Source organism: Guyparkeria sp. SCN-R1, assembly GCF_003932495.1.
Classification (GTDB): Bacteria; Pseudomonadota; Gammaproteobacteria; order Halothiobacillales; family Halothiobacillaceae; genus Guyparkeria.
This window is the reverse complement of record NZ_QZMT01000016.1, coordinates 1-41974: the sequence shown is the minus strand read 5'-3', so window position 1 is coordinate 41974 and position 41974 is coordinate 1. Positions and strand designations below refer to the sequence as shown.

Sequence of the window (41974 nt, the reverse complement as noted above, 5' to 3'; positions counted from 1 at the left end):
GGCCACGGTGGCCTCCTCACCCCGCCAGATTTACACCACTTCCCGGGACGCTACCCGGTTAAGGTCCTCGGTGAATGTCTCGCCGCCGGCATTACCATCGAAGGTGTCCTTGAGTACGGCGCGGACCCAGGCGGGCAAGTCCTCGGCGACGCGGTAGAACACCCAGGTGCCATCGCGTCGCACCTGGGTGATGCCGGCATCGCGCAAATGGGCGAGATGGCGGGAAATCTTGGGCTGGCTCAATGCCAGTGCCTCGGTCAACTCGCAGACACACAGTTCGCTCTCTCGGAGCAGTAGCATCAGGCAACGCAGGCGGGTGGTGTCGCCAAGGGCGCGAAACAGGGCCTCGGGTGGCATGGCAGTCTCTCTTGTGCTCAAAATTTAATCGAAAGGAATAATCATTAGCTGGGCTCATTGTATCGCCGACTTAGATTAGCGTCGCATTCATGTCAGCAGGCCGGCGTCGATTGCCTACAATGAAGAGGGCAAAACTGCACAGGAGTTCCGTAATGAAGTGGGATCACATCGCAGGTAACTGGCGATCGTTCATCGGGCACGCCGAGGAATACTGGGGAAAGATCACGGGTGACGAGTTCGCGGTGCTCGAGGGCAAGAAGGATGAGCTGATCGGCAAGATCCAGGCTCGCTACGGCGTCAGCGAACAAGAGGCTCGCGAGCAGATCCAGGAATTCCAGAAGCGGATGAAGGAAGAGCTGGGTGCCGAGGGCGTTCCCAAGAAGTGACGTGCCAGTGAGAGGTGGTCCCAAAAAGCTGCCACCCCACAGACAAAAACGCCCCGCGATGCGGGGCGTTCGTGTTTCCGGTGGCCGGGCATTGCGCCCGGCCGGACCACTGGCCTTACAGGCTGTAGTACATGTCGAACTCGACCGGATGGGTGGTCATCCGCAGCAGCTGGACTTCCTCGCCCTTGAGCTCGATGTAGGCGTCGATCAGGTCGTCGGAAAAGACGTCGCCACGGGTCAGGAACTCGCGGTCCTCGTCCAGTGCCTTGAGCGCCTCATCCAGAGAGAAGGCCACCTCGGGGATGTTCTTCTCTTCTTCCGGCGGCAGGTCGTAGAGGTTCTTGCTCGCTGCCTCGCCCGGGTGGATCTTGTTCTGGATGCCGTCGATGCCGGCCATCAGCATCGCCGCAAACGCCAGGTACGGGTTGGCGGTGGAGTCCGGGAAGCGCAGCTCGACGCGACGGGCCTTCGGGTTCGAGACGAACGGGATCCGGATGGACGCCGAACGGTTACGGCTGGAGTAGGCCAGCTTGACCGGTGCCTCGAAGCCCGGGACCAGGCGCTTGTAGCTGTTGGTCGACGGGTTGCAGAACGCGTTCAGCGCGCGAGCGTGCTTGATGATGCCGCCGATGTAGTACAGCGCCATCTCGGAGAGGCCTGCGTAGCCGTCGCCGGAGAACAGGTTCTTGCCATCCCGGGTCATCGACTGGTGGACGTGCATGCCGGAACCGTTGTCGCCAACGATCGGCTTGGGCATGAAGGTGGCGGTCTTGCCGTAGGCGTGGGCCACGTTGTGGATCACGTACTTGAGGTCCTGGACTTCGTCGGCCTTCTTCACCAGCGTGTTGAACGCGACACCGATCTCGCACTGGCCGGCGGTCGCAACTTCGTGGTGGTGGACCTCGACGTCCTGGCCCATCTCCTCGAGCACCAGGCACATCGCCTGACGGATGTCGTGCAGGGAGTCGACCGGCGGGACCGGGAAGTAGCCACCCTTGACGCCCGGGCGGTGACCCATGTTGCCGTCCTCGTAGACGCGCTCGGCGTTCCAGGCGGCTTCCTTGGAGTCGATCTTGACGAACGAGCCGGACATGTCCGAGCCCCAGCGCACGTCGTCGAGGATGAAGAATTCGTTTTCTGGGCCGAACAGCGCGGCATCGGCCAGGCCAGAGGACTGGATGTAGGCCTCGGCGCGACGGGCGACCGAGCGCGGGTCACGGTTGTAGCCCTGCATGGTGTCCGGCTCGATGATGTCGCAGACGACGATCAGGGTCGGCTCTTCGGAGAACGGATCGATGTTGGCGGATTCCGGGTCCGGCATCAGGATCATGTCCGAGGCGTTGATGCCCTTCCAGCCGGCGATCGACGAGCCGTCGAACATCACGCCGTCCTCGAAGGTTTCCTCGTCGATGTGGCTGGCCGGGTAGGTGACGTGCTGCTGCTTGCCCAGCGTGTCGGTAAAGCGGAAGTCGACGAACTTGACGCCGTTTTCTTCCATCAGGGTCATGACTTTGTTGGTCGCGTTGGACATGGAATCCTCCGGTGAACGATGTATCTCGAATGCGGCGGGCGTGAGATCGCGCGGCATGCTGCCGACATGATCCGCTGATGCCCGACTTGGTGCAAGAAAAGCAGAAACCGTGCCTGTTTCTTGTTGACGGATTGCTGCGCGGAGGTGCAGTCAGATGGGGCGGCTGCCGGGTGGCCCGGGTGCGCCTAAGTGACTGTTATCCCGCAAGGCGCGCTGGAGTCGGCGGGTGGTGTCGCCGCCAGTGCATCGGCGGCCCACCTCGGTAGTGAGGCGGATACGCGGCCCCGGATGCACCGTAATGGTGCATTGGGTTGGCCGTTGGCACCATGTTGGGTCAAGCGCGTTTCGATTTGGCGGCCGGCAGGCTGTCGAGTGTCGGGATGGGGTGATGCGAGGGTGCCGGGTAGTAGGGGCAGTCGACCGCCAGGCAGGTCATGCCGTGGCGGCATTCGCGCGCACAAGCAAGCAGCGCCAGCTGCCGGCACAGTGCGGCCTGGCCCGCCGGGCGGCGGTCGAACAGTTCCGCGCTCGAAAGCTTGCCCTCGGCGATGAAACGGTCGAGCTCGGCATAGCGAAACCGGGCGATTTCCCGATCCCCTTCGGGCGAGGTGACCACGATCTGGTCGGCCTCTTCCCCACAGTGGTGCAACAGCTGCATGGCGGCCTCCCGGCTGGCTGACATGGGGCGAGTGCGCTACGTGGAATGCACACGCTTGGAATCGCACCGGAATGATAACGATTCCCGTTTGCGCCAGCAAGCGCGAGGCGGGTGGCCCCGTCCCCGGCATGCCCCGAGGACTGCCGCGATTTTGCTGGGGAGGCGGGTCCTTTATGGCCTTGGCTTGGGGGGGCTTACCAGGGAATGGTCGTGCCATCGATGTCGATGAACCGCCCCCGGTCGGCCTCGGTCAGGCCAGCCATGTTGCGACGCAGCCCGGTGGCGCTCTGGGCGGTGGTGATCTCGGCGTTGGGGCCGCCCATGTCGGTCAGCACCCAGCCCGGATGCAGGGCGACCACATTGATGCCGCGCGGTTCGAGGTCGATCGAGGCGCTTTTGATTACCGCGTTGACCGCCGCCTTGCTCGACCGGTAGATGTAGCCGCCACCCGAGCCGTTGTCGCCCATCGAGCCGACCTTGCTCGAGAGAATGCCGATCTTCTTCTCGTCACTGCGTGCCACCTGGTCGGCGAACGCCTGCATGATCAGCGTCGGTGCGATGCAGTTGATGCGGAACACGTCCAGCCAGGCCTCGACGTCGTGGACGTTGCCGAAGGCCACGCCTCGCGGGCCGTAGATGCCGGCGTTGTTGATCAGCCAGTCGATCGATTCGTCGGCCAGCTGGTCGGAAAGTGCCCGGATGGACTCGGCATCCGCAACGTCCAGGGCATGCAGTCGCAGCGTCTCCGGGTGGGCGAAGGCCAATGCCTTGAGTTCGGCCGATTGCTCCGGATCACGCGCGGTGGCATGCACCCGCCAGCCGTCCTCGAGCAGCTGGCGGGTCAGATCCAGGCCGATGCCTCGATTGGTGCCGGTGATCAGGGCGGTCTTCATGCCAAAGTCTCCTTTCGGTTATCTGGGTGTGCGATTTTCATTCGGCCAGCCGGAATACCAGCTGGCCCTCCTCGACGTCAACGGACTCGACGCCCTCGGCGAGGGATTGCCAGAAGCCCGGCTCGCCACCGAATTCCGCGACCAGGTCGACGCCCTTGAGCCCGCCGATCCAGGTATTCGGCAGCGGCACGCCCCACAGGCTCACGCCGGTGACGACCACCGCCAGCCGGGATCCTTCCGGCGTCGGCACTTGCCGCACTTCGGCGCCCGCGTTCAGGCGTAGCGTCTGCCCGCCCATGACTGGGAAGTCCGGTGGCAGCGGCACCAGTAGCTTGACGCTGACCAGGTCCTCGGACAGGTCGATGGCCAGTCGCCGGGCCATCTCCGGGTCGCGGGCAATGATGGCATTGAGCTCGCGTTCGTCGAACTGCACCTCGCGCGGGGCGTCCTTCTCCCGGTATGGCTCGGGCTTGAGTCGACCCTGGTCATCGAACTCCTCCGGTCGCGAGGAAAACCGATCCCCCGCTCGGGGCGAGGGCTGGTCGGGCTGAACGCCGATGGTGGCAAGCTTGTCGTCGAGTGTCTGTTGCTCGGCCGCGTTCAGTTCGACCGGCTCGAACTGATCCGGGAAAAGAAAGTAGCGTACGGCGATTGCCCCGAGCACCAGGGTGACGATCATCGTGCCCACGATGATCAGGCTCACCCCGAGGCACCCGATGCCGCGACGTGGCTCGTCCGGCCGGGTGATGGGTTCGTCGGTCGGCGGGGTCTGGTTGGGCTGGTTCGGGTCGGTCACGGCAAGTCCTCGCGGCGTGCCGCCCAGGCTGGCGGCTCATCGAGGTTAGCATGCCAGCCGATACCCTGGCCGCGTCAGTGATCGTGACCGTGGTGATGCCCGGCGTGAGGGTCCGAGCGTTGGCCGAGCGAGAAGCGCCACTGGTATTGCAGGTAGAACTGGGTGTAGTGCTCCCGGTCGGTTTCCAGGGCGGCGCTGACCCGTGCGACCTGGGCGCGCAGTCGGCTGGTATCGCTGATCTGCCAGGTGGCGGCCGCCGTCCAGCGGTCGCTCTCGTCGTAGTCGGCATTCGAAGCGGCTAGCGGGCCGCGTTTCTCGTTGGTGAAGCCAACCGCGTCGTAGCGCAGTCCGACCTCCCAGCGCGGGGCAATCCCGTAGGTGGCCTGCACGTACAGGCCGTCCTCGGTGAAGTCTCGCGCCTGGCCGATCACGCTCGGGTCGCTGGCGTGATGTGCCACCTCGAGGTTCTTCTCGGCGATTAGGTATTCGGCCGCCACGCGCCAGTCGCCTTGTCCGTGGGCGCCGTCCGCGTGAAAGGCGTAGGTGGCATCGAGCCCCCAGAGACGGGCCTCGCCGTCCAGGCCGTGCTCATCGGGTTCGTCGTGGTGATGGAATTCCTGGTGACTGCGAAACCAGGCGGCCGAGGCGCCGAGTTGCAGGGCATGGTCGTGGCCGAGCGCTGGCGACCACTTGGCGAACGCCGTGTACAAGCCGGGGGCGTCGTCCCGGCCCGGCAGGTCGTCGGCGTGGTCGGCCTCGGTGCCGAGACGTTCGTTGTTGTCGCCCTGGAAGGCCTCGATGCCAAAGCGCGTGTCGTGGTCCCATGCCGGTTGCCAGGTGAGTTGTGCGCCGATGTCGGACAGGCCGTGTACACCCAGCAGGGTGCGGTAGGGCAGGTTCTGGTCGACGAAATCCCAGTCGTGCGGGTGTCTTTCGTTGGCGTAGCCGATGCCGGAGTAGAACTTGCCGGCCTTGATCCGCAGCCCGGCGGGCAGGTCCGTGGTGGCGAGGAAGGCTTCCTCGACTTCCACATCGCCCCCGTCGTAGATGGCGACGTTCAGCCGTGCATCGAGCAGTTTCTCGATGCCGCCAGTCAGCGAGATTTCCGTGTGGCGGAGATTGAACCCCTGCTCGAGGCCGTGTTCGTGGTCGGCCGCCTCGTGGTCATGGGCATCGAAGATGCCGGCGGTTTCGCCGAGCCGGGCGTCGCCCTCGCCATCGGCATTGTCATCGTAGTAGACCCCGTCCAGAACGACCGTGAGTGTCGGGTCGAGTGCCAGTGCGGCTGCCTGGCCGGTGCCCCAGGGCACTACGCTGGTGGCGGCGAGCAGTGGGGCCAGACGGAGCGGCAAGTGGCGGGGCATGGTTCTTGTTCCTTGGTCAAGGTTGGTCTTAGTGATGTCGCAAACGTTATAACATAACGACAAGGACGGCTAGTCCTACTCGGCGGAGAAGGTCCTGCGGCTGCCCCTGGCGCCGAACGGTTGTCCGCCTTTCGCCGAAACGAACAAGGCCGCGCGGACCCCAGCGGGGCCGGCGCGGCCTTGATTGCCGGAGGTCCGGTTCGGTCAGCTGGAGGGTTTTTCCAGCAGCAACGAGCGCTTCATCTTCTTGGGCAGGGGCAGGCCCATCAGCTCGAGCACGGTCGCGGCGATGTTGGCGATGCCGCCGCCGGTACGCAGGCGCACCGGGGTCTTGTCGATGACGATGCAGGGCACCGGGTAGGTGGTGTGCTGGGTGTGTGGGTCGCCGGTGACGGGGTCGACCATCTCGTCGCAGTTGCCGTGATCGGCGGTGAGGATGATCGAGTAGCCTTGTTCGCGCGCGGCGTCGACCAGCCGGCCGACCTCGAGGTCGACCGTCTCCATGGCCTTGATCACCGCCTCGCGCACGGCGGTGTGGCCCACCATGTCGCCGTTGGCGAAGTTGACCAGCACGAAGCCGTACTGCTCGGCGCGCACCGCGTCGATGGCCGCATCCGCCACCTCGCGCGCGCTCATCTCCGGTTGCAGATCGTAGGTCGCTACCTTGGGCGAGGGCACCATGACGCGGTCCTCGCCGGCGAAGGTCTCTTCCTTGCCGCCGTTGAAGAAGAACGTCACGTGGGCGTACTTCTCGGTCTCGGCGCAGTGGAACTGCTTGATGCCGGCCTGGCTGATCGCCTCGGCCAGCACGTTCTTGGGGCGCTCGGGCGGGAAGCCGATCGGCGACAGGAAGCGCGGGTCGTACTCGGTCAGGCAGGTGACCACGATCGGCTGGTAGTCGCCGCGGTCGAAGCCGGTGAACTCCGCCTGGCCCAGCGCCTCGGTGAGCTGGCGCGGGCGGTCGTTGCGGAAGTTGAAGAAGATCATCGCGTCGTCGGCCGACAGCGGCTCGAAGCCGTCGAGCACCGCGGGGCGGATGAACTCGTCGTGCTGCTCGGCCGCGTAGGACGCGTCGAGCGCGGCACGGGCGTCACGGAAACGCGGGCCGTCTCCACGGACGATGGCGTTGAACGCCTCTTCCGTGCGCTCCCAGCGCTGGTCGCGGTCCATGGCGTAGTAGCGGCCGCTGATGGTGGCGATCGCCCCGCCGGCGTCCTTGAGCTTGGGCTCGAGCTGGTCGAGGTAGCCCAGCGCGGATTTCGGCGCGGTGTCGCGGCCGTCGGTGATCATGTGGATCAGCGGCCGGGCGCCGATCTTCTTCGCCATCTTGATCAAGGCGAGCAGATGACGGACGTGGCTGTGTACGCCGCCGTCGGACACCAGCCCGATCAGGTGGATCGGGCGACCGGCATCCGCGGCCTTCTGCATCGCCTGGTTCAGCGCGGAGTTCTCGTAGAAGCTGCCGTCCTTGATCGCGTCGTCGATGCGCACCAGGTCCTGACGGTTGATCGCGCCGCAGCCTAGGGTCAGGTGACCGACCTCGGAGTTGCCCATCTGGCCGTCAGGCAGGCCGCAGGCCCGCCCGGAGGCCTCGATCACCGTGTGCGGGTGGTGGGCGTACAACTCGTCGAGCCGAGGCGTTTCGGCCAGGCTCACGGCGTTGTGCTTGCGGCTCGGGTTGACGCCGACACCGTCCATGATCACAAGCAGGACGGGGCGTCGCGGGGCGATATTGGACATGGGCTTGCGTTCCTTGTTCGTGTTTCGGTTGGAATCACCGGAACGAATCGGGTGGCGCGCGCCGTTATCCGCCCGGCGGGGGCAGCGGGCCATCCGTTTCATTCTGGGTTGGGCGGGCGAAGGTCCCGCCCGGCCGACGAGGTCGACCGGTATCAGCGCCGGTCGTTGCGCTCGTCGTCGTTCGCGTCGGGCGTGTGGTCTCGACGTGCATCCGAGTCTTTTTGCTCGGATTTAGATTCGGGCTCGCTGGGCGCCTGGTCATCCTGCGTCTCTTTCCTGGCGCCTTGCGTGGCCTCGTCTTCACGCGCCTCGGCCTCGATCGCCTCGAGAGACTGCTGCTCTCGCTCGATCTCCTCGAAGGCGCGATCAAAGTCGAAATCGTCGTCCTTCTCGGTTTCAAAGGCCCGGCCGGGGCCCGTGCCGCTTGCGGTTGCAGGGCTGCCGCCGGCGGGCGAGCCGCCGCCCGTGCCACCGCCGGGCGGGGTGTCGTCCGGCTCGGGCTCATCGTCGGTCGGCAGCACGGGGCCGCCCTGGCGCTTGAGCAGGATCCGGCCGATGACGATACCCAGTTCGTAGAGGAACCAGACCGGGATCGCCATCATGAACTGCGACAGGATGTCCGGCGGGGTGAAGATCGCGCCGAGGATGAACGCGACCAGGATCGCGTAGCGGCGCTTTTCTGCCAGTTGATCGGGCGTGACCACGCCGATCAGGATCAACAGCACGGTCGCCACCGGCACTTCGAACACGAAGCCGAAGGCGAAGAACATCGTGATGACGAAGCTCAGGTACTCGTTGATGTCGGGCGCGAAGCTGACTTCCGCCGGGCCGGTGCCGGCGAGAAAGCCGAAGACCACCGGAAAGACCGCGAAGTAGGCAAAGGCGGCACCCAGGTAGAACAGGACGGTGCTGGAGAAAACCAGCGGGATCACCATCTTGCGTTCGTGCTGGTACAGACCCGGGGCGATGAAGGCCCAGAGCTGGTAGAGCAGGAACGGGATCGCCAGGAAAAGGGCCGTGAAGCCGGCCAGCTTGAGCGGGATGAAGAACGTCGATGCGACCTGCACGGCGATCATGCTGGCGCCTTCCGGCAGGAACTGCGACAGCGGATCGGAGAGCAGGCGGAACAGGTCGTTGCGGAACGGGAAAAGCGCCAGGAAAAGCACGAAGACCACGGCCACCGACTTGATCAGCCGGTTGCGCAGTTCGACCAGATGCGAGACGAAACCCGCCAGACCGGAGGGTTCGTCAGTTGTCGCGTCCGCGTTCCGTTGGCTCATCTTGGTCTTTTGCCGTCGATTCCTGGGTCGTGGCCGGCTCGGCCGGGGTGTCGGCGTCGGCCGATTCGAATGGGCGGCGGAAGGTCTCGCCGGTTTCCGATTCCAGTCGGCTCAGCTCGTCCTCGAAGGTGTCGGGCACCTCGTCGTCGAGCGCCTTGAGGCGGCTGCCCTCGGCGCCCGTGTCCGGGGAGTTCTCTGAACCGTCAGCCTGCTTGCCGGCCTTGTCGAGTCGAGCCTTCTCGGCCTCGGCCGAGCTGCGCATGGTCTGTTCGGCATCGGACAGGGCGCTTTTGACGCTCCTCTCGGTGCCCGAGAGGTCGTCGCGGGTCTCCTCGACCATCGCGCGCAGCTTGCTGATCTCGGATTCCTGCGAGTTCAGCAGCTGCTTCATGTCCTGCATGTTGAACTCGCTGTCCATCTCGGCCTTGGCGTTGGCGACGAACTTGCGGACCTTGTAGGTCCATTCGCCCGCCTTGCGCGCCACGCCGGGCAGCCGTTCGGGGCCGATGACCACCAGGGCCACGACCAGAATGAGCGACACTTCCCAGAAGCTGAAGCCGAACACGGATCAATACCGATGCGCGCTTGGGATCAGCTGTCCTTGCGCTCGGTCGACTTCTCGGCGGTGTTTTCCTTGCCCGCCTCGATGGTCTCGCTCTCGATCACCCGGTTGGCGTTGGGCTGCTCGCCCTCCTTGTGTTCCAGGTTCTCGGCGCGTTTTTGCTCTTCCTCGTCCTTCTCCGACTCGTCCTTCACGGCGGACTTGAAGCCCTTGATCGCGCTACCGAGATCGGTGCCGAGGTTCTTCAGACGCTTGGTGCCGAACAGAAGCAGCACGATGGCGAGAATGATCAGCCAGTGCCAGATGCTAAAAGTACCCATGATCGCGATCTCCTACTGATGTCCTGTCAATCTTGTGCGCGCCGTGCCTTTTCTTCAAGGCCCGACAATCCGAATCGGCGTTCGAGCTCGTCGAGCACGTCCGCCGGGGTTAGGTTGGCATCGGCCAGCAGTACCAGGCTGTGGAACCACAGGTCGGCCATCTCGTTGATCAATTCGTCGCGGTCGTCGCCTACCGCGGCAAGCGCGACCTCGACCCCTTCCTCGCCCACCTTCTGGGCGATCTTCGCCCGCCCCTTCTGGTACAGGCTGGCGACATAGGAACTGTCCGCATCCGCGCCCTTGCGTTGCTCGAGCAGGGCGGCGAGCTGTTCCAGCACCTCGGTCGATCGGCGGTCAGCCGTTGCCATAGATCGCTCCCGGGGATTTCTTCACCTCGTCGGTCGCCTGCCAGCGACCGCCCTCGAGACGACGGTAGAAGCAGGACTCGCGGCCGGTGTGGCAGGCGATCCCGCCGTGCTGTTCGATCGACAGCAGCAGCACGTCGCCGTCGCAGTCGAGCCGGAGTTCGCGCACCCTCTGGGTGTGGCCGCTCTGCTCGCCCTTGTGCCAGAGTTTCTGGCGCGAGCGCGAGTAGTACACCGCCTCGCCCAACTCGGCGGTCTTCTCGACCGCCTCGCGGTTCATCCAGGCGAACATCAACACCCGGCCGGTCGTGGCGTCCTGTGCGATGGCCGGCACCAGGCCGTGCTCGTCGAAGGCGATCGTCTCGATCCAGTCGCGCGACTCGCGGAATGCCGGGGGTGTTGCCTGAGATTCGGTCACTGTCGGTGTCGTCTTTCAGCGGTGGGCGGGCCGGTGGCCGGCGCGGGAGTATATCAGGGATGGCGAAAAAACCGTCAGCCGCGACGGCGCAGCCAGGTTCAGTCGCGCACCTCGATCCCGGCCTTGGCCATCACGGCCTTGGCCCCACTGATGCTGTAGGTGCCGAAGTGGAAGATGCTGGCGGCGAGCACGGCATCGGCATGGCCCTGCGTGATGCCGTCGACGAGGTGATCGAGGTTGCCCACGCCGCCGGAGGCGATCACCGGGATCGGTACGGCGTCACTAACCGCGCGGGTCAATTCGAGGTCGAAGCCCTGCTGCATGCCGTCGCGGTCCATGCTGGTGACCAGCAGCTCACCGGCGCCCAGCGCGGCCATGTGTTCGGCCCACTCGACGGCATCCAGCCCGGTCGGGTTGCGCCCGCCGTGGGTGAAGATCTCCCAGCGCGGCGGTTCGTCTTCGCCCGAGACGCGCCGGGCGTCGATGGCGACCACGATGCACTGCGAGCCGACCGCGTCGCTCATCTCCTTGATGCGCTCGGGGTGATGCACGGCCGTGGTGTTGATCGATACCTTGTCGGCCCCGGCGTGCAGCAGCCGGCGCACGTCGGCCAGCGTGCGGATGCCGCCGCCGACCGTCAGCGGGATGAATACCTCGGCGGCGACGGCCTCGACCACGTGCAGCATGGTCTCGCGCCCCTCGTGGGAGGCGGAGATGTCGAGGAAGGTCAGCTCGTCGGCACCGGCCTGGTTGTAGCGGCGCGCCGCCTCGACCGGGTCGCCGGCGTCACGCAGGCCCTCGAACTGAACGCCCTTGACCACGCGACCCTCGGCCACGTCCAGGCAGGGAATGATGCGCTTGGCAAGCCCCATGGCCTACTCGGAGAACGGCGGGATGCCCGCACGGTCGTCGATGCGTTTCTGGGCTTCCTTCAAGTCGATGGTGCCTTCGTAGAGCGCCCGGCCGATGATCGCGCCGGAGACGCCGTCGTCGGCGGCGTCGATCAAGAGATCGATGTCGCTCATGTCGGTCACGCCACCCGAGGCGATGATCGGGATGCGTACCGACTTGGCCAGCTCGCGGGTCGCCTCGATGTTCGCGCCCTGCATCATGCCGTCGCGGGAGATGTCGGTGAACACGATCGCGGCGACGCCGTCGGTCTCGAAGCGCTGGGCCATGTCGTGGATGTCGTGGTGCGAGAGCTTCGACCAGCCGTCGATCGCCACCTTGCCGTCACGCGCGTCCAGGCCGACGATGATGTGCCCGGGGAAGGCCAGGCAGACATCCTCGACGAAGTGCGGTTCGGAGACCGCCTTGGTGCCGATGATGACGAAATCCACGCCCAGTTCGAGGTACTGCTCGATGGTGGCCTCGTCGCGGATGCCGCCACCGACCTGGATCGGCAGGTCCGGGTAGGCCTCGCAGATGGCCTTGATGACCTCGCGGTTCTTGGGGCTGCCGGCGAAGGCGCCGTCGAGGTCAACCAGGTGCAGACGGCGCGCGCCGGCCTCCACCCAGCGGCCGGCCACGGCGACCGGGTCGTCGGAAAAGACGGTGTCGTCGTCCATGCGCCCCTGGCGCAGGCGCACGCATTTGCCTTCCTTGAGATCGATGGCGGGGATCAGGAGCATGATTCGGGCGTCCTCGAAATGCGGCTGTCGTGTTGCGATGCGGTCAGGACCAAGGTCCGGACCAGCGGGTGAAATTGGCCAGGAGCTTGAGGCCGTCGTCGGCGCTCTTCTCCGGGTGTGCCTGGATGGCGAAGACGTAGTCATCGGCCAGCGCGGCGCAGTAGGTCAGGTCGTAGTCGGCCGTCGCGACCGGGTGGGCCGGGTTCGTCGGCTCACAGTAATAGCTGTGCACGAAATAGAAGCGCGCGTCCTGACGAATGCCGTCAAACAGCGGGTGATCCTGCGTCTGGTGCAGCTGGTTCCAGCCCATCTGCGGCACCTTGAGCGACTCATCCTCGGGGCGAAAGCGCTTGACCTGGCCGGGAAACCAGCCCAGCAGGTCGACGCCATCGTTCTCCTCCGAGCGCTCCAGCAGCACCTGCATGCCCATGCAGATGCCGAGGAACGGCCGCGTCTGCGCCGCCTCGCGCAGGGCGGCGGGCAGGTTGCGCTCGCGCAGGGCGCTCATGCACTGGGCCGCCGCCCCCTGGCCGGGGAAGACCACCTTCTCGGATTCCAGGATCACCTCGGGGGCGTCGGTGAGCACCACGTGGGCACCATCCGGGGCGACGTGCTCGATGGCCTTGACCACCGAGCGCAGGTTGCCCATCCCGTAATCAACGACGGCGATCTGCATTACGAGGCACCTCGTAAAATCTGCTGCGCCACCCGATTGCTGCGTCGCGTGCTCACTCGCTCCTCACCTATCTTGCCGATATGTCTCGTCGCTCGCTCCGCGGCTCCTTGCACTCGTGCACCTCGCGACGATTTTCCGAGGCGCCTCACAGCGAGCCCTTGGTCGACGGGATGGCGTCGGCCTGCCGGTCGTCGGCGCTCAATGCCATCCGCAGTGCCCGGCCGAAGGCCTTGAACATCGTCTCGGCCTGGTGGTGCGCGTTGCGCCCGCGGAGGTTGTCGACGTGCAACGTCGCGCCAGCGTGGTTGACGAAGCCGCGGAAGAATTCCTCGACCAGTTCGGTCTCGAAGCGGCCGATCAGCGAACGAGTGAAGTCGCAGTTGAACTCGAGTCCCGGCCGCCCGGACAGGTCGATCACCACGCGCGAGAGCGCCTCGTCGAGCGGCACGTAGGCATGCCCGTAGCGGTAGATGCCACGCTTGTCGCCGACGGCCTTGGCCACCGCCTGGCCCAGCACGATGCCGCAGTCCTCGACGGTGTGGTGATCGTCGATCTCGGTGTCGCCGTCGCAGCTCAGCGTGATGTCGATCAGCCCGTGGCGGGCGATCTGGTCGAGCATGTGTTCGAAGAAGGGCACGCCGGTCTCGAGGCGGGCCTTGCCCTCGCCGTCGAGATTGATGTCGATGGCGATGCGGGTCTCGTTGGTCTCGCGGCGGATCTGCGCGGTGCGTGCGGCCATGGTCGGTTCGCGTCTCGGGCGGTTGGAATTTGGTTAAGCGGGAAACCTTCCCGAATCGGGAGCATACAATGCCCGCCGCGGCACGTCAGCCTCTGGTCGGAAAACGGCTTGGGTCGTTCGGCGCCGATCCGCCCTCGATCCTCCCGGGGCGGGGTTGACCGCGCGTCGATTTTGCCGTTAAATGCGCAGCCTCGTCGCCCGGCGACGGCGCCTGATGTGCGCCGGCAGCGACAAGCGGACATGGCCAGATAGCTCAGTTGGTAGAGCAGGGGATTGAAAATCCCCGTGTCGGGGGTTCGATTCCCTCTCTGGCCACCACGATTCCCGAAAACCCCCGATCCTCGCATCGGGGGTTTTTTCGTTTCGGGAAATGTGGTCTTGCCTGGCTGTCTTTTGTGCCGGCGCCGCTGGCCGCATACTGGTCATGTCAAAGGCGGAGGCAGAGCGCATCGATGCCGAGAGTTCCCTATCAGGCCTGTTTCGAGCAATCGCAGGACGTGCTCTTTCTGATCGCCCGGCGAGCGGATCGCGCGTTTGTCTATCGCGAAGTCAACGCCGCCCTGCTGCGAGATACCGGGCTGTCCCGCGAACAGATCGTGGGCAAGACACCGCGCGAGCTCCTGCCTGCCGAACAGGCCGAACATCTCGAGACCGTGTATGCCGAGTGCTTCGCCAGCGGCGAGCCGGCCCTGGTCGAGTCGATTTTCGATGTGCCCAGCGGCAATCGCAGTTGGCAGATCCAGTTGAGCCCGCTGCGCGACGAGCAGGGCGAAGTGGTGGAGTTGTTGGGATCGGCGCGGGATATCACCTGGAGCCGGGATTTCGCCCAGCAGTTGCATACGGTCTCGCGGCAGTTGCCTGGCTTTGTCTACCAGTTGCAGTGGTCGGGCGGAGAGGACTGGCGATTTCTGTTCGTTGGCCAACGGGTCGAGGAGATGTTCGGCGTGAGTCAGGCCGAGGTGCTCGCTGATGCCGAGGCCTTGCTTGGCCGGATTCACGCGGAGGATCGCGATCGCGTGCTGGCCGACAGCATCGAGTCAGGCAGGCGGCTGGAGCCCTGGCAGGCGGAATTCCGCATGTGCCATCGTGATGGCCGCGTACTCTGGGTGGAGGCCAACGATCTGCCGCAACGGCTGCAGGATGGCACGATCATCTGGACCGGCTACGTCAACGACATCTCACGGCGCAAGACGCTAGAGGACGAGCTGCGCATCGGTGAGGCCCGCTATCGACAGCTGGTCGAGAACGCCAACGACATCATCTATACGCTCACGCCCGACGGGGTGTTCAGCTACGTTTCGCCCAATTGGGCCACAACACTGGGCCACCCGGTCGATACCGTGGTCGGCACCCATATCCGTGACTACCTGCACCCGGCGGACCTGTCTCATTGCCAGGGCTTCCTCGAGCAGGTGCTGACTTCCGGCCAGCCGCAGAGCGGCATCGAGTACCGGGTGCGTCATCAGGACGGCCATTGGCGTTGGCATATCAGCAATGCCGCGGCGTTGCGTGGTGAAAACGGCGAGGTGGTGGCGTTTCTCGGCATCGCCCGCGATATCACCGAACGGCGTGCCATGGAGGAGCGCATCCGTCAGTTGGCCCAGCACGATGGCTTGACCGGACTGGCCAATCGGGCGTTGTTCTTCGAACATCTCGAGCAGTCATTGCGGCTTGCGGCCCGGCACGGCGAGAAGGTGGCCCTGTTGTTTATCGACCTCGATGAGTTCAAGCCGATCAACGACCGTCTCGGTCATGCCGCCGGGGACGAAGTGCTGGTGACCACCGCCTGGCGGCTGGTCGACGGTCTGCGCGAGTCCGATCTGGTGGGGCGGCTGGGTGGGGACGAGTTCGTCGTCCTCCTGCATACCCCTGCCGGCAGCGAGGAGGCATTGGCGGTCGCCGGGGCGTTGTGTCGATCGTTGGCCGAGCCGTTAACAGTCGAGGGGCAGACCGTGGGGGTGTCGGCGAGTATCGGTGTGGCCCTTTACCCAGACCACGCGGTCGGTGGCGATGACCTGGTGCGGGCGGCCGATCGGGCGATGTATCGCGCCAAGGCGGCGGGGCGCAACCGGGCCGCGTTGGCCGAGTGAGGCCTGCGGCGGGTATGCGCAAGATCATCCATGTCGACATGGACGCCTTCTATGCCTCGGTCGAGCAGCGCGATCGGCCCGAGTTGCGCGGTCGGCCCGTGGTGGTCGGTGGCGATCCGGCTGGCCGCGGCGTGGTTGCGGCGGCGAGCTACGAGGCACGACGGTTCGGCATTCATTCGGCGATGCCGGCCGCCCGCGCCGCCCGTGCCTGCCCCGAGGTGGTCTTCCTGCGCCCCCGGTTCGATGTCTACCGCGCGATTTCGCGCCAGATTCACGAGGTATTTCGCCGCTATACCGATTGGATCGAACCCCTGTCGTTGGACGAGGCGTACCTCGATGTCAGCGACAGCTCGGCCTGTCGCGGGTCCGCCACCCTGATGGCCCGCGAGATCAAGGCGGCGATTCGTGAGACGACCGGGCTGATTGCCTCGGCCGGCGTGTCCTACAACAAGTTTCTCGCCAAGCTCGCCTCGGACGTGGAGAAGCCCGATGGTCTCTACCTGATCGATCCCGAGGCCGCGCCGGCATTTATCGAGACGCTGTCGGTGGGCGATTTCCATGGCGTCGGCCCAGCCACCGAGCGACGCATGAAGGCGCACGGCATTCACACTGGCGGCGATCTGCGCCGACACGAACTGCATGAGCTGGTCGAGTGGTTCGGCAAGGCGGGCCGACACTACTACCAGATCGCGCGCGGCATCGACGAGCGCCCCGTGCAGAGCCGGCGCGAGCGCAAGTCGCTGGGACACGAGACCACGTACGCAAGCGACCTGATTGCCCGTAATGAGGTCGAGGCGGCCCTGCCCCCGTTGGTCGAGCGGGTCGCACGCGACCTGGCGGCCCGCGAGCTTGCCGCCCGCACGGTCACCCTGAAGGTCAAGTACGCGGATTTCGTTCAGATCACCCGTCGGCGCACCTTCACGAGGCCGTTGTCGTCGGCCGGCGAGTTGCTGGGCGCCTTGCCGGGGCTGCTCGATGACACCGAGGCGGGGAGCCGGCCGATTCGGCTGCTGGGGGTGACCTGTTCGGGGCTCGAGGCCCGAGCAGGACTGCCGTTGGGGGAGCTTGATCTCGGCTGGCCGTCGGCGGGCTGACGGGGCGAGGAGTGACTAAAGTCAGCACCAGTTTCTCGATCGGGGTTCGCCGATGACACTCGAAGTCAGCCTGCTGACCGTCTTTATCGCCGCGTTGATCACGGCGCTGACCACCGGGCTGGGCGCCATCCCGCTCGCCTTCGCCCGGCACGTGGATGACCGCTGGCTGGCGGTGGGTGCCGCCCTGGCCGCGGGCCTGATGCTGGCGGCCAGCCACAGCCTGGTGGCCGAGGGCAGCGCCATCGGTTCATGGCGTGTATTGCTGGGGATGGCCTCGGGCCTGGTCCTGGTCGTGCTCGCCGACCGCTGGCTGGATCGACACGACACCCCGGATGTCAGTGACCTGCAGGGGGCGGATGCGAGAAAGGCCCTGATGATCGTCGGGGTGATGACCATCCATTCCTTCGCCGAGGGTGTGGGAGTCGGGGTCTCCTATGGCGGTGGCGAGGATCTGGGCATGTTCATCACGGCGGCGATTGCCGTGCACAACATCCCGGAAGGGCTGGCCATCGCTCTGGTGCTGGTGCCGCGCGGTGTGCCGGTCTGGCAGGCCGCCGGCTGGGCGATCTTCTCCAGTCTGCCGCAGCCATTGATGGCCGTCCCTGCCTACCTGTTCGTGACCGCCTTCGAGCCCTTCCTGCCAATTGGGCTGGGACTGGCCGCCGGGGCGATGATCTGGATGGTATTTGCCGAATTGTTGCCGGACGCCAACCGTCACCTGAGAGCGACCAACGTGGGGACCGTGGTGGTGCTGTCCTTCATGGCGATGTTCGCCTTTCAGCTGGCGATAGCGCATTGATTGCGCACATTGAGCGGGAACGCTGCCGTGGTGCGGTCCGGCGTGGGTGATGAGGATCACTATGTGCTGATAGGGGGATATTCGTTTCCCGTGATATTTTCCCTTCGAAATCAGTCACTCGGCGTGGTATTTTATAATTGTATTTCCGCCGTTTCGGGGGCATGCTTGTTTCCCGAATCGGAGCAGAACGAGGGCAGGGATCATGAAACGTATCAATACATTAGGCGCCGGCTGCCTGGCGCGGGCGCTGGCATTCTCGCTGGCGGCCGGTGGGCTGGCCCTGCCGCTGTCAGCGCAGGCGGCCGACCTTCCGGCGGCAGTCGCGCAGGATCTCTACGAAAACGGCGGTGTCGAGCACTGGCTGCCCAAGGCCGAAAAGGGCGACATCTTCGCCCAGTACGTCCTGGGGCACATGTACTGCAACGGCAAGAAGGTCGAGAAGAACTACGAACTCGGCATGCGCTGGTACCGAAAGGCGGCCGATGCCGGTTTCGCCCCGAGCCAGCTGGCGGTCGGGACCATGTACTTCCAAGGCCAGGGTGTCGAGCGGGATCGCGACGAGGCACTTGACTGGTTCACCCGGGCTGCCGAGGAAGGTTATGCACGTGCCCAGAGCAACCTGGCCGCGCTCTACCTGGGCGAAAAGGGTGTCGAGCCGGACTACGAGAAGGCCTTGCATTGGTATGGCAAAGCGGCCGCCCAGGGGCACACCGTGGCCCGCTACAACCTCGGCATGATGTACGCCCATGGCCTGGGCCTGGACGAGCCCGACTACGTGGCGGCCTATGGCCTGCTCAGCCCGCTGGTGGAGAACGGTCACCGGGCGGCAGACGAGCTGATGCAGTCGTTCCTCGGTGAAATGGACGAGGAGGAGTTGGTCGCCGCGCGTGAGCTCTCTGAGGAGTTGCAGGCGCAGGACCGAATGTTGGTCGCCTTGGACCAACGGGCGGCCAACCGCTGAGAACCCCGCCAACGGACCGGCCAAACGGTTTGGACTGAACGGCGCCTTCGGGCGCCGTTTTACGTTGGCGCCCGGGATTGTCCGGGATTCCCCGCTGCCGACTGTCTCAGAGCAGGGGCGAGGTCAGGCGGGCGAGATTCTGTGCCAGGATGCGGCCGCGGCCACGTTCGTCCCATTGCTCGCGAGTCAGCAGTGGGCAGACGCGTCGGTAGGCCTCGATCTGGTCGGCCAGTCGGGCGGCGGTTTCGCTGGAGTAGCACAGCAGGCCGAATTCGGCGTTGATCAGCGAGGAACGTACGTCGAGATTGGCGCTACCCACCAGCGAGAGCTGGCCGTCGCAGAGGGTGATCTTGCTGTGCAGCAGTCGGGTCGGGTGGCGCCGGATGATCACGTCGGCCTCGAGCAATTCGTCGAAGTAGGATTCCTGTGCCAGTTGCACCAACGGGTGGTCGAGCGATTCGGGCAGGATGAGCTCGCAATGCACCCCTCGACGGGCGGCGGCCTTGAGCGCATCGAGGGTGGATTCGTCGGGGACGAAATACGGCGTGACGATCTCGACCCGTTCGGTGGCGGCATGCAGCAGCCCGAGCAGCAGTCGTTGGAGCAGCGGCTCGGGGTACTCGGGGCCACTGGGCAGGCCGACGCAGGACTCGTGTCCGGCCGTGACCGGGGCCGGGAAATATTGCTCCGTGTCCAGCAGCAGCCCCGTTTCCAGGTACCAGTCGCCGGCGAAGATGGCCTGCAGCTCGAGCACCACCGGCCCCTCGATGCGCAACATCAGGTCCTCGTAGGACTGCCCGCGGCGAAATTCCGGGTGCACCAGGTTCATCGAGCCGGCGTAGCCGACCTGTCCGTCGATCACCACCAGCTTGCGGTGGTTGCGCAGATCGAAGCGTGCCGACTTGCGCGGCAGCTTCGAGCGCGGGAACGCCCGGCCAACCGCGATGCCGCGATGGGCGAGTCGCCGCAGATCGCGCATGTTTTCCTTGGAGCCGAAGTCGTCGACGATCAGCCGGACGGTCACGCCCCGCGCCGCCGCCCGCTCCATGGCATCGAATACCGGGCGGGTGGCCCGGTCGATCGCGGCAATGTAGAAGGTCAGGTGCACATGGTCCCGGGCCGCGTCGATTTCGCGCACCAGTTCGGCGGCAAAGGCGTCCATCGAATCGATCAGACCGATGCGGTTGCCGTCGAACAGCGGGAACTGGCGCCAGCGACGCACCATCTGGTCGACCGCGGCGAAGCGCGCTGGCAGGTTGCCGCTGCCCTGTGGCTCCGCTTGGGCGAGCCGGTCGGTGATCGGGCGCAGGGTATGCGTCAGATGGGCGACCTTCTCGGCGCGATCGCGGGAAATCCGGGGTCGGCCCACCAACAGGTACATCACTAGCCCGACGATCGGCAGGAAGAAGAGCAGCAGCAACCAGGCCGTCGCGGCAGCGGGCGGGCGGCGCAGCGGCACGATGAACAGGGCGGCGAGCCGGATCGTCCACTCGATCAGGACGTAGAGCTGCGCGATGGGCGAGTCGAGCGCGTTCATCAGCGCTTGCCGCCGCCCGAGGCGCGAGCCAGCACGCGGTCCATCGCCCGCGTGGTCAGCAGGCGCTTGAGCACGGCGAACAGGTAGGTCGGCACGGTTACCGGGTAACGCGCCTTCGGTCGGCGTGATTCGATCGCATGGATCACGCGGCGGACCACGGCCTCCGGCGGCAGGGTGAACGGTGCGGCCGGGCCGGGTTTCTTCAGTCGCTCGAGCTGGCGCTCGTAGGCCTCGCGGTGCACCGAGCGCTGCCAGTCGATGTTCGCCTCGAAGGCCCGCTGGGCGTTGGCGCGAAAGCGCGAGGTGATGGGGCCGGGTTCGATCAGGGAGACGTCGATGCCGCTGCCGGCCAGTTCCAGGCGCATCGTGTCGCTCAGGCCTTCGAGCGCGAACTTCGAGGCGACGTAGGCCCCGCGGAAGGCCAGCGCGCTCACCCCCAGTACCGAGCTGTTCTGCACGATCCGACCGAAGCCCGCCTCACGCATCGACGGGATGACGAGATTGGTCAGTTCGAGCGTACCCAGCAGGTTGGTCTCGAGTTGGGCGCGCAGGGTGTCGCGGCTCAGGTCCTCGACCGCACCCGGTTGCCCGTAGGCACCGTTGTTGAACAGCGCCTCGATCGGGCCGCCGGCCGCCTCGACCGCCGCGGTGAGCCCTGCCCGAATGGACTCGGGGTCATCCAGATCCAGCTGCACGGCCGGGATGTGGGCGTGCGGCCAGTCGGCCACGTCGGCCGGATTACGCAGGCTGGCGACCACGTGATGGCCTCGCTCGGCGAGTATTTCGGCGGCGCGTCGGCCGATGCCGGATGAGCAGCCGGTAATCAGGACGCGACGGGATTGGGCGGCGAGGTCGGACACGAGGGGCTGCTCCTTGGAATCAGGTCGGGCGATTGCGCCTGAGTTCACAGCACTTATACTCCGGGATCAACTCCGAATCACATGAATACCAGAGACGAGGTGAGGTTGCATGGCATTCGAGAATCAGGCCACCGTTCAGACGGGGGTCTCCCAGCTCGAGACCTACAAGGTCATTCGCAACACCTACATGATGCTGTCGCTGACGCTGCTGTTCTCGGCGCTGATGGCGACGGTCTCCCTGCTGGCCGGCGTGCCGGGCTGGACATCGCTGCTCACCCTGGGTGGCGCATTGGTGCTGGTCTGGTTCGTCCTGCCGCGCACGGCCCATTCGGCCGCCGGCCTCGGCGTGGTGTTCGCCATCACCGGCCTGCTGGGCTTCGGGCTGGGCCCGATGCTGAGCCACTACCTCGCCCTGCCCAACGGTGGGCAGATCGTCATGACTGCCCTGGGCGGTACCGGCGCGATCTTCCTCGGCCTGTCCGGTTACGCGCTGGTCTCGCGGCGTGACTTCTCCTTCATGGGCGGCTTTCTGGTGGTCGGCCTGGTGGTGGTGCTCGCGGCCATGCTGGGCAACATCTTCCTCGAGATCCCGGCGCTGTCCATGGCGATCTCCGCGGCGGTCGTCCTCCTGATGAGCGGCTTTATCCTCTACGACACCGGCCGGATGGTGAACGGTGGGGAGGACAACTACCTGCTGTTGACCGTCAGTCTGTACCTGAACATCTTCAACCTTTTCGTGCACCTGCTCAGTCTGCTGGGGATGAACCAGAACGACTGACACAAGGGGCGCTTGCCCGACTCGGCCGGCGGCCGGGTCACGGGCGTCAGCACACCGGACCCCTTGCCTCGTGCAAGGGGTCTTCTTGTATGTAATCACTTGGAAATGGGCCCATTGGCATGGGCCGCAAGGAGTGACGTGATGGATCTCTGGATGAAGATCGGCATGGCCGTGCTGCTGGGCGCGGTCCTGCTCTTCCTGCTGCCCCGGGTCAAGCCGATGATGGCGGCCAGTCGCAAGGGGTCGCGCGAGGAATGGCTCGGAGTGGCATTGATCCTGCTTGCCGTGGCCGGGTTCGTGGCATTCCTAATGAGCCTCGTCGGCAACTGACGGGATCTTGGCGGCGGTCAGGGAAGGTCTGCGCGAAAACACTCGCGGGCATCAAGTTTTTGCCCCGCGGGTCGATAACAACGCTTACCCACAAGAATCGCGCGGGAATCAGCCCGTCCTGATATAGGAACGAGGGCAGGAGGAGCAGATGCTAGGTTGGTTGAATCGTTTCAGTTTGTCGCAGAAGAACCTGCTCGGGTTCGGGTTGATCCTGGCCCTGATGGTCGCGATCGCCGTGCTCACCATGGTGAACATGAACAAGGTGGCCCACGAGGTCGAGGAAGTGGTCGAGCGCGGTCAGCCCGCGGCCTTTGCCGCCGACACCATTCGCATCCAGGTCGAACGCGGGGTCGGGGCGCTGGGTTTCTACCTGCAGAGCCAGCGCGACGAGGACCTCGCCCGCTTCCGCGACGCCCTGGAAAAGGTCGAGGCGGCACGGACCGAACTGTCGCGCTACCGCGACAACGCCGGCGGCAAGCTTGATGAGCAACTCGATCGATTCACCGCGACGGCCGAAAAGGTCATAACCATTTCCGGCGACGAGGCGGCCAACAACCCGGGCATGCAGTACGCCAACGTGCATGCCAACCCGCTGCAGCGCGAGATCGCGGGCCTTCTCGGCCAGCTGCTCAACGCCGAGGAGAACGCTGATGCCAGTCGCTACTCCCGTCGCCGGCTGGTGATTGACCTCGCCCGTCTGCAGGGCGACTGGGGCAATGTGGTGGCCGGCCTGCGTGGCTTTATCTCCTTCCGTTCCCCGGCCCTGCGCGAGAACTTCAACCTCTACGCCAACCAGGCCCTCGAGCGCTCGCAAAAGATCGCCGACGAGTACGACTATCTGCTTACCTTCGAGCAGCTTGATGCCGTCGAGCAACTCAACGAGAAGCTGCCGCAGTTCATCGAGGCGGCCAACCGCGCCTTCGACATCCACGCCTCCGAGAAGTGGCGCATGGACGCCTACCTGGTGCGGACCGAATTGACGCCGGTCTTCAAGGAGATCGAGCAAAGCGTCGAGTCGATCGTCGCGCGCGAGCGGGGCGAGATCGCCGAGCGCTCCAAGAGCCTGATGGCGGCACTGGAGTCGACCAGTAACTGGCAGATCGGCTCGGTGGTCACGGGGATGTTCGTGGTCGGCCTGTTGGCCTGGCTGTCGGTGCTGACCATCTCCCGGCCGCTGCAACACATCGCCGGTCGCATGCGCGATATCGCTGAAGGCGACGGTGATCTGACCCAGCGGCTGCCGGCCGAGGGCAACGACGAGATTGCCCAGGTGGGGGCGGCCTTCAACACCTTCGCCGACACCGCGCAGAACCTGGTGCGCGAGGTGGCCCGCTCGTCGTCGGCCATGTCCGAGGCCTCCGAAAGCCTCGAGCGTGCCTCGCGGCGCGGTCGGGAAGGCGCCAAGCGCGAAGAGGCGGCGATCGATTCGCTGATGACCGGCATGGGTCAGACCCTGGAGGCCGCCGAAGAGGTCGCCCGCGGGGCCGAGGAGGCCAGCTCGGCCGTGCAGCAGGCGAACCGCCAGCTGCATGACGGTCTGGGTCAGGTCAACGGCAGCGCCCGCAACGCCGAGGAACTCGACGAGGTGCTCACCCGCGCCGAGGGCATTGTCGCCAACCTCTCGGATCAGTCGCAGTCGATCGGCAAGGTGCTGGACGTCATCGGCTCGATCGCCGAGCAGACCAACCTGCTGGCACTGAACGCGGCCATCGAGGCGGCGCGTGCCGGCGAGCAGGGGCGCGGCTTCGCGGTCGTCGCCGAGGAAGTGCGCTCGCTGGCCAACCGCACCCAGGATTCGACCCGCGAGATCACCGATATCATCGCCCGGCTGCGCGAGGGTGCCGGCGAGGCGGTCGAGGCAATGACCGCCGGCCGCGAGGTAAGCAACAAGAGCCTCGAGGCGGTCACCCAGGCCGACCGCATGCTCAACGAGATCGCCTCGGCCTTCGAGCGGCTCGAGGACATGAGCACGCGCATCGCCGCGGCCGCCGAGGAGCAGACGGCCGTCTCCGGCGAGATGAAGACCAGCATCGAGCACATGAGCGAGACCACGAGCGACAACGCCCAGGCCGCTCAGGAAACCGCCGATGCCGGTGAATCGGTGGCTCGCTATGCCCACGAGCTATCGCGTCAGGTGAGCAAGTTCAATACCGGCTGAGCCGAGCCACGTCTGCTAGCCAGCCATCGCCCGGGCCTCCCCCGGGCGATGTCGTTTCTGGATGGTTGTTCCGGCGGGTGCTTGGCCTAGAATGACAACAAGTTCATTGCGCCGCCCGGCGTAAGTCACGGCCCCGGGGCCAAGGAGATCGGAATGCGCACTACCGCCTACCTGCTCGCGTTCGGCTTGTTGATCCCGTTCTGGGCCCTGGCGGCACTGGCGTGGATGACCACGCCGGCCTGGTCGGCCCATGCGCTCGATGCGCTGTCCGCCTATGCCGCGGTGATGCTCGGCTTTCTCGGTGCGATCCACTGGGGCGTGGTCCTGGCGACCACGCCTGCCGAGCGCGCCCTGCTGGTCGGGGATGCGCGCCATCGCCTGGCCTGGGGCGCGCTGCTGGTGCTGGCCGCCTGGGTTGCGGCGATGCTGCCCTGGGCGGTGCTGTCGCTCTCGCTGTTGTTCCTGCTGCTGGTGGTTTCCTGGCAGATCGATCGCCACTGGCTCGATAGCCTGCCGGTCGGCTGGTCGTACCAGCGACTGCGCCAGTGGTTCACGCTGCTTGCCGCGCTGGCGTTACTGGCGGCCATCGCCTCGTGGATGCGGCCATTGTTGCCCATGACGGGGGCCGCGGGGGGCGCATGAGCGAGCAGCCGCAGATGCCGGACGACGAGGACAAGCCCGGCAAGGGTGGGCGCTTTGTCACCCTGCGCCGCTGGCTGATTGCCGGCATCCTGGTCTGGGCACCGCTGGCGGTGACCTTCTGGGTGGTCAACGCCCTGATTTCCTTCATGGACAAGAGCATCGTGCTCCTGCCCTCGGCCTACCGGCCGGAGGCGCTGATCGGCTTCGAGCTGCCCGGCATGGGGGCGTTCTTCGCCGTGGTGATCGTGCTGCTGACCGGGGCCCTGGTGGCCAATATCCTCGGGCGCAGCCTGATCCATGCCTGGGAGCGGCTGCTCAACCGCATTCCGCTGGTGCGCAGCATCTACTCGGCGGTCAAGCAGGTGATCGAGACCTTTGTCTCGCAGGACTCGCGCTCGTTTCGCGAGGTGGTGCTGGTCGAGTACCCGCGCCGCAACGCCTGGTCGATCGCGTTCGTCTCGGGCGAGCCGATCGGCGAGGTGCAGGATCGCATCGAGGAACACTTGGTGACGCTGTTCGTGCCCACCGCGCCCAACCCCACCTCGGGGTTCGTGATCATGGTGCCGCGCTCGGAGCTGGTCGAGCTGAACATGACCGTCGAGGAGGGCTTTCGCATGGTGGTGTCGCTGGGCGTGGTCCTTCCACCGCGTCGCGATGGCGATGGGCGTGTGCTCGATACCGCGCCACCTGAGCCGTACCTCGGCCGGACGGATTCGCGCGACAAGGATTGAGCCGGCCGGCAGCGCTCGAAAAATCCCGCCGCTGGCGCTACCATAGCGGGCTTTTCACCACGACGGATTTGATGACCATGCCGATGCGGACACATACCTGCGGACAAGTCGACCAGGCGCTGCTCGACCAGGAAATCGAGCTGGTCGGATGGGTCAACCGGCGCCGTGACCACGGTGGCGTGATCTTCGTCGACCTGCGCGACCGGGATGGCCTGGTGCAGGTGGTGTTCGATCCGGACGACCCGGACATGTTCGGCCTCGCCGAGACACTGCGCAACGAATTCGTCATCCAGGTGCGCGGCCGGGTGCGCAATCGCCCCGAGGGCACCGAAAACCCCAATATCCGCTCGGGTCAGATCGAGGTCCTCGGTCTGTCGCTGACGGTGCTCAACCGCGCCGAGCCGCTGCCGTTCCAGCTCGACGACGAGCGCGTTTCCGAGGACGTGCGGCTGCGCTACCGCTACCTCGACCTGCGTCGCCCGGAAATGCTCGATCGTCTGCGTCTGCGTCACCGCGTGACCAGCGCCATGCGTCGCTTCCTTGACGACGCCGGCTTCATCGACGTCGAGACCCCGGTGCTCACCAAGGCCACCCCGGAGGGCGCGCGCGACTACCTGGTGCCCTCGCGCACCCACCCGGGCGAGTTCTTCGCCCTGCCGCAATCACCGCAGTTGTTCAAGCAGTTGCTGATGGTATCGGGGCTCGAGCGCTACTACCAGATCGTCAAGTGCTTCCGCGACGAGGACCTGCGCGCCGATCGTCAGCCGGAGTTCACCCAGCTCGACCTGGAGATGAGCTTCGCCGACGAAGAGACCGTCATGAACCTGATCGAGGAGATGATGCGTCATCTCTTCATCGAGGCGGTCGAGGTCGCTCTGCCCGATCCGCTGCCGCGCCTGACGTGGGCTGATGCCATGCGCCGCTTTGGCTCCGACAAGCCCGACCTGCGCATTCCGCTGGAACTGGTCGACGTGGCCGATCTGGTCAAGGACGTCGACTTCAAGGTCTTCTCCGGCCCGGCCAAGGACCCGCGCGGTCGTGTCGCTGCACTGCACGTGCCGCAGGGCGGCAAGATGCCGCGCAGCCAGATCGACGACTACACCACGTATGTCTCGATCTTCGGCGCCAAGGGCCTGGCCTACATCAAGGTCAACGACGCGGCCGCCGGGCGCGAGGGTCTGCAGTCGCCAATCCTGAAGTTCCTCACCGACGAGGCGATCGCCGGCATCATGGAGCGCACGGGCGCGGCCGACGGCGACCTGATCTTCTTCGGCGCCGACAAGACGAAGATCGTCAACGAGGCACTCGGCGCGCTGCGCGTACGCCTCGGCCATGATCTCGAGATGGTCGAGCACGGCTACAAGGCGCTGTGGGTGGTCGACTTCCCAATGTTCGAGTATGACGAGAAGGACGGCCGCAACTACGCCTTGCACCACCCGTTCACCGCGCCGCACCCGGACGATATCGACAAGCTCGATTCCGAGCCAGAGAACGTCCGCTCGCGGGCCTACGACTTCGTGCTCAACGGCTACGAGCTGGGCGGTGGTTCCGTGCGTATCCACGACCCGGAGATGCAGCAGCGTGTGTTCACCCACCTGGGCATCGACGAGGCCGAGGCGCAGGACAAGTTCGGCTTCCTGCTCGATGCACTCAAGTACGGGGCGCCGCCGATGGCCGGCGTGGCCTTCGGTCTCGATCGCATCGCGATGCTGATGAGCGGGGCGACCTCCATCCGCGACGTGATCGCCTTCCCGAAGACCCAGTCGGCGGCCTGCCTGCTGACTGATGCCCCGAGCGAGGTCGACCCGGCCGCCCTGCGTGATCTGTCGATTCGCCTGCGTCTGCCGCCCAAGGAAAACAAGGAAGACCAGGGCTGACCCCGGGGGTAGATCCCCTACGCTTGCAATCGGTGCTGCCGTCTATAGTTATGGGTGGCAGCAATGCCTTGTTCGTTGGCCGTCGGGCTTGCCCGGCGCGCCGTCCTTCCCGGGAGGCCGTATGACCGCGAATGCCCAATCCGATCGCGCCGCGCGCGAGATCCCCGTCGCCCTCGAGCCCGAGATCGCCCGCATTGCGCTGGCCTCCAAGCCGGCCGCACCGGTGACCGCCGAAGAACGCGAGGCCCTGCGCGCCGAGATCAAGGAGTTGCTGGTCGAGCAGAATGCGGTGCTGGTGGTTCACTACTACGTCGACGAGGACCTGCAGATCCTGGCCGACGAGACCGGTGGGCGGGTATCCGACTCGCTCGACATGGCGGCCTTCGGCGCCGAGCACGAGGCGCAGACGCTGGTCGTCTGCGGGGTGCGCTTCATGGGTGAGACGGCCAAGATCCTCAGCCCGGAAAAGCGTGTGCTGATGCCCGAGCTGCACGCCGAGTGCTCGCTGGACCTCGGCTGTCCGCCCGAGGAGTTCACCGCCTTCTGCGACGCCCACCCCGACCGCACCGTGGTGGTCTACGCCAACACCTCGGCCGAGGTGAAGGCGCGCGCCGACTGGGTGGTCACGAGCTCCAACGCCCTGGAGATCGTCACGCACCTCAAGGAGCGCGGCGAGAAGATCCTCTGGGCGCCGGACAAGCACCTGGGGCGCTATATCCGCGACAAGACCGGCGCGGACATGCTGTTGTGGGAAGGCTCCTGTGTGGTCCACGACGAGTTCCGCGCCGACGCGTTGGCCGAGCTCAAGGCGAAGCACCCGGAGGCCGCCATCCTGGTCCACCCGGAATCGCCCGAGGCGGTGGTCGACATGGCCGACCGGGTCGGTTCGACCTCTCAGCTGATCAAGGCGGCGACCGAACTGCCTAACGAGACCCTGATCGTGGCCACCGACCGCGGCATCTTCCACAAGATGGCCGAGGCCGCACCGGGTAAGACGCTGATCGAGGCACCCACCGGCGGGCGATCGGCGACCTGCGTCTCCTGTGCGCACTGCCCGTGGATGGCCATGAACGGCCTGGTGAGCGTGCGGGACGCGCTCAAGCACCCGCAAGACCACGAGATCACGGTCGACCCCGCGATCCGGGTCAAGGCGGTCGAATCGATCCAGCGCATGCTCGACTTCTCGCGCAGCCGGGGCATCGTCACTCAAGGCAACAACGACGCCTGAGTCGTCATCCCCCCCTCCTGTCCTGAAAAGGCCCGTCCCGTGACGGGCCTTTCTCGTTTCCGGGGCGGGCGGCCTGGATGTGGCTGTCCGTATCTGGCTGTTCTCTTAAGAAAAGAGTTGCGAATATTCGCAACTGCTTTGATTTATGAATGTGCTCGTTGAATAAAAATATTCGACTTCCACGCTTGGGTATTGGCGGCGTAGGGTGCTCTCACTGGTTTTGATACTGAAGGAGAAGAAAGCCATGAAAAAGCTGATCGCCACCCTTGCCCTGATCATCGCCGCGCCGCTGGCGTTGCAGTCCAACGCCGCCCTGGCCGAGACCGAGAAGACCAAGCAGGTCGTCTATCATGTCAACAAGTCGGACATGAACACCATTAAGGCTGCCCTGCGTAACGTCACGAACCACATCAACTCGCCGTCCGGCCCGGAAACCCAGATCGAGATCGCCGTCCATGGCGGTGGCATTGCCATGCTGACCGAGGCGCGCAACGACCCGCAACTGCAGGCCGCCATCGACAACGTCAAGGCGCATGATGTCGAGATCAAGGTCTGTGCCAACACCCTGCGCGGCAAGAACCTGGACGTGAAGGACGACCTTTACGACACCAAGGAATCCGACGTCGTCCCGTCCGGCGTGGCCCACGTCGCCGATCGCCAGATGGAAGGCTGGGCGTACATTCATCCGTAAGCCGTCCGCCTGGCCAGGCGCCCCCGGGCGGGGCGTCACCGGCCAACGATCGTCATCGCAACCCGGGGCCTCCCGGGTTTTTTGCGTGCTGCGCACCGCGTCGCTGGTCGCGTGGGTGTCGGCGGGACGTTGGCCCCGGTCGCCCTGCGGCTTCCCCCGACCCCGCGACGGGGATTCGCCCGAGGGGACGAATAACGTCTATCATGCCGGCTGATTTCCACGGAAGGTCTGCACGAATCCCCAACGCCTCTGCGGGTCGCCAGGCGTCCAGATGCAAGGCGCCGTGCGCAGATCAATGGCCATCGTCATTGGCAAGCGCTGCAACGCAGCAGATGGGCGCCTGGCGGTCCGCCCTGCGGGGCTTGCCGGCTTGTCCGCCCTCGGTGTTGCCGATCCTCGCCGGGCAATGAGCCCGCCTTCGGATCGGCGCCTTGATGGCGAACAAGCCGGCAAGCCAGAGGCATTGGGGATTCGTGCAGACCTTCCCAAGCGAGCCTCTTGATGCACGACTCGATTCTTCTTTCCCTGACCGCCATCGTGGTGCTGGGCATTGCCGCGCAGTGGCTCGCCTGGCGGGTGAAAGTGCCGGCGATTCTGTTCCTGTTGCTGATCGGCATCGCGCTGGGCCCGATCTTCGGCCTGCTCAACCCCGACGAGCTGTTCGGCGACCTGCTCTTCCCGATCGTCTCGTTGGCCGTCGGCGTGATCCTGTTCGAGGGCAGCCTGACTCTGCGCTTTCGGGAGATACAGGGGGTCTCGTCGACCATTGTCCGCATGGTCTCCCTGGGGGCGGTGATCTCCTGGGGGGTGGCGGCCACCGCGGCACACTGGTTTGTTGGCCTGGACTGGCCGATCGCGTTCCTGTTCGGGGCGCTGGTGGTGGTGACGGGGCCAACGGTGATCGCGCCCCTGCTGCGCATCGTTCGCCCCAGCCCGCGGGTAAGCAAGATCCTGCGTTGGGAAGCGATCATCATCGACCCGATCGGCGCCCTGCTCGCCGTGCTGGTCTACGAGTTCATCGTCACCCAGTCGCAGACCGGGGCGGCGGGGCTCGAGGGGGTGGTGCTGCCGTTCCTCGAGCTGGTCGGCCTTGGCACCGTGCTGGGTGTCGCGGGTGGCTGGCTGCTCGGCCAGTTGCTGGTGCGCCATGCCCTGCCGGATTACCTGATCAACGTGACCGTGCTGGCCGCGGTGCTGGCCGTCTTCACCGCATCCAACGTATTGGCCGAGGAGTCCGGGTTGCTGGCGGTGACCGTGATGGGTATTTGGCTGGCCAACATGCGTGGCGTGCCGCTTGACGACATCCTGCATTTCAAGGAAACCCTGAGCATCCTGTTCATCTCCGGGCTGTTTATTTTGCTTGCTGCCCGCATCGATCCGGCCACCCTGAGTCAGGTGGGCTTCGGGGCGTTGCTGGTGCTTGCGGCGATCGTGTTTGTCGCCCAGCCGTTGAAGGTCTGGCTGTCGGCGATCGGCAGCGGACTGAACTGGCGCGAGAAGACCATGATTGCCTGGATCGGGCCACGGGGTATCGTCGCAGCAGCCGTCTCGGGCCTGTTCGCGCTCAAGCTGGTCGAGCAGGGGCTTGAAGGCGCCGAGGTGATCGTGCCGCTGACCTTCATCATCATTGTCGGCACCGTGGTGCTGGCCTCGCTGACCGCCCGGCCGCTGGCCAGGGCCCTGGACATCGCCCTGCCAGAGGATCACGGCGTGCTGATCGTCGGCGCCAATCGCGTCACGCGTGAGATCGCTAAGGTGCTGAACAAGCATGGCTTTCGCGTGGTGATGGCCGACGGCAACTACAGCGAGATCCGCCAGGCGCGCATGGACGGGCTGGAGACCTATTACGGCAATCCCGTCTCCGAGGCGGCCGACCGCAAGCTGGACCTGGTCGGCATCGGCCAGATGTTCGCCATGTCGGCGCAGTCGGAGATCAACAACCTCGCCGCGGTCCGCTATCGCCACGAGTTTGGCCAGTCGAACGTGTTCGTGCTGCAGACCCCGCAGGAGGTGGCCGGTTCGGACAACCAGCGCATCACCACCCAGTTCAACGCCCGCGGCCTGTTCCGCGAGGATGTGTCGCTGGGTCATCTGTTTCGCCTGGTCGAGGCCGGTGCGGAGTTGTTCAGCACCCGCCTGACGGAGAGCTTTGGCTACAGCGAGTACCTCGCTCATTACGAGGGGCGCGGCGAGTTGCTGTTCGGCATCACCCCCAACGGCAACCTGCGGCCCTTGAGTGACGAGCTCAGCCAGCGGCCGGGGCCGGGCTGGATCCTGATCGGCCTGTACCAGCCGTCCGCCGACGCCGATCGACCTGCGGCCCGGGAAGGGGTGGGTGCGCCATCCAGCGGTGGGGAGCGCCTGCCGGGGTGAGGTAAACAGTTTTTCGCAGCAAGCGTGGCGTCTTTGGGGCCGGATTTGTCGCCTGCGATCAATGAGATGGCTGGTCCGGCGAGTGGGGCGCTGAAATTTTTTCGTCATCCGCGTCCCCAAGGGGTTGCGTCACGAATCCGGGTTTGTATAATGCGCGCTCTAGCAAACGCGGTCGAGCGATCGGTCGCGAGAGATGTGCGGGAATAGCTCAGCTGGTAGAGCACAACCTTGCCAAGGTTGGGGTCGCCGGTTCGAATCCGGTTTCCCGCTCCATCGGGTGGTTAGCTCAGTTGGTAGAGCGGAGCCCTTACAAGGCTTAGGTCGGGAGTTCGAGCCTCTCACCACCCACCATCATCTCTATAAGCAGCGGTAGTTCAGTTGGTTAGAATACCGGCCTGTCACGCCGGGGGTCGCGGGTTCGAGTCCCGTCCGCTGCGCCACATCCCGAAAGGCCCGCCTTCCATGGCGGGCCTTTCTTCGTCTGCGCCCCGCGCTATTGTTGCCCGGGCGATCCTTGCCCGGCGCGTTCCTCCTCGGCTACCGACGCTGACCCCGGAGCGGTTGCAGCCATTGCCATGCCTGCCCCTGAGCGCGTCGCAGTGGCGCGCTTTCCCGGGTGAGTCGTCGCAAGCCGTTCTCCAGATCCTCAGGGCGCCAGGCCTCCCGCCGGTAGGTCATCACGGTGTTCAGGCGGTCGGGCACGTGGGCGACCAGCGCGTCCGGGTGGAAGTGCGCCGAGAGTTGCCGGTGGGCCTCGACCACTGCCGGCATGTGGTTACGCCACAGGTTGAGGCAGATCATGCCACCGGGGGCCACCGCCTCGGCGAGCCGCGCGACCGTTTCATTCGGCAGGCGGATCATGCCGTCCTGGTCGAACAGGTCGATCAGCACGACATCCAGTGGTGCCGGCGGCTCCCAGTCCGGTGAACTGACGTCTGCGAACTGCAGGTCCAGCCGGGGGTGCTCAAGGTCCAGTCCGAAGTGACGCGCGGCAATCGGGCCAAGGGCGGGGCGCAGATCGACAGCGTGGATGCTAGACTCGATATGTTCGAGAAGAAACTTCGCCAGGACGCCGCCACCGAACCCCAGCAGCCCGATGCGGGCGGGGTGCGGGTGCAGCGCCAAGGGCAACATCATGGCCCGGTAATAGGCGAAGCAGAGTTGCTCCGGCTGCTCCGGTCGCCAGGCCGATTGGGAGGTGTGGTTGCCGAACTGGAGCGCGACTTCGCCGCCCTGTTCGGTCACCTCGAGCGGGCCATGTTCGTCGTTCAGCCGTTCGAGCACGTTGGCCTTCATGCGATGGCCCCGTGATTCGATGCGGGATGAACTCGGCGAGAGGCCGCTGGTCTCTCGGTGACCCGGCGCGGCCTTGCGCGCTTGGAAAACAGGTATTTCGAGGTAACGATAATGTGGATCTCCCTTTCAGCGGGGCAGACAACTGGAATGGGCGTGCCCGCCATTATCGGTGAGTGGGTTCGTGAACGAGTCATGAAACCGATCAGCCGTCATATGGCCCGTGTGGCCGGCGTCACCGTTGGCGCGACACTGCTGCTCTCCGCCGGCCTAGCGTCCGCCGCAAGTTTCGAGGTGGGCGAAAAGGTCTTCGTGCCCATGTTCGAACCCAATCCTGAACTGGACGGTTACGCCGAGGGTTTCGTCGAGCAGGTGCATGACGATGGCACCTTGACCCTCCGGATCAACAAGGTCCAGACGGGCAAGGGCAAGACGCTGAGCGGCACCTGCCATCCCTCGGGTGGCACAGCGCTTTCCGGTGCGGAAATCGTTTCCGACGACCCGGATGACCTGGTGGTCGAGCAGCGCCTGCTGACCGATGAGGTGATGACCTATCGGCGTGGCAGCCAGCTCTATCTCAAGCGCGAGAACCTGAGTATCGCCTATCTCAAGTACCTCGGCAGCGGCATGGGCATGACGCCGGATCGATTCGACGTGGCCATCCGTCGTGCCGAGGAGGTGGGCCTGCCGCGCATGGTGGCGGCGATGGAGATCGGCAAGATGCAGGTCGAATCGACCCAGGGCAGAGGATTCCCCGTGCCGGCATCGCGAGCCCTGCAAAAGGCCGCACCGATGCTCGACGACGTCGCCGCCAAGCTTGAGGGCTACCCCGAGTCGGTCGAGACGGCCGCGCGCATGCTCGGCGGCACCACCCCCGAGCATCGCGATGACCCACTGGCGGCAGTGATCGTGCGCCTGCACGAGATCCTCGACAAGCAGCTCGGCGAGCTTGCGCAGCAGAGCGACGATCCGCGCGAGGTGTCTGGGTTCAGTGTCGACCAGCTGTTGGCCATCTACACCGGCTGGTTCCGCGTGATCACCGTCAATGACACCCAGCCATTCCAGAATGCCGATGTCGACTACTACCGCGAGCGCGCGGCCAAGGCGCTGAACGATGGCGAGTGGCCGGCACTCAAGTAAGCGCGCTGCACGTCGCGTCACAAAAAACGCCCGGGCCATGCTGGTCCGGGCGTTTTTATTGGGCCCGACCTATTTCTGGTAGCGGGCCTTCCACTCCTCGTAGGGCATGCCGTAGACGTGTTCGCGCGCCTCGGCATCCTCCAGGTCGATGCCCTGCTTCTCGGCCTCCTCGCGCAACCAGCGTGACAGGCAGTTGCGGCAGAAGCCGGCCAGGTTCATCAGGTCGATGTTCTGCACGTCGGTGCGTTCCTGCAGGTGAGCCACCAGCCGGCGGAAGGCGGCGGCCTCGATCTGATCACGGTTGCTGGAATCGATGGCCATGAGGGTCCCTCGCGTAACGGTTTTATTCACTTGGGGGGGTGACTCACCCCGGGTGGCGCAAGTCTGGGCGTATCAGCTGTCGGGCGTCCGCGTGTCGTAGGTGACGGCATGCAGCTCGCCCGAATCAAGCGACGGCTTGAGGATGCGATTGAGGATCTGGTGTTGCTGCAGCAGGGACTTGCCGACAAAGGCGCTGCTGGTCACGGCGATGCGGAAATTGCAGCCTTCACCGTCCGGCCGTACGCGGGCGTCGGGCAGTTCGGCCTGGATCAGCTCGATGATCTCGTTGTCGGTCATCTGCGGAAGGTCCTCCGGGTCGTGCGGGTTTGAGGAAGGTCTGCGCGAATCCGATATCACTCTGGCTTGGCGAGCCATTCGTGATCAACGCGCGTCGTCGCCGACGTGCCGGTGGCCACGTCAAGACGGCGCAACACCGAGCACGGAAGGCTCGCCAAGCCCCGCAGGGCGCGCTCTGAGCCGCGCATCTGCGGTGTTGTCGTCCTTGGAAAGAGAATAACTCTTTCACGGCGGACGAGCGCCTTGCATCTGCGCGGCTCAGTGCGCGCAGAGCGATATCGGATTCGTGCAGACCTTCCCTAGTCGGGTGCCTGCAGGATGGGCGCGAGCAGTGGGGCTCGCCAGCCCTGCGTGAGCCTAGATGGCCGATCCGGATTGGCCAGCTGTTGTCTGAGTTCGGCGCTGGTGGCCAGCCGAGAGGGGCTGATGGCGTGCTCCTCGGCGACGGTGACCAGCCTTGCCTGTCGGGATTTTACCAGCTCGCGCTGCGCTGGCGGCAGTGCCGGTGGACGCGACAGCCGCGGCCAGTCGGCCGGATCGCCGGCCAGTGCCGCCGCGATCTCCTGACCGAGCGCGTCCTGGGCGCTCGAATCCCGGCCTAGCGGGGATCGAGCGCGGATGATCTGGTCGGTGATGGCCTCGGCACTCGGCGGGTTGTCGGCCTTGGCGGTCTGTCGCGCGATGGCGTGGGCGAGGTCCAGCATCGCCTGGTCGCCCCATACCCAACGGCGCGGCCGGTCCTGTTCGCGTGCCAGCCGTTCCCGCCAGGCCGCGAGGACCTGCAGTACCGCCAGACCGGCCCGGTTGAGCGTCTGCACGCCACGGATCTTTTGCCAGCGTTGCTCGTCGGGCGGGGTGAAGCGCGCCGGGTCACATTGCCGTGCCATCTCTTCGGCCATCCAGTCGAGGCGCCCGGCGTCTTGCAGGCGTTGCTCGAGTAGCGGGTAGAGAGCGTGGAGCTGCGCGACATCCTGCACGGCGTAGTTCAGCTGCGTGTGGCTCAGAGGGCGGGCAAGCCAGTCGCTGCGTGTCTCGCCCTTGTCCAGACGGGTGCCAAGCAGGGCCTCGGTCAGGGCCGCGTAACTCAATTGGCCGCCGATGCCGAGCAGTTCGGCCGCGATCTGGGTGTCGAACACCTGCGGCGGCAGTCGTCCGGCGGCCGTGAGGATCAGGTCGAGGTCCTGATCGCCGGCATGCAGGACCACCGGGGTGTCACGCGTGACCAGCGCCTGCCAGAAGGGCGTGAGATCGAGCTCGGCGATCGGGTCGACCAGCCAGACGGTGTCGCTGGTGGCGATTTGCAGCAGGGCGAGCTGGGGAAAGTAGGTGCGCTCGCGGACGAACTCGGTGTCCAGCGGCAGGTAGCGAGCCGCGCGCATGGCCTCGAGCAGGGCGTCGAGTTCTTCGCCATGGGTGACGAAACGGACCTGAGGTTGCTCGTGGTTCATGCGCCCGTTGACGGGGTCTGGCGGCGGGATCTAGGGAGAGGGAACCCCTGCACGCCGGTTATTCGGCAGGCTCGACAATGTGCGCCGATTCGATCCGCACGGTCTCGCGGGGCACGTCCTGGCGGAACGGGCCGGCTGCCCCGGTCGGGATGGCGGCGATCGCCTCGACGTTGTCCAGCCCCTCGATCACCCGGCCGAAAACGGCATAGCCGGGCTTGCCGGCTTGACGATCAAGGAAGTCATTGTCGGCGAGATTGATGAAGAACTGCGAGGTGGCCGAGTCCGGGTCGTTGGTGCGCGCCATCGATAGCGTGCCATGGAGATTCTTCAGACCGTTGTCGGCCTCGTTCTCGACCGGGGCCCGGGTGGCCTTGCGCTCGAAGTCGGCGGTATAGCCGCCAACCTGGACGACGAAGCCCGGGATCACGCGGTGGAAGATGGTGTCCTCGTAGAACCCGTCACGGACATAGGCGAGGAAGTTGTCGACCGTGGCAGGTGCCTTGTCGTCGAACAGCTCGATGAGGATGGCGCCGTGACTGGTATTCAGCCGCACCTGGGTGTCGGCGGCTGCCGGCAGGGCCGTCAGTGTCAGCGCGGCGGCCAGAGCGGCAGCCGCGAGACGGCGTACCGCATCAATCATCGCGCTGGACACGCTCGAGGCGCTCGTGGCGCTCCTGGGCCTCGATCGTCAGGGTGGCGATCGGGCGGGCTTCCAGGCGCTTGAGGCCGATCTCGTCACCGGTCTCCTCGCAGAAGCCGTAATCGCCGTCGTTGATGCGCTTGAGTGCCTTGTCGATCTTGTTGATCAGCTTGCGATAACGATCGCGGGTGCGCAGCTCGAGCGCGGCGTCGGATTCCAGCGTGGCGCGATCGTTGATGTCGGGCTCCTGCCAGTTCTCTTCGCGCAGGTGGTTGATGGTCGAATCCGACTCGACCATCAACTGGTCGCGCCAGGTCATGAGCTTCTGCCGGAAGTACTCCAGCTGCATCGGGTTCATGTATTCCTCGTCTTCCGAGGGCTTGTAACCTTCCGGGAGTTCAACTGCCATGTTTATCCACCACCTCTGCCCGAGCAGACGCTGTAATTGAATGTGAAAGCGCCGAATGACGACTCGCGGAACGGGCCCTTTCGGGGCCGCCCCGGACGTTGTGCAATCGCGCGGATCGCGCCGGGGCCGCTGCCTGCCTCGTCCTCCGGTCCGTGGCCGAGAACGGGCGACGGGCAAGTATAGGGGCGGTGTCCGGTGAGCGCAACGCCCGCCGAATGGGGCTGTCGGTTGTCAATCAAGGGCTTGTCGCCTCGTCGAGCAGCCGGCGGTCGCTGGTGAAGACCCAGGTGCGCGTGATCACCAGGCGATCGTGCCGGGCGGCCAGTTCGTCGGGGAACGCCGGATAGGGGGCAGCGGCCTGCAGGAGGTTGCGTGCGGCGTTGTCGAGGATCGGGTTGCCGGACGACTGGCGAATGGCGAGGTTGAGCACGTGCCCGCCCTTGCCGATGGTCACCTCGAGGATCACCTGTCCCGAGAGGTTCTGCTGCACCAGCGCATCGGGATAATGCTGATTGCCGTAGGCCTCGACCTGGCGCTTCCAGCGTGCGAGATAGCGCCCGGCAGGGCCGCCCTGCGTGCGGCTGGTGGCGTAGCCGGTGCGCAGTGCCTCGTTGACTTGTTCGTAGAGCTGGTCGATCTGATCCTGGGTGGAGATGCGGCGCGGCGTGTCGCTCGCCGCCCAGGCACCTTCCTGCTGCGGGCCCTGCCCGTCTTCCTTGAGGGTGTCGGTGGGGCTGTCCGGGCCGCGCTGACCGGCGAGCATCGGGTCGGCCGGCAGCTCGCGATTGACGGCATCGGTCTCCCGGCCCGCATCAACGCTGCGTTCAGCCTCGGGGGCATCCAGGGTGATCTCGATGACCGGGCGCCGTTCGGCTTCGGGGCGGGTGATTTCGAGTAGCAGCAGGCCGACGTGGGCCAGCACGGCCAGCCCGATGGCGATCGGCAATACGCGGGACGAGCCCAGCGCGGGGTTCGCGGCGAGGTCGCCGGGGCGGTGGTGTGTTTGTGTCGTTCCCTTGGTCGGCATCCCTGCGTTTTCCGGGTGGTTCTGGATTAGGGCGTGTGCCAGTCGATCGTGCGCCCGGCGGGCGTCGTCGACATGGCCGACTGCATGCCGGCATCACGCCACGGCCTGCCATTCTCGGTTACCAGCAGGATACCGTCGAGCCCCAGGTGCCGGGCAACGTGCTCGGCCTCCTCGGGTGAGAGCAGCATCAGCGCGGTGGCGGCGCCGTCGGCGGTTATGGGGTCGCGGCCCAGCACCGTGGTGCCGCTGTTGTGCCGCGCCGGGCGGGCGGTCAGCGGATCGATGATGTGACCGAAGCTCTTGCCCTGATAGCGCAGGCGACGCTCGTAGTCGCCGGAGCTGCACAGCGCATGCCGTCCTGCGACCCGCACGCCACCCAGCGCCGCCGCGCCGTGCGGATCGCCCCTGGGGTCACGAATGCCCAGCTGCCAGTCCCGCCCGCCGGCGCGGCCCAGGGTGTAGAGATCGCCGCCGGAGTCGAGCAGGCAGTCGCTCACCCCGGCCGCCTCGATGGCGTCGAGCACCCGTTCGGCGGCGAAGCCCTCGGCCAGGGCGTTGAAGTCGAACTGGGTCCGCGGGTTGGTGGTGATCACACGGTCGCCCTCGATCCGGACCTCGTCGAGCGAGGGCGCATCGGCCAGCCATGCGTCCAGCGTGGACTCGGCGGGTGGGGTGATTGGCGTGTCGCCGGCATCCCGATGAAAGCCCCACAGGGCGATCAGCCCACCGATGCTCGGGTCGAAGCGCCCGCCGCTGGCCTCGAACAGGGGGCGCGCGGCCCGTATCAATGCCCGAATTTCGGGGCTGGCCACGGCCTCGCCGTGCTCGGCCAGCTGGCGGTTGAAGCGTGTCAGTTCGCTGTCGCGCCAGGGATGCAAGCGACGGTAGAGCGGCTCGACGATACCCTGGGCGGCATGCACGGCGGCATTGATCTGCGCGGCGGGGGTGTCGGCGAATCGCAGGGTCCAGACCTGGCCGAAGACGCTGAAGCCAGCCTCGCGGAAGGTGGGCTCGCCCCCGCAGCCGGCCAGCGTGGCCAGCGGCAACCCGGCGAGCCCGGCCAGCAGCGCGCGCCGGCGCCGGTCGATCATCGTCCGATTCGGTCGGCGAGCCGGTCGAGCATCTGCCCGGTCAGGTCCAGCCCGGTGACCGCGCTGATCTCGCGGGCGCAGGTGGGGCTGGTGACGTTGATCTCGGTCAACCAGTCGCCGATCACGTCCAGGCCGACGAACCAGTAGCCGCGTTCGGCCAGCCACGGGCCGACGGTCGCGGCGATCTCGCGGTCGCGTTCGCGCAGCGGGACCACCTCGCCGCGGCCGCCGGCGGCGAGATTGGCGCGGAAACTCTTCTCGCCCGGCACGCGCAGCAGGGCGTGATCGACCGGTTTGCCGTCGATCAGCAGCACGCGGCGGTCGCCGGTGCGGATCTCGGGCAGGTAGCGCTGCGCCATGACCAGCTCGGTCTGGTCGCGCGTCATCACCTCGAGGATCACCTGGGTGTTCTCGTCGTCCGCGTGGATCTTGAATATCGAACTACCGCCCATGGCATCGAGTGGCTTGACCACGATCTCGCCCTGTTGGGCGATAAAGGCCTTGAACTGGTCGATCGAACGGCTGACCAGCGTCGGCGGGCAAAGGGCGGGGAAATGCTGGGCGAGGAGTTTCTCGTTGGCCGCCCGCACGGCATCCGGGCGGTTGGCGACCACCACGCCGGCCTGTTCGGCCAGCGAGAGCAGGCCGGTGATGTAGTGGTAGTCGAGGTCGATCGGCGGGTCCTGGCGCTGCAGGATGATGTCGAAGTCCGTCAGCGCGTGAACGGTGCGTTCTCCGAGCGTGTAGAAGTCCGTGTCGCGATCGATCACCGTGATCGGGGCGGCTTGGGCTTGCGGCTTGCCGTCGGCAAAGAACAGCCAGTCGGGCTCGATGTACCAGCAGCCCCAGTCGCGGGCCTGGGCGCTGAGCAGGAAGGCGAAGGAGGTGTCCTTCCAGGGCTTGATCCGGTCGATCGGATCCATGACGACGGCGATACGCATGGGGGCTCCGCTTGCGGTTCGGGTCAGCCGGCGGACGGGGCGTCGGCTGGGCCGCCGATCAGGTCGCGTTGCTCGCGCGCGGCGGCCAGCAGGGCCAATCGGGCGACCACGCCGTAGCAGTACAGCCGGTTCTGGTCGCTGTCGGGCGAGGCGCCCGGTGCTGGCGTCACGCAGGATTGGGTGAAGGGCAGCGGCACGAATTCCGCGCCGGGCGAGTTGAGGTTCTCGCTCTGGCCCTTCTTGGTGTGCACGCGATAGAAGCCGCCGACGACATGGCGGTCGATCATGTAGAGCACCGGCTCGGCGACGTGCCCGCTCGATCCCAGCTTCTCGAAGCTGTAGATGCCTTCCTGGATCAGCACGCGGTTGATGCTGCGGCCGTCCTTGGAGGCGGCCATCCGCGTGCGCTGCTTGCGGTTGAGCCCGACCACCTCCTCGGCGGACTGGGCCATCATCACGCCCATGCCATAGGTGCCGGCATCGGCCTTGATCACGACAAAGGGCTTTTCCTTGATCTCGAGCTCGTCGTACTTCTTCTGGATCGCGGCGAGCATCTCGCTGACCTTTTCCTGCAGGCAGTTCTCGCCCTCGCGCTTCATGAAGTCGATCTGGCCGCAGTCGAGGATCATCGGTGCGAGATGCCAGGGGTCGAGGTCGATCAGGTCGGCCAGCTCATTGGCCAGTGCCTGGTAATGGCTGAAGTGGTTGAACTTCGAGCGGTGCCACCAGCCCAGCGCCGTGGGCGGCACCACGGTCTGCTCGATGTCCTCGAGGATGTCCTCGCGCCCGCCCGACAGGTCGTTGTTGAGCACGATGGTGCAGGGCGAGAAGCCGTCCACCTCGATCCGGCGCCCTTCGCGGTGGATCGGGTGCTGGGTCAGGGTGCGGCCCGACGGCAGGTCGAAGTGCGCCGGCTCATCCAGTGCGTCGAGCGAACCGATGCGCGTCTCGAAGCCGGCCAGCTCGAACAGCTCGGCCATGGTGGCCAGTGACTCGAGGTAGAACTGGTTGCGCGTGTGGCGCTCCGGGATGATCAGCATGCCGCGCGCGTCTGGGCAGGCGTGCTCGACCGCCGACTGGATCGCCTGCACCACCAGCGGGTCGAAGCTGTGGTTGAGGTTGTTGAAGCCGGCCGGGAAGAGGTTGGTGTCGACCGGGCCGAGCTTGTAGCCGGCGTTGCGCAGGTCGACCGAGGCGTAGAAGGGGGCCGGCGTCTTTCGCCATTGCTCGCGGAACCAGGTCTCGATCTGGCGGCGGTTCTCGATGATGTGCGATTCGATCATCAACAGCGGGCCGCAGTAGCTCGCTTCGAGCTCGGGGGTCGAGTCCGAGGTGTCCAGTTGCAGGGCGGAATGGTTGTTTGTCATCGACTTTTCGTCACGGTATTCGCGGGGGTGGGTGCGGGCCGGTGCTTGACCACGCTTTCGTGCCCACAGTGTAAACGATGGGTAGTGTCCAGTCAAGTGGTGTAAAAGCGAGATAGCCACCAAAGCCCTCGTCGC

General features: G+C 65.8%; 43 protein-coding genes and 4 tRNA genes. 19 read left to right on the top strand and 28 right to left on the bottom strand.

Going from position 1 to position 41974, the window contains the following annotated elements; genetic code table 11:
- Nucleotides 1–30: 30 nt before the first annotated feature.
- A complete protein-coding gene (locus D5687_RS09255) occupies nucleotides 31–357 on the bottom strand; it encodes a metalloregulator ArsR/SmtB family transcription factor (RefSeq protein ID WP_125199491.1) in 327 nt (108 codons plus the stop codon).
- Between the two features lie 152 nt (nucleotides 358–509).
- Between D5687_RS09255 and D5687_RS09250 the strand changes: the two genes are divergently transcribed.
- Complete coding sequence (locus tag D5687_RS09250; RefSeq protein ID WP_158611836.1) at nucleotides 510–743, top strand: CsbD family protein; 234 nt, start codon at nucleotides 510–512, stop codon at nucleotides 741–743.
- 115 nt (nucleotides 744–858) lie between these two features.
- Here the strand turns inward: D5687_RS09250 and glnA are convergent, their stop codons facing one another.
- From glnA to hisB, 15 genes are all read right to left on the bottom strand, one after another.
- Nucleotides 859–2250 carry a glutamate--ammonia ligase gene (gene glnA, locus D5687_RS09245; RefSeq protein ID WP_370271316.1) on the bottom strand — a complete coding sequence of 464 codons (1392 nt, stop codon included), beginning with the start codon at nucleotides 2248–2250 and terminating at the stop codon, nucleotides 859–861.
- 358 nt (nucleotides 2251–2608) lie between these two features.
- The gene (locus D5687_RS09240; protein WP_125199488.1) at nucleotides 2609–2932 is read right to left on the bottom strand and encodes a hypothetical protein; all 324 of its coding nucleotides are present in this window, start codon (nucleotides 2930–2932) and stop codon (nucleotides 2609–2611) included.
- A 194-nt stretch (nucleotides 2933–3126) separates the two neighbouring features.
- Nucleotides 3127–3825, bottom strand: a complete 699-nt coding sequence (locus D5687_RS09235) for an SDR family oxidoreductase (protein WP_125199487.1) — start codon at nucleotides 3823–3825, stop codon at nucleotides 3127–3129.
- Between the two features lie 37 nt (nucleotides 3826–3862).
- On the bottom strand, nucleotides 3863–4621 hold the full coding sequence (locus D5687_RS09230; RefSeq protein WP_125199486.1) for an arginine N-succinyltransferase: 759 nt from the start codon (nucleotides 4619–4621) through the stop codon (nucleotides 3863–3865).
- Nucleotides 4622–4695: 74 nt separating this feature from the next.
- On the bottom strand, nucleotides 4696–5985 hold the full coding sequence (locus tag D5687_RS09225; protein ID WP_125199485.1) for a TonB-dependent receptor: 1290 nt from the start codon (nucleotides 5983–5985) through the stop codon (nucleotides 4696–4698).
- Between the two features lie 204 nt (nucleotides 5986–6189).
- Nucleotides 6190–7725, bottom strand: coding sequence for a 2,3-bisphosphoglycerate-independent phosphoglycerate mutase (gene gpmI / locus D5687_RS09220; RefSeq protein WP_125199484.1), 1536 nt, complete (start codon nucleotides 7723–7725; stop codon nucleotides 6190–6192).
- A 152-nt stretch (nucleotides 7726–7877) separates the two neighbouring features.
- A complete protein-coding gene (tatC, locus tag D5687_RS09215; protein ID WP_125199483.1) occupies nucleotides 7878–9005 on the bottom strand; it encodes a twin-arginine translocase subunit TatC in 1128 nt (375 codons plus the stop codon).
- Nucleotides 8974–9570: a Sec-independent protein translocase protein TatB gene (gene tatB, locus D5687_RS09210; protein ID WP_125199482.1), complete on the bottom strand. Its 597-nt coding sequence runs from the start codon at nucleotides 9568–9570 to the stop codon at nucleotides 8974–8976. The genes tatC and tatB overlap by 32 nt, the downstream gene beginning before the upstream one ends.
- Before the next feature lie 26 nt (nucleotides 9571–9596).
- Entirely contained in the window at nucleotides 9597–9887 is a 291-nt protein-coding gene (gene tatA, locus D5687_RS09205) for a Sec-independent protein translocase subunit TatA (RefSeq protein ID WP_125199481.1), read from the bottom strand.
- A 26-nt stretch (nucleotides 9888–9913) separates the two neighbouring features.
- Nucleotides 9914–10255 carry a phosphoribosyl-ATP diphosphatase gene (locus tag D5687_RS09200; protein WP_125199480.1) on the bottom strand — a complete coding sequence of 114 codons (342 nt, stop codon included), beginning with the start codon at nucleotides 10253–10255 and terminating at the stop codon, nucleotides 9914–9916.
- Nucleotides 10242–10670: a phosphoribosyl-AMP cyclohydrolase gene (gene hisI, locus D5687_RS09195; RefSeq protein ID WP_125199479.1), complete on the bottom strand. Its 429-nt coding sequence runs from the start codon at nucleotides 10668–10670 to the stop codon at nucleotides 10242–10244. Before hisI ends, D5687_RS09200 begins: the two co-directional genes overlap by 14 nt.
- 98 nt (nucleotides 10671–10768) lie before the next feature.
- Nucleotides 10769–11542, bottom strand: coding sequence for an imidazole glycerol phosphate synthase subunit HisF (gene hisF / locus D5687_RS09190; protein WP_125199478.1), 774 nt, complete (start codon nucleotides 11540–11542; stop codon nucleotides 10769–10771).
- Nucleotides 11543–11545: 3 nt separating this feature from the next.
- Nucleotides 11546–12301 (bottom strand): 1-(5-phosphoribosyl)-5-[(5-phosphoribosylamino)methylideneamino]imidazole-4-carboxamide isomerase, encoded by a 756-nt coding sequence (gene hisA, locus D5687_RS09185; RefSeq protein WP_125199477.1) that lies wholly within the window; start codon nucleotides 12299–12301, stop codon nucleotides 11546–11548.
- A 43-nt stretch (nucleotides 12302–12344) separates the two neighbouring features.
- On the bottom strand, nucleotides 12345–12977 hold the full coding sequence (hisH, locus tag D5687_RS09180) for an imidazole glycerol phosphate synthase subunit HisH (protein WP_125199476.1): 633 nt from the start codon (nucleotides 12975–12977) through the stop codon (nucleotides 12345–12347).
- 145 nt (nucleotides 12978–13122) lie between these two features.
- Entirely contained in the window at nucleotides 13123–13716 is a 594-nt protein-coding gene (hisB, locus tag D5687_RS09175) for an imidazoleglycerol-phosphate dehydratase HisB (protein ID WP_125199475.1), read from the bottom strand.
- A 242-nt stretch (nucleotides 13717–13958) separates the two neighbouring features.
- Here hisB and D5687_RS09170 point away from each other — a divergent pair.
- The 5 genes from D5687_RS09170 (at nucleotide 13959) to D5687_RS09150 (ending at nucleotide 18660) form a co-directional block, all read left to right on the top strand.
- A tRNA-Phe gene (locus D5687_RS09170) sits at nucleotides 13959–14034 on the top strand.
- 134 nt (nucleotides 14035–14168) lie between these two features.
- Entirely contained in the window at nucleotides 14169–15806 is a 1638-nt protein-coding gene (locus D5687_RS09165; protein WP_125199474.1) for a PAS domain S-box protein, read from the top strand.
- Between the two features lie 14 nt (nucleotides 15807–15820).
- A complete protein-coding gene (dinB, locus tag D5687_RS09160) occupies nucleotides 15821–16900 on the top strand; it encodes a DNA polymerase IV (protein ID WP_125199473.1) in 1080 nt (359 codons plus the stop codon).
- Nucleotides 16901–17168: 268 nt separating this feature from the next.
- The gene (locus tag D5687_RS09155) at nucleotides 17169–17699 is read left to right on the top strand and encodes a ZIP family metal transporter (protein ID WP_370271315.1); all 531 of its coding nucleotides are present in this window, start codon (nucleotides 17169–17171) and stop codon (nucleotides 17697–17699) included.
- Nucleotides 17700–17901: 202 nt separating this feature from the next.
- Nucleotides 17902–18660: a tetratricopeptide repeat protein gene (locus D5687_RS09150; protein WP_125199471.1), complete on the top strand. Its 759-nt coding sequence runs from the start codon at nucleotides 17902–17904 to the stop codon at nucleotides 18658–18660.
- Nucleotides 18661–18766: 106 nt separating this feature from the next.
- On the opposite strand, the gene cls is transcribed toward D5687_RS09150, so the two are convergent.
- Nucleotides 18767–20197, bottom strand: coding sequence for a cardiolipin synthase (gene cls, locus D5687_RS09145; protein WP_125199470.1), 1431 nt, complete (start codon nucleotides 20195–20197; stop codon nucleotides 18767–18769).
- Nucleotides 20197–21057 carry an SDR family NAD(P)-dependent oxidoreductase gene (locus D5687_RS09140; RefSeq protein ID WP_125199469.1) on the bottom strand — a complete coding sequence of 287 codons (861 nt, stop codon included), beginning with the start codon at nucleotides 21055–21057 and terminating at the stop codon, nucleotides 20197–20199. Before D5687_RS09140 ends, cls begins: the two co-directional genes overlap by 1 nt.
- A gap of 109 nt (nucleotides 21058–21166) precedes the next feature.
- Between D5687_RS09140 and D5687_RS09135 the strand changes: the two genes are divergently transcribed.
- The 12 genes from D5687_RS09135 to D5687_RS09080 all read left to right on the top strand — a co-directional run bounded on the left by D5687_RS09135 (nucleotide 21167) and on the right by D5687_RS09080 (nucleotide 32305).
- On the top strand, nucleotides 21167–21835 hold the full coding sequence (locus D5687_RS09135; protein WP_125199468.1) for a Bax inhibitor-1/YccA family protein: 669 nt from the start codon (nucleotides 21167–21169) through the stop codon (nucleotides 21833–21835).
- 141 nt (nucleotides 21836–21976) lie between these two features.
- Nucleotides 21977–22165 carry a hypothetical protein gene (locus tag D5687_RS09130; RefSeq protein WP_125199467.1) on the top strand — a complete coding sequence of 63 codons (189 nt, stop codon included), beginning with the start codon at nucleotides 21977–21979 and terminating at the stop codon, nucleotides 22163–22165.
- Between the two features lie 148 nt (nucleotides 22166–22313).
- Nucleotides 22314–24323 (top strand): methyl-accepting chemotaxis protein, encoded by a 2010-nt coding sequence (locus D5687_RS09125; protein WP_125199466.1) that lies wholly within the window; start codon nucleotides 22314–22316, stop codon nucleotides 24321–24323.
- A gap of 153 nt (nucleotides 24324–24476) precedes the next feature.
- On the top strand, nucleotides 24477–24965 hold the full coding sequence (locus D5687_RS09120) for a DUF3429 domain-containing protein (protein ID WP_125199465.1): 489 nt from the start codon (nucleotides 24477–24479) through the stop codon (nucleotides 24963–24965).
- A gap of 14 nt (nucleotides 24966–24979) precedes the next feature.
- The gene (locus D5687_RS09115; RefSeq protein WP_125199494.1) at nucleotides 24980–25696 is read left to right on the top strand and encodes a DUF502 domain-containing protein; all 717 of its coding nucleotides are present in this window, start codon (nucleotides 24980–24982) and stop codon (nucleotides 25694–25696) included.
- Between the two features lie 83 nt (nucleotides 25697–25779).
- A complete protein-coding gene (gene aspS, locus D5687_RS09110) occupies nucleotides 25780–27573 on the top strand; it encodes an aspartate--tRNA ligase (protein ID WP_125199493.1) in 1794 nt (597 codons plus the stop codon).
- Between the two features lie 121 nt (nucleotides 27574–27694).
- Complete coding sequence (gene nadA / locus D5687_RS09105; protein WP_125199464.1) at nucleotides 27695–28801, top strand: quinolinate synthase NadA; 1107 nt, start codon at nucleotides 27695–27697, stop codon at nucleotides 28799–28801.
- A gap of 244 nt (nucleotides 28802–29045) precedes the next feature.
- On the top strand, nucleotides 29046–29492 hold the full coding sequence (locus tag D5687_RS09100) for a DsrE family protein (protein WP_125199463.1): 447 nt from the start codon (nucleotides 29046–29048) through the stop codon (nucleotides 29490–29492).
- Between the two features lie 501 nt (nucleotides 29493–29993).
- Nucleotides 29994–31865: a sodium:proton antiporter gene (locus D5687_RS09095; RefSeq protein WP_125199462.1), complete on the top strand. Its 1872-nt coding sequence runs from the start codon at nucleotides 29994–29996 to the stop codon at nucleotides 31863–31865.
- Between the two features lie 197 nt (nucleotides 31866–32062).
- Nucleotides 32063–32138: transfer RNA gene (locus D5687_RS09090), tRNA-Gly, on the top strand.
- Between the two features lie 2 nt (nucleotides 32139–32140).
- A tRNA-Val gene (locus D5687_RS09085) sits at nucleotides 32141–32216 on the top strand.
- Between the two features lie 12 nt (nucleotides 32217–32228).
- Nucleotides 32229–32305 (top strand) — tRNA-Asp (locus D5687_RS09080).
- Between the two features lie 97 nt (nucleotides 32306–32402).
- Here D5687_RS09080 and D5687_RS09075 read toward each other — a convergent pair.
- On the bottom strand, nucleotides 32403–33161 hold the full coding sequence (locus D5687_RS09075; protein WP_125199461.1) for a hypothetical protein: 759 nt from the start codon (nucleotides 33159–33161) through the stop codon (nucleotides 32403–32405).
- Nucleotides 33162–33353: 192 nt separating this feature from the next.
- On the opposite strand from D5687_RS09075, the gene D5687_RS09070 reads away from it, so the two are divergent.
- The gene (locus tag D5687_RS09070) at nucleotides 33354–34298 is read left to right on the top strand and encodes a hypothetical protein (RefSeq protein ID WP_125199460.1); all 945 of its coding nucleotides are present in this window, start codon (nucleotides 33354–33356) and stop codon (nucleotides 34296–34298) included.
- Between the two features lie 69 nt (nucleotides 34299–34367).
- Here D5687_RS09070 and D5687_RS09065 read toward each other — a convergent pair whose 3' ends face one another.
- The 9 genes from D5687_RS09065 to gshA all read right to left on the bottom strand — a co-directional run bounded on the left by D5687_RS09065 (nucleotide 34368) and on the right by gshA (nucleotide 41839).
- Nucleotides 34368–34613, bottom strand: coding sequence for a DUF1244 domain-containing protein (locus D5687_RS09065; protein ID WP_204742175.1), 246 nt, complete (start codon nucleotides 34611–34613; stop codon nucleotides 34368–34370).
- A 78-nt stretch (nucleotides 34614–34691) separates the two neighbouring features.
- Nucleotides 34692–34916, bottom strand: a complete 225-nt coding sequence (locus D5687_RS09060) for a BolA/IbaG family iron-sulfur metabolism protein (protein WP_158611835.1) — start codon at nucleotides 34914–34916, stop codon at nucleotides 34692–34694.
- A gap of 299 nt (nucleotides 34917–35215) precedes the next feature.
- Nucleotides 35216–36364 (bottom strand): HRDC domain-containing protein, encoded by a 1149-nt coding sequence (locus tag D5687_RS09055; protein WP_125199457.1) that lies wholly within the window; start codon nucleotides 36362–36364, stop codon nucleotides 35216–35218.
- A 58-nt stretch (nucleotides 36365–36422) separates the two neighbouring features.
- A complete protein-coding gene (locus tag D5687_RS09050) occupies nucleotides 36423–37004 on the bottom strand; it encodes a peptidylprolyl isomerase (RefSeq protein ID WP_125199492.1) in 582 nt (193 codons plus the stop codon).
- A complete protein-coding gene (gene dksA, locus D5687_RS09045; RefSeq protein WP_125199456.1) occupies nucleotides 36997–37413 on the bottom strand; it encodes an RNA polymerase-binding protein DksA in 417 nt (138 codons plus the stop codon). The genes D5687_RS09050 and dksA overlap by 8 nt, the downstream gene beginning before the upstream one ends.
- A gap of 235 nt (nucleotides 37414–37648) precedes the next feature.
- Complete coding sequence (locus tag D5687_RS09040; RefSeq protein WP_125199455.1) at nucleotides 37649–38440, bottom strand: energy transducer TonB; 792 nt, start codon at nucleotides 38438–38440, stop codon at nucleotides 37649–37651.
- A gap of 26 nt (nucleotides 38441–38466) precedes the next feature.
- Complete coding sequence (locus D5687_RS09035) at nucleotides 38467–39531, bottom strand: FAD:protein FMN transferase (RefSeq protein WP_125199454.1); 1065 nt, start codon at nucleotides 39529–39531, stop codon at nucleotides 38467–38469.
- Nucleotides 39528–40472, bottom strand: a complete 945-nt coding sequence (gshB, locus tag D5687_RS09030) for a glutathione synthase (protein ID WP_125199453.1) — start codon at nucleotides 40470–40472, stop codon at nucleotides 39528–39530. Before gshB ends, D5687_RS09035 begins: the two co-directional genes overlap by 4 nt.
- 23 nt (nucleotides 40473–40495) lie before the next feature.
- On the bottom strand, nucleotides 40496–41839 hold the full coding sequence (gshA, locus tag D5687_RS09025; RefSeq protein WP_125199452.1) for a glutamate--cysteine ligase: 1344 nt from the start codon (nucleotides 41837–41839) through the stop codon (nucleotides 40496–40498).
- Nucleotides 41840–41974 lie beyond the last annotated feature (135 nt).

Bases quoted from the DNA above. Each gene is read 5' to 3' on its own strand.
- D5687_RS09255 (WP_125199491.1), bottom strand. From the start codon at position 357: ATGCCACCCGAGGCCCTGTTTCGCGCCCTTGGCGACACCACCCGCCTG.
- D5687_RS09250 (WP_158611836.1), top strand. From the start codon at position 510: ATGAAGTGGGATCACATCGCAGGTAACTGGCGATCGTTCATCGGGCAC.
- glnA (WP_370271316.1), bottom strand. From the start codon at position 2,250: ATGACCCTGATGGAAGAAAACGGCGTCAAGTTCGTCGACTTCCGCTTT.
- D5687_RS09240 (WP_125199488.1), bottom strand. From the start codon at position 2,932: ATGCAGCTGTTGCACCACTGTGGGGAAGAGGCCGACCAGATCGTGGTC.
- D5687_RS09235 (WP_125199487.1), bottom strand. From the start codon at position 3,825: ATGAAGACCGCCCTGATCACCGGCACCAATCGAGGCATCGGCCTGGAT.
- D5687_RS09225 (WP_125199485.1), bottom strand. From the start codon at position 5,985: ATGCCCCGCCACTTGCCGCTCCGTCTGGCCCCACTGCTCGCCGCCACC.
- gpmI (WP_125199484.1), bottom strand. From the start codon at position 7,725: ATGTCCAATATCGCCCCGCGACGCCCCGTCCTGCTTGTGATCATGGAC.
- tatC (WP_125199483.1), bottom strand. From the start codon at position 9,005: ATGAGCCAACGGAACGCGGACGCGACAACTGACGAACCCTCCGGTCTG.
- tatA (WP_125199481.1), bottom strand. From the start codon at position 9,887: ATGGGTACTTTTAGCATCTGGCACTGGCTGATCATTCTCGCCATCGTG.
- D5687_RS09200 (WP_125199480.1), bottom strand. From the start codon at position 10,255: ATGGCAACGGCTGACCGCCGATCGACCGAGGTGCTGGAACAGCTCGCC.
- hisF (WP_125199478.1), bottom strand. From the start codon at position 11,542: ATGGGGCTTGCCAAGCGCATCATTCCCTGCCTGGACGTGGCCGAGGGT.
- hisA (WP_125199477.1), bottom strand. From the start codon at position 12,301: ATGCTCCTGATCCCCGCCATCGATCTCAAGGAAGGCAAATGCGTGCGC.
- hisH (WP_125199476.1), bottom strand. From the start codon at position 12,977: ATGCAGATCGCCGTCGTTGATTACGGGATGGGCAACCTGCGCTCGGTG.
- hisB (WP_125199475.1), bottom strand. From the start codon at position 13,716: ATGGCCGCACGCACCGCGCAGATCCGCCGCGAGACCAACGAGACCCGC.
- D5687_RS09165 (WP_125199474.1), top strand. From the start codon at position 14,169: ATGCCGAGAGTTCCCTATCAGGCCTGTTTCGAGCAATCGCAGGACGTG.
- dinB (WP_125199473.1), top strand. From the start codon at position 15,821: ATGCGCAAGATCATCCATGTCGACATGGACGCCTTCTATGCCTCGGTC.
- D5687_RS09155 (WP_370271315.1), top strand. From the start codon at position 17,169: ATGGCCTCGGGCCTGGTCCTGGTCGTGCTCGCCGACCGCTGGCTGGAT.
- D5687_RS09150 (WP_125199471.1), top strand. From the start codon at position 17,902: ATGAAACGTATCAATACATTAGGCGCCGGCTGCCTGGCGCGGGCGCTG.
- cls (WP_125199470.1), bottom strand. From the start codon at position 20,197: ATGAACGCGCTCGACTCGCCCATCGCGCAGCTCTACGTCCTGATCGAG.
- D5687_RS09135 (WP_125199468.1), top strand. From the start codon at position 21,167: ATGGCATTCGAGAATCAGGCCACCGTTCAGACGGGGGTCTCCCAGCTC.
- D5687_RS09130 (WP_125199467.1), top strand. From the start codon at position 21,977: ATGGATCTCTGGATGAAGATCGGCATGGCCGTGCTGCTGGGCGCGGTC.
- D5687_RS09125 (WP_125199466.1), top strand. From the start codon at position 22,314: ATGCTAGGTTGGTTGAATCGTTTCAGTTTGTCGCAGAAGAACCTGCTC.
- D5687_RS09120 (WP_125199465.1), top strand. From the start codon at position 24,477: ATGCGCACTACCGCCTACCTGCTCGCGTTCGGCTTGTTGATCCCGTTC.
- D5687_RS09115 (WP_125199494.1), top strand. From the start codon at position 24,980: ATGCCGGACGACGAGGACAAGCCCGGCAAGGGTGGGCGCTTTGTCACC.
- aspS (WP_125199493.1), top strand. From the start codon at position 25,780: ATGCGGACACATACCTGCGGACAAGTCGACCAGGCGCTGCTCGACCAG.
- nadA (WP_125199464.1), top strand. From the start codon at position 27,695: ATGACCGCGAATGCCCAATCCGATCGCGCCGCGCGCGAGATCCCCGTC.
- D5687_RS09100 (WP_125199463.1), top strand. From the start codon at position 29,046: ATGAAAAAGCTGATCGCCACCCTTGCCCTGATCATCGCCGCGCCGCTG.
- D5687_RS09095 (WP_125199462.1), top strand. From the start codon at position 29,994: ATGCACGACTCGATTCTTCTTTCCCTGACCGCCATCGTGGTGCTGGGC.
- D5687_RS09075 (WP_125199461.1), bottom strand. From the start codon at position 33,161: ATGAAGGCCAACGTGCTCGAACGGCTGAACGACGAACATGGCCCGCTC.
- D5687_RS09070 (WP_125199460.1), top strand. From the start codon at position 33,354: ATGAAACCGATCAGCCGTCATATGGCCCGTGTGGCCGGCGTCACCGTT.
- D5687_RS09060 (WP_158611835.1), bottom strand. From the start codon at position 34,916: ATGACCGACAACGAGATCATCGAGCTGATCCAGGCCGAACTGCCCGAC.
- D5687_RS09055 (WP_125199457.1), bottom strand. From the start codon at position 36,364: ATGAACCACGAGCAACCTCAGGTCCGTTTCGTCACCCATGGCGAAGAA.
- D5687_RS09050 (WP_125199492.1), bottom strand. From the start codon at position 37,004: ATGATTGATGCGGTACGCCGTCTCGCGGCTGCCGCTCTGGCCGCCGCG.
- dksA (WP_125199456.1), bottom strand. From the start codon at position 37,413: ATGGCAGTTGAACTCCCGGAAGGTTACAAGCCCTCGGAAGACGAGGAA.
- D5687_RS09040 (WP_125199455.1), bottom strand. From the start codon at position 38,440: ATGCCGACCAAGGGAACGACACAAACACACCACCGCCCCGGCGACCTC.
- D5687_RS09035 (WP_125199454.1), bottom strand. From the start codon at position 39,531: ATGATCGACCGGCGCCGGCGCGCGCTGCTGGCCGGGCTCGCCGGGTTG.
- gshB (WP_125199453.1), bottom strand. From the start codon at position 40,472: ATGCGTATCGCCGTCGTCATGGATCCGATCGACCGGATCAAGCCCTGG.
- gshA (WP_125199452.1), bottom strand. From the start codon at position 41,839: ATGACAAACAACCATTCCGCCCTGCAACTGGACACCTCGGACTCGACC.